Raw genomic sequence first — 51612 nt, 5'->3', positions numbered from 1 at the left:
AGCCTCTTAGTATAGAGACATATATTGATCGCGTTCCCATTGGTGAACTTGTGTTCTAAATATATCCTCTGGATTCATCAAGTTTTAAATCGCGCCAAAAACGTTGATTTATCAAGGTTTTATAAAAGTGATGTTTCATAGCGATTCATCACTTTTTTTAATTTTGTGGGTGAATTGTGGGTGGGTTTGTGGGTGAAGGCATTTTGAAAATAAAACTGAAATAATCTTTCTCTATTTTAAGCATAATAAAAAGCACCCATAGGTGCTTTTTATTATTTATTTCACAAAATAATCATCAAATTTTTTCGACTCATTTATTGGGTTAATCTCAATAAATCCATTTTGTAAATCTTTAATTTTTATGTTATCACGTAAATCTGTAGAATTGTTTAAATTTAAACGTTTTTGTACGGAGTCGTGTTGATGTTTATTTGCTAAAAATCTTCTAGACAACCTATTTGATTCCTTAAATAACATCTTAATCACCCTCCCAATACCGTTAAATTTTTACTTGTTTTAAAAGTCTTTCAATTCCCTTATACGCATTGTCTAAAGAAGTGTAGTTCGTATTCCAATCACGAATTTGATTTTGTCTTTTACTCTTTTTTAAATATTTTATGCCGGTCGTTACAAAATTGCCATTACTTTCATGTAGATTCATTGTATAATTATTATTTTCAGTTTCTAAAAACCAAGAACGAATGTTCTTATCTTTATCATAATTATACTCCCAATCTAAGTTTTCGTCAATTAGGCTTAAATCATTAATAACATCCAATACATTAGAATACCTATGTGAAGTATCTGCAAATAGCATTTTTGAAATTACCGCTCTTAACTTCTTAGGTATATGTGGTAGATATGTTTTCCGGTTTGGAAAAGCTTCATTAAGTATATCTGTTTTAAATTTTTCAATGTCAACTCCTTGATCTACTATATAATTACCTAGCTGATTTTCAAAATCATCATTACCATTACACATTCGATATATTGTTATACCAGCTTGATAAATATCATCCTGAATTGTCCTTGAATTAGTCATCAAATATTGTGGTGAAATATGCTTAGTATATACAGATTTCTGCTCAGCTAAACCATATTCATTTAAATATCTTGATAAACCAAAATCAGTTAATATGGCTCTATCGCAATCATTTATTATTATATTAGTCGGTTTTACATCTAAATGTACCATTCCCTTAATATGAATAAATAGTAAGCCACTTAAGAAATCTAATGAATATTTTAATATTTCTCTTACAGTTAACATTCTCTCATCCAATAAACTATTAATTGAACCTTGAGAATAGTAAGGCATAGTAATGTAAATTTTTTCTGTATCTTGAGCAGCGTACCGAATTGGCATGATATGAGGGTGACTAGCCTCATTTAATAATTGCGCCTCTAAAAAATAATTCTGAATTTCTTGGCTTTTCAAAGACTCTTTTGTTATTTCTTTTGCCACCAAAAATGCATTTAATTGTGGGTCTTTTGCAATATAAACATCAGAATTTCTTCCTTCTAATCCAATAGATTTTATTTTTTCTAACGATAGATTTGCTTGTACAGTCTCTAAAACAATCAATCTTCTCCCACCTCATATTCTCTATAAATCGTAGCATATCCTACTAGAAAGCTCTCTCGATGATTTTTATGTAGTTTTTCCCAACGTGGGATATTAAATATATTATTTTGTGCATTGCAACATTGTTTCATTATAGATTTATTTTTTTTAAACTTGCTCCCTATTGTATCAAGTCTTCCAGTAAAATAATAATTCACTGTACTATTTGCCAATAGCTCCTGAATAACTCCCTCAATATTCACTCTAAACGTATCAATATTTTGTGAATTCCCTTCGACTATACGCAAACCAGCTTTTGTAATCCCATGTTCACATATTAATGAATAGAGACTCGTCCTTATATAAGATAACTTTCTCGGTATATCTAATGCTTTAGGTATAATAAGAGACTCATTAATGAACTCTAATTGCCCTTCTTCATTAACTTCTAAAATAGTATAATAAACTTCTGTAGGACTTACTCTAATTCCAATTGCCCGTTCCATAATTCTCTCCTCTTCATACTCTGTTTTCTATATTTATTTACTTTATCATACAAAAACACATTAAGTAAATATTGGAAGTAACTCTAAATATTTAATTAAACTTATATACGAATAAAAATTTAATTGCATTTAATTATGCATAATTGGATAATTTACTTCTCCATCTGTTCTTTCCTATTTAAAATATCCTCTTTAAAAAACAACCTATCTCGAACCATCTCTTTAATCGGCACTAATGTCCCCGACTTCACTAACTTATTTAAATTCCACCTCGAGCATTCTAAATTCTCCACTGTCTCTGACGTATTTACAATTTCATCCCACATGAAGTGTATTTGCTGTATATAAAATAATGGTATTTTTTACTTACTACATGTAGAATTAATATTGTAATATCAAGATATCGAAAGGAGTTATTCAGATGGAATTTACAAAATGGCAATTAGAATTACTATCAGCACTAGTTGAAGAAAAAGTAAAAGAAACTTATGCTTTAGGCAATACAAAAGAAGGTATCCTATTAAATGATAGATTCTTCAAAGCTTTCCCTGAAGGTCTAGGAGATGTAGACAACTTGAAAGCATTAGATGAAAAATTACAAGAAGCACTTAAATCAAAGTAACTTAACAAAAAACCGACTATAATACTAGTCGGTTTTCTTCTTCATCTGTTCTTTCCTATTTAAAATATCCTGTTTAAAAAACAGCCTATCTCGAACCATCTCTTTAATCGGCACTAACGTCCCGGACTTCACCAACTTATTTAAATTCTGCCTCGAGCATTCTAAAATCTCCAATGCCTCTGAAGTATTCACAATTTCATCATTCACGAATTTTATTAGCTCTTCCTTAGTTTCAAAGTTATACATTTTTCTTCTCCTTTATATACAAAATAACCATGTTGATTACCATTAGAATTATCGCTAGTATGGTACCAACGATACAGATATAACCCCAATTGTTTAAATTATCATAATCAAGAATTGATAAAATAAACCCTAAGACAATGACTACAGGTAGATTCGTCCAGATAAATTTTTTCATAATAATATGGAATGTGATATAATCTTAAATGCAGGAGAGGTTTCCCTCCCCTGTGTGCTTATTCTGAGTCGTTTCCTTGGTCGGGGCGACTCTTTTGTTTTTCCTCTTTCACCTTGTAGTATGTATCTACGATGTTTTTAACACCTGCGGTTACTTGAGAGAAAACCGTTGCTGTTGTAGCTATAGCACCTAAGATTATTATCCAATCCACTTTGTTCACCTCCTGTTCTTTATACTCTTATTATACACCTTAAGTTGACTTGAGTCAACTATATTTAAGAATATTTTTCCTATAAATCTAATTTTATCCTATAAAATCAACATATATCTGTTATACTTAATATCGCAATATATTTTAGGAGGAACTAATTTGAAAAAGTATCTATTATTACTTGTCTCTGTATTTTTCTCCCTAGCACTTGTGGCTTGTGGCTCAGAAGAAAAAACAGAAGAAAAGAGTGCACCTACTGCCTCAGACCAAAAAGGTATTAAAGAAAGCAATTCGAAGACAAACGAAAAAACAGTACTAACTAAAGTTGGAGAAAAGCAAAAATACAATGCTCGAGGCGGAGTTATTGAGCTAATGAAAATTAAAGAAATTAATCAAACTATTGATGTAGCTCCAATTAAAATGACTGTTCAAAATATCAAGCTATTTCAACTATCTGACCTTCCAGAACAAATGTTGACTGAGGCTAAAGAAGTCTATCAAACAACACCCACTAACGATGGAAAACTAAATTATATTCAAGTTATTTACACTGTGGAAAATACCTCAGATGAAAATATTAACTTCCTTAATTTTGATAAGGTAGTACTAAATAATGGTGAACAGTTAGAAGCAAATCGCAATTTCATTACAGAAAAAAACACTTCCTTTGAATACTTTGGAAAAGTTAAACAAGAACGTGTCCTAGGTTTGTTCTTTAATGGAGATCCAAAAGATATTACTAATGTTAAATTCATTACAAGTTCAACATACCAACAAAAGTCGTATGATACGATTACTGATGGTCAACAAGTTCAATTTGATTTATAAAATAGCAAAGCCCTCTCATTCGAGAAGGGCTTTTTTATTTTACGGTACCTCTACATATGTTCAACTAGCTTTAATATAGAAGACAATAATTTTTGAGTTTTTCACTTTATATTGGGGTGAACCATCTACTAATACTTTATCAATAATTGACTTATGAAATCTATGTGGAGGGAAAATATGCATTCGAACTGAATATTGATAAATAATACCAATATCTCAAATGTTTGATATAATGATTTTATTATTACTTATCGGGAGGTTATGTCATGAGTTATGATACAGTCGCATCCTTACAACGTATGCAACAATTACAACAATCTGAAGCCGCTGCTGGGGATAGATTAATTTTAAAAAGAGCTGATTCAAAAGCAGAACTTATAATAACTGTTTCTGCAATAGTATTAATTCCTTTCACATTAGGAATATCCCTTGTATTATTCGCAATTTGGTTCTTAATAAAAGAACTTACAGCTAAAACGTATTTAGTAAAAAATGTAGCAACTGGTGAGAAGTTTAGAGTTGACCGGAATGACTTTAAACAATATAAAAAGGACTTTAAAGCCAAAGAAAAAGAAGTAAAAAAAATCTCAGACTTATAAGGTATGAGAATAAGGGGGCGTTAATCTTATGAAAGTTATTCGTTCAATCTTTAACGCATTTCGTTTATTGAGTAAAATCATAAACCCTATATTAAAAGCATTATCTAAAAGTAAATTCTAGCTACATAACAACAAAAAAGCCGACTCATAAAAGAGTTGGCTTTCAAATTATTCATATGGTCGATATTTTTCTCTTAATTGACCTAATTCTTCAGCCAGTTTTTCTACATCTTCGCGAAAGTACAACGAAACCCTATCAACTACTTTAATAGGAACAATTCGTCCTTGTTTTACAAGTACATGTAATCTTTGGGTTGTGACACCTAATAAATTTACGGTCTCATTTGCTGTTAAAACTACTTGGTTAACTAACTTTTCTATTTCTTCACGACTTATTTTATAGTCCATACTCATTTTTCGTCCCTGCCTTTTTTCCATAAAGAAATTAAATTAATAACAAGCGCTATAGCTAAAATTATTGTGGACGCAATTCCTAGGTAGTCACTTACTTCAGGATTCTTATAGTTTGTTACTGTAACCACTAATATTAAAAATAATACTAATACCAAAGTGTTTCGATCTAACTTCATTTTTACATGGATTGGATTTTGTGTAATTTTGTAATTATGTTATAATATTTTTGAGGTTGGGGGAATTTCTTCCCCCGTTGTATTACTTGCGTCTAGTCTTGCGGGCTAGGCGTTTTTCTATTTCTTCTTCCTTTTTCTTCTCCTTTCTATCTTTCATATCGTTTAGGTTTTTCTTTGCTGTTATGATTCCTACCCCCATGCCTACTATGTAAGCTAGATTTTTAAGAACCTTTTCTGTTAAGTCCCAATCCATGTTTCTCACCTCCCTTACATATATAATTATACCATACCTGTTTATCTGAATCAATAGGTGGTAGTTAAATAATTGCTATAAAATAAAAAAAGCCGTCATTATGACGGCTCTTACTTTAATCTTCAAACTTCACATATTCACCTGAAACCCATTGGTCTCCACCCACATTATACCAACCATCTCTATATCCCCACGACTGATACTGTTCTCCTCGGTACACATTTTTTACAATGTCATAATTAGTTCCTGGACCTTTACGAACACGCAATACATCTGCTGTAATAGTAACTATTCCTACACCATTATTGACTGATTGCGAACTTGTCGGTGTGCTTTCTCCTGTATAACGAATGTATGATGAATCATTATAAATCCACTGATTGCCACCAAGGTTTAACCATCCATTTGATTGTCCCCATACTTCGTAGGACTCACCTTTATCTAATTGACGAATAACCCCGTATTCAGTACCTGGACCTTTACGAAGGTTGATGCCATTCCCCTCAATATACGCAATACCTGTCCCGTTAGTTGACGGTGGAATAAGTGTAGGAGTTACTTTACCATCTCCATTGTATGCATTTTGAACTCTTTCAATAAAATTATTCCAACGTCCTTCTGCCAACATACGATGAGGACAGTACTTCCCACTCCATGATTGATGTGTACGGACTTTATTAATTGGAATATTGTACTGTTTCATTAGTTGAGCTACAACGATAGCTGCATTGTCTTCCGCTTTATAGTATCTATCTCCACCACTTAAAGAGTAGCAAATTTCAACTCCGATAGATTTACGATTACCGTTCCCGTTTCCGTCGCCAGTATGCCAGGCGTTACGCTCTAAAGGGATTCCTTGTACTGCTTCTTTATCATCTACTGCAATATGAAATGAAACCTGATTATCATTACGAATCATATAAGCTACTTCGTTTTCTGCTGTAGCATCGTTGTAAGTATTGTGAACTGTAATGAATTCCGGATTCATTGTATAAGGACACTTTATACAGTATTTACTTGGGTCAACTAATTTTTTTCTAATTTCCATTATAGAACATCTCCCTTTTTCTCTTCTTGTTTTTGTTTACCACCTAAAATTTCAACTGAATTTGTTAAAGCTTGTGGCAACGGAATGCCCATTCGACCAGCATTTTCTAAAAGTGAAAGTAATTCATTACCCATGAAGAAGAAAATAGTCGCTTCACGAATTGCACTGTTACTTCCAAGCGCTGAATCTAGTTGTGCAGCCGCTCCGACCAAAAGAAAAAGCACCACCTTTTTGGCGATGCCTTTGAAACCAACTTTACTTTTTAATTCTCCGTTATACCCCGCTGCAATCATGCCAGTTAAATAATCAATAACTGCCATCGTCAATAAGATTTTCAATGTTGCATCCCATCCTCCCAAGAAATACCCACAGAAGCCACCGAAAGTGGCAATAAAGGTTTTTAATAACACATCAATACGATCCATCTTTTCCTCTCCTTTTTTAGATAATAAAAAAAGACCAGCTTATGGCTGCTCTGGTTTCCTATTTATTAATTTTTATAGTCATAATTCTTTCAGTTGAGATTTGCTACTTCTCTATTCAGAAGGTACATTCTGTTTTCCCTGTGAAGCTTGTGTAATTCTGTCTAAGCAATCTTTGCAAATTTCCTGATTACCAATTCTTATTGTATTTGTATTCACACCACAAATATCACAAAATCTTTCTGCAGTTCTAATGAACAGATTAGAAGTATCAGAGAATAATTCCACTTTTGTATTTGGTTTAATACCTGCTGTTTGCAACATATCCAATGGGATTTTGATTGTCCCATCTTCACCAACTGTTCCTAAAATACCTAAAAATTGACTCATTTCATTTTCTCCTTTCATCATACTGAACTATTGATAAAGTTCCATCCATTTCCATCATGGTAGTAAGCTCCAAATCCTCTATAACCATTTCCCATCCATAGAACCCCTTGTTGAGACAAAGGAGTCTTTCCGAATGAGTTGAATAATATACCCGATGTTGAAATTGGTGACGTGAAGTTAACTCTCTTGGCTGTAAACCAAATCCCATCTTGAGCTGTGATACCGATATTACCTGCATTCGTTAAACGAATATTACTCTCAGCGCCATTGTAATCTACATAGCGATAGTAAACTCCATTTCCATCTTTGTAGATACTTCCAAGGTTCTTACCAGTCCCATCACCTTCACCAAGGATTATATATGGGTTACGTGTTGCACTTTTTCTCTCATCTTCAAATCCCATCACAATTTTGGCAGAGCCTTGGTTTACAAAACGAATAACCTGATTTTCCATGTGGAGGTATTCTTTTGTAGCACTTGTTTTGATAGTCATACCTTGGAGTAATCCAGCTTTTAACCAAGATGCTTCTACTCTACCTACCAAATCAATTAGATTGGCTGAAATTTTAATCTTTTCTGCCGTTTGATTGATAGATGAAATGATTTCACCTTTTTTTACGGTACTAAGAATATTCTTCTCAGTAACTTGAATACGTCCTTCCATATCCCTTACATAAGCATTCGTAGCGAATTTATCATTAGATTGAGTTTGTGTATAAACCTCTGTCTTTTTTGCTGCTAAATCAATACCTTTCTCATTAACACTAAAACGGTTATCAATTTGAGTCATCTTTTGATTGTATTGCTCAGTTGCTACTCTATTAGCTATATCTTCTTGCATTTTATCAGAATCAACTTGATCTTTAGGGTGTAACCAAAATTCTGTAGCTACTTTCCCGCGCTGTAACATAGGCATGCAAAACCAAGCTCTACCATTTCTTTGTACATATGGTCGAAATCTTACAAACCCAGTTCCTGCTGGAGCTTTAGCTGTACAAGTAGATTTAATCCAAGTATTGTTAATGATTTGAACCCTTTCTCTAGCAGTTGAAATTCTGGTTGTTTTATTCGATTGCCAAAACTCCATCTCGATATACACACCATTATCAATAGGCACTTTCCCATCAGTGTTAAAGTAAGCCGAAACAACAATGTCTTCATTAGGAGAACAATCTATAAACTGCCCAAAAGCACCCCACCATCTATCCTGGTCTTGTCCCGTAGTGTGCATAGAAAACGAGTTGTATCCTTTATACTTTAGGTTTGGGTCTATAGCATGCCCATTCGACCACCCCCAGTACTTGTTCCCTTGAGTAAAACCTGCATCGCGAATCTCATTGATAGCTCCAAGACCCCCAACATAATTTTCAACATCTTTCTTTTTCATTGTTAAATTCAAAGCCTCAGAATGTTGCTCTAACGTTGTAGTAGCTTGAGTTAATGCTTTCCCTTGCTGTGTTTGAGTCTCTTGTAATTTAGAAACATTTTGAGTGATTCCATTTGCTGTCTTCTCTACCTCAGTAACACGTTTATCAAAACTACTTTGATTATTTTCTACTTTTGTTATTGTTTCTTTAATGCCACCTACACTTTTTTCAATCTCCGTTGCTTTCTTAGTGAATTCATTTAACGACACTTTATCAGCGTTTGAGGTGTCCCAGTCAGTAGCTATAGTACCTTTTTCTACTTTAAGGGCATTAACTCTAATCCAAGCGTAACCATTTTTTCCATCTAACGCTCGTTTTGTAGTACCTGCGATAAGCAAAAATGCTTGATCATCATCTCTATCGGCTGTGAATGTAAAATGAACTCTATAATAATTGTTATTCTGTCTATCGTTGATCTTAGCTACAATCGGAAAATCTAAAGTGTTAATATCAGGAATTCTTCTGTTTCCACCTTCAGCCGTATACATAATGTAAACGTAATCCAATAACCAACCTAACTCACTAGTTGCAACATTAAATGAAATCGTATATTTTTGACCTTTTTTAACTTTGAATTTACGATCATGTGACCGCATACCAACTTGTGTTCCATTAGGCACAACTTGCTGTTTACCATCGACTACAGTTTCCATTCGGAGTGAATAAGGCGTTGGCAATGAAGTTAAAGCACTCTCATTTGTAACATTAACAGCACCATAATTCCCCCAATGACTCCAACCATTAGCATTAATGAATTCTGTTCCATTAATCATGTTAGTTGCACCGACTTCTAAACCATCAACTTTACTATTAATTTGTTCCATTTGTTCTTTTGTACGTCCAGCTTCCTCTTTAATTTCAGTTGTTGTTTTAGTTAGTTCACTTGTTGTTTGCTGTACATTGGAAATTGTCTTTTTTGTGCCTTCTACAGTGGATTCAACCGTATTTAATTTATTACTAATGTCAGTATCTTTTTTAGTTAACGATTCGATGGATTGTTTAAAGCCATTTGCTGTTTGCTCAGATTTCGTTACACGTTCTGTAAGCTTTCCCTGTTCGTTTTGTACATTTGATACCGAAGTATTTATTCCTTTAATAGTAGTCTCGATTTCTACTGTTTTTTTAGTGAAATCAGCTGTGGATACTTGGTCTTCTGGTGCTGGTGTCCATGCCGTTGATATTGTGCCAATTTCTAATTTAAGCTTTTCAATTAACACGTCCCCCGTAAAATCACGTGCTAAAGCGTAAACTGAAACCTCCTTAATAGGCTTATCCATTACTACTGCACTTGCTGTAAACCTTTCCTGGTTATATTGTTTACCTAGGGTTAAACGGTTTTCTACGCGGCAACTTGGATAATGAAATGTATTGTCTGTGAAAGTAATCTTCACTTCGAAACCAGCCCATTTATTCGTTGTACCCCATGCAGTAACTTTACCTGTAAATAGGAAACTCATAGCAAGATTCTTACCCTGCATTAAAGCAGCTATGTCCTTCGCTACATCAAAATAGGTATGCTGCTTGTTTTCCCCAGTCTGCACTGAATGTGATTTAGTAGCTGTCTCTAGTAATAGATTTCGCCCCCCAACTTGAATATTATCAACTTGGGTTTTCAGATTAGAAAGTGTCTGCTTCGTTCCATCTGCCGTTGATATAATTTCATTCGTTTTGCTTTCAAGCTGGGACAAACCATCATTAATTTTCGTTAACTCCGACTTCTCTGCTTTTTGTTTAAGAGCTTCATTTGTTTGACTAATAGATGTATTAATATCTTGGAATTTCTTAACGTTACCATTCTTATCAATTTCATAGATTTGTTTCCCTATAAAACCATCTTTTACTTCATCTTTTGTATAAACACCAGATTTATCAGCCTTATCTCTTAATTGATTATTAATCCACGTTTGATCAACTTTTTCATTAACCTTTTTTTGAACATCAACTATTTGTCCAGCTATTTCTTGCGCTTTACCTTCCACACTTTTAACCTTTTGATTTAATTCTGTTTTCGTGGATTCAATATCTTTGCTGACCTGCTCTAACGTTGCTTTCTTAACTGATTCCACATCAGGAACAACTGGGTCCCAAATGCCATCTTTCCAAAGTTTTAAAATACCAGGCTTACCGTTAGAAACATCTAACCATAGTGTCTTGCTGTCTATTAAATTAGTTGTCGGCGGATTCTTGGATTCTATAATTTCAACGGTATTATTTTTAATGTTCTCTTGTACCTTTTCAGCAATTTTTTTTGCTGTTTCCGATTCTTCCTTTGCATTAATAGCTGTATTTTTAGCTTCTTCTGCTAATTTCTCTAGTTGCTCTAACAGTTCCTTGTTAGCCTTGTTATCTAATGAAGTAAGAATTTTATTGTATAGTTTTCGTAATTCTTCATTAGCATCCATAATTTCACGATAATCACCAAACACATATTTATCTTGTGTAGGGTCTTTAAAAGATTCATCACCAGCGATAGCACGTGCCTCAAGGTACAACTTAGGTGTGAAACCTCTATCAATGATTCGGATTATATCACCTTCATTGATTAATTCATGCGCCAATCCAAATACTTGTCCTATACTTTGAGCTTGAACTTCGTAAGAAACAGAAGTATTTATACGTTTTTCTATTTCTGTTTTCATAAGAATTTTAAGCCGTTGCGGAGTCATATCTTGATTTTCTGTCTCTGGGCTATAGAAACCGAATTTATGTTGCCCTTTTTCATTCCATCGCTGAAATGCACTATCATCCACAAGATAAGGTACGCCATTATTTATTTCTGCAATAGTTATAAATGCCCCGCCTTCTTTTTTAACAAAACCTAATAAGGCTGTACATATGTTTTGGGAGTTCTCAATACGCTTAATTCCCATTAAATCTTTACCAAGCGTTACTTCCTTACTTGTATCTCTTCCCCGCTTCTTAACCATATCGACATAACGACCAACTATTTGAGAACCTACAACTTCAGCGCGATATTGAATTTCTAATTCAAATGAAGAAGCAATCTGTTTGAGAAAGGTCAGTGGATCAGTAAATTCATCAATGGTCATAGAATGCGATCCATTATGCTCCGTCTTACCTATTTTCCATTTGGTACCTGCAAGAGCTATTCCCATACATTCATTCAACGTTTTACCTTCAATTTTTTGTGGATTAATAATCCCTGCTTTAGCAAGTTGAATCCATTCACCAGATGCATAAGCAACCACTGATCTATCTTTAGAATCTTTTTCCGCTTCAGTAATTACATATGGAACAATTCGACCATCACGCACTTCTTTTAACACTAAATTTTGTTGTAAAAGCGTTGTTGCATGTTCTGTATTATCAAACACCCTAAACTCTAATGTATCTATATTATTCTTGATTTCCCAATGGCGTTTATCATCCCAATAATCTTTTGGTTGTATAGCTGAAACGATTTGATTAGTTTTAAAATCAACAATATGTAAGATTCCACTTGGTGTTCTCATCTATATCGCTCCCTATAGCTTAATTTCACTATTCCTATATTAGCTGGACGTACTATAATTTCATTCGGCCCTCTTTTTACGATAGGAAATGAACTGAATATGTCTTTCAATCCAATCACATTTTTTCCGTTAATTGTTACTAATGATCTTTCTGTATCTATTTGTATTTTGTCTCCTACATCAAAAATATAAGGAGTCTCATCTATGGTTAAAGTGTTTATCTTCCAAAACTTAACATCTTCAATAAATGCAATATCAGCTGGTGGATTAGACCCATAAACAATACACCCTACAGCTATCTTTGCTACTGGCCTAGCTGTCATAGGATTACTGTCAGACTCATCTCTCCATGTACGAACAAAACTAGCATCATCTATCTCAGTATTCTTGCGATATTTAGCAAAATAGAAACTCCATTCTTTGCCCCTGCGAGCTACTGCAACATGTCCTCTAAAGTCGTTAAATGTATCAGAGTACATTCCCATCTCGTCAGAAATCCATTTTCTAGAACCTCCTGAATCAATAATTGCTTGTGCCGTTGTCATTTCATGACTCATATACTCATCAGCCATTGCTAGTTCAACTATTACGTTATCATTAGCATCTAAAAGCATTACTACAGTTTTCCCCATTCTGTTCCAATGTTCAGATTGAAAATTCATTTGCACATCAAGTCTAAAGTCTTGAATAACTCCACCTGTATTAGGAATAGTTCTCTTCATAAAAGGACCGTGCCACTCAGTATCCGTTCCCGTTCCGTATGAGTCAGGTGTAAAAGCGTATCCTTGCCAAACCTTCATAGCTCCTGAACTTTTGTAAATCCCTATTTGACCAGTTACAGCATCCCAAGTAGTTAGACTCTTCATTTCGTCCCATATGAGGCGCTCATTTTGTTTCACAACACGAGTTTTAACACCTGTGGGATAACCTAATCTAAAGTATTCGTCACCATTCCAGACATCAAGGAAAGGGCTCTGTGCTCCCACAGTTATATCAATAACGGGATTAGACTCTACAGAGCCCTTGTTACGTAATGAAGCTTTTAAGTCTCCCTTCTCAATAGCCAGTATTTTTTCTTGTACAGCTCCCAACTTATAAGGCATTGGACAAATAAATTTAAGTGTCCCTGTACCAAGGGCTACAAATTCATCTGGATCAAAGCTATCATCTACAATTGCTAAATATGTTCTATTTGGTTCTATATCAAAAATAAGTTCTGCTGGTTGATCTGTTATTAACCACCCTGCAATTTCTTCTTTCAGCGTTTCTAAATCAGATCCATCAGGAACTATAATTCCCACAGGAATAGAAAGAACCCGAATTTCAGTTTGTGTGTTTAATAGTCTTGCACCAGGATACCCCGGAATACTTAATAAATTTCTTTTCAATGGTGCCCAAGTAGGTCTTTTCAAGCCTTTTGCAATTTGGATAAATTCTTTACTCTCATTGTTAAATGTAAAAGAGCTCATTTTGACACCCCATTTCTCTATAAAATAAAAGAAACTCAAACCTAAAAGGCTGAGTTTCTTTGCTCTTCTCTTTCTTGGTATTCTTTTGTATATCGATAAGTACCGCGTGCTAAGTCTCTACCGTCTAAAATAACTGGTACTTCAATTACCAAATCACCACCTTGTGCTGAAATTAATTCATTACCACCAGTTTGCCCTGATGAATAATTGAATACTTGATTTGCGATATTACCGGCCATAGCTTGTCTACTATTTGACATACTTCCATACACACCACTCATAACAGACTTTAATCCTGCTAATTGACTCATAGAACTAGCCATCATTCGACTCATATCACCCATTAATTGATTCATAGTCCCAGTAATACCGAGTGATTTTTCTTTTGATGATAAAGGTGTAACTGTAATTGAATTACCCTTCTTCGTAAATAACTCTGGTCCGGCTTCTCCTGTGATAAATGAACCATCACCTACAGGCTTTCCACCTTTAGCAAGCATTGGCACATGTGGAATAGTTGGAGCACTTACTCCTGGTATATTATTTAACAATTCTGCTGGTGTATTAAAACCATCTATGAACTTATTAATAATACGAATGATTCCGTTGATAGCTGTACGAATACCACTCTTAATTCCATCCCACACGCCTAATACTGCTGACTTCATTCCCTCGAATGCTCCACTCACAGCATTTGTTACCCATCTAACAGGAGTCATAATAGCATCTTTTAATCCATTCCATACAGAAGATGCGGTTGATTTAATACCTTCCCAAATATTTGAAAGAGTAGATTTAATACCATTCCAAATACTACTGCTCGTGCTACTAATCATATTCCAAACAGTTGAAATAGCTTCTTTGATGTTATTGAATACGGAACTTGCTGTGGAAACAATTGAGTTCCATAAGCCAGAAAGGAAGCTTTTAATCGTATTCCATACAGCACTTGTTGTGGAACTAATCGTGCTCCAAGTATTTACAATCCAATCTTTTATTGAATTGAATATTGGCGTTACAAAAGCTACTAACCCGTTCCAGCATGACTGTAAGAAATTCTTAACAGCATTCCATACGGTCATTGTCGCTGAACTGATTGTATCCCATACACTAATGATCCAAGACTTGATTTTCTCAAAAATCGGCATAACAAATGCTACAAGTCCATTCCAACAGGAAACTAAGAAATTCTTAATCGTTTCCCATACAAAACTTGTAGTAGAACTAATTGTATTCCAACATTCAGAAATGAAATTCTTAATACTTTCAAATAATGGAGTAGCAAAGTATAAAATAGCCGTCCAAATCGCTTGTAAGTATTGAGTAATGAAATTCCATACAGTTTGGATCACTGTAGAAATACCATTCCAAATCATAGAGAAGAAATCAGCAATCCCTTGTAAAATAGGAGTTATAAAAGCCACTAATCCATTCCAAGTCTCTTGAAAGAATGTAGAAATAGAAGTCCATATTTCTGTAAAGAACGTGGCTATCCCCTGCAAAACTGAAGTTAAATATTCAACTATCCCATTCCAGATTTCCATACAGAAATTAAAAATAGATGTCCAAATACCAACGTATGCTTCTAGAATAGCGGTTCCCCAGGTTACAACAAACTCTACAATGCCATTCCATATTCCTATTAAAAATTCCTTAATTGAGTTCCAAACTGCTGATGTAGATTCACTAATGCTATTCCACGCTTCACTTGCCCATTGCACAATTCCATCCCATATTCCTACTAAGAATTCTCCAATTGCATTCCAGGCATCAATGGTCCATTGTTTTATGGAATCCCAATTTTGATAAATTAGTACGCCTAAAGCAACTACTGCGGCTACAACTATAGCAATTAACGCTACCCATCCCATCATTGCAGCCCCTACACCCGATATGACAACAACTATTGGTGCTAAAGCCATAAATGCTCCTGCTATTACTCCTATCGCTACTGCAATGGCTGCCAATGTAGCTGCCAATTTAGGATTATTAGAAATCCAATCAGCTATTTTAGCAACAACATCTGCTATTACTCCAAGTACCGGTTGGAGAGCCATTTGTAAATCTTGCATTGCTTTTTGAAACTTAACTGCTGGATTTGCATCCATTTTCTTAACGGAATCATTTAATTGGTCTTGATTCTTTTTAAAATCAACAGTTTTTTCTTTCGCACCTAGTAAAGTATTAATAATGTTTTGCCCTTGATCCTCATACATTGTCATTTTGTTATCGTAAAGGCTTTTTATCCTCTACTTCCGGGGATTTCTCCGCATTATAGGATGTTAACTCATCCTCGGTTCAGCATATATTTTCAACCTATTAGGTTGTCGTTCACTCGTGGGAGTATTCTATTCTGTGATACAGGTTCAACTCCTATGCGTTACAGTGAGCCACATCTTTTAAAATGTGCTTTACCACGGTGTTAGCACCATCTTTACATGCTGAGCTTTCACCGTTTTTGAACGATTTTACTTCGGCACAATTCATCATCTACCGAAAAATTTAACACCCAATTCATTACGCTTGGTTTCATCATCAACTTGTGATAAGGCTTGTGCAATCTCGGTCATAGCTGCTGAACCTTCTTTACCACCATTAGCTACAGCTTGACCCCATTTTTGAACTTGTTCCGCTGAAATATTAGTGCCTTCAAGAGCTTCTTTCATAGCTTTATCGACACCTTGACCAAACTCAGCCGCTTTAATACGCCCTTCTTTTAATCCATCTAACAGGTTATCAATCATGAATATTCAACGTGATTCGCAAAGTCACGCCCGTTCGTTATGAACTGCTATACGTCACCGCATAGATTAGACTATATCTTCAACTCTTTGAGTTGCCCCCTGTTTCGAGTGTCATTTGCTTACACCCTACGTCTCTCGACTAGTCGTTGCACGTTCCTTTATTAAAGGCTTCGCTCAGCATTGTCTCTTTTGAGAGTTTCACTGAATTAAAGGGGTTTTGCATTGTACGTCACCATACAAGGGAACTATAAATTAATTCCAAGTACCTGTTTCAACACCAGCCTCCATAATTGCCTGCACTTCTTCAGCACTATATCCCGCTCTTGTTAACTGTCCTCCATATTCAGCAATAATGTCTAATTGTTCAGGTGGAAATCCCATTTTTAGCAAAGCGTTTGTTAAACCAAGTGCACCATCTTGCGAAATCCCTAATTCGTTTCCAATTTCATTCGTTTCTTGAATTAATTCCGTAAAATCTATTCCTTCATAAGATTGCGCAATTGCCGCTGCTCCTTTAACAATAGCTGCATTCGCCTCATCACTTACATTCTTATTTAAAGCCCACTGTCTACGTACACCTTCTAATGATGCCTCTGCATCCACACCATAAGCCGTTACTCCCCTTACAGCGGCTTCTACTGACTGCTTAGAGGATTCTGGAACATCAAAAGTTATATCAATTTTCGTTTGCAACTTTGACATATCCATTGCTTTTTCAACCGCACTAGCAATACCGCCACCTGCTGCCATACCACCTATGACGTTTTCTAACCCTACCTTTAGCCCTTCAAACTTCTTCTCCGTTCTTCCGGCTTCTTGCTGTAAATCTCTTAATTCATTTCGCACTTGTTGTATTGAGTTTCCAGCATCCACCGATCGAAGAGCTCGTTGTAATTTCTCTATATCTGTTTCTGCTCCTAATGCTTCCCGGCCGATAATTCCTATTGCTTGTTCCAATTGTCGACTTGTAGCCGTACCACTTTTAATTGCATTCACAAGACGATTTCCTAATGCTCCCGCAAAATCATCAACACTTTTCCCAGTAGCACTAAACAATGTTTCTAATTGTCTTGTTGAACTTGCTACACTATCTTGCTCAGCCTTCATGTTCCCAAGCTTATTCTTTAGGCCATTAAGCGATCCTTCTGTAAATTCAATTTCACGCCTGAATGCACGGTATTGTTCTTCGGAAATTTTTCCGTTTTGAAATTGTGCTTGGACTTGTTGCTCCGCTGCCTTTAATTTATCTAGCTTTTGTGTGGTGTTTTCAATTTGCTGAGTCAGTAACTGTTGCTTTTGAGCTAAAGCTTCAATATTACCTGGATCAAATTTTAATAATCGCTCAACATCTTTAAGTTCTTTGGTTAAATCATTACTACGCTTATTAACATCTTTTAACGCATTTTGAAGTCCCGTGGTTTCACCATCAATTGAAATACTAATTCCTTTAATTCTTCCTCCTGCCATCATCTCACCCCTTTCTTAGAATGAATCGAAGTCTTTTTGATTTGCTTTACGGTTTTTCTCTTTGTCTGGATTCTCCATTTCTGCAAATTCAGCAATATAATCAAAGCAATCACCGATTGTCATTACTTCTAAATCCCAGCTCGTTAATTTAGCTTTATAACAAAGAGCAAGGAACAAATCAGTGGTGAATTCTTCATCACTGAAAGTCCCTTGCTCTTCATTACTTTTCTTTAGTTTTTTTTTGCTCCCATTGTACTTTGAATCATATCGTTAATCTCTGGAATGATTTCATAAATAGGAAACTCTTCAAATCCGTCTAACCATGTAATTGGATCCGGAAGGTTCGGATCAGCGGTTTTAGCATATAACCAAACTAAATCATAAATAACTTCAAAATCTATTTTCTTCAAATCTACATTTGAGAGGTCAATAGAAGGCTGAGAACCGTCTTGTGGTGTAAATGTACCAATAGCCCCTAAAGCCATCATATCAGCAAACAAATCACGTCTAAATTGCGCTTTGTAACGCTTAACAGTTGCTGCTGTACTTTTTAGTCGAACTTGCTTACCATCTATTACAATTGTTTTTTCCATTTGATTACGCTCCTTTTGGTGCTGGTGGTGTTTTTACATAGACCTTTTTGTACCAATTATCATGGATTGCCGGTGTAGTTTTAGAAGTTGTCTTTGTCTTAACCATCGGTCTACCACCAGTTGCTAGAATAATTGGGCTTGCGACGAATTTAAGCTCGTTTGTATTCGGTTCAGCTGAATTCGTTTTTGATTTCGATGAAATATTAGGACGACTTGCTGAACAGTTATACATAACATGACGAGTTGCCTTCACATCACCATCAAACTCAAATAACAGCGCGAATGGTTTCCCTTTTGCATCAGCTAACTCATTTAATACACCATCTGTCTCATCTAATTGTTCGCCTAACGCATCAATTACAAATTGCTCCGGAAGGAGTGCAATATTTAACGTTCCTTCATAACCTTGGTTATTATCCGCTGAGTAATAAAGCATATCGTCCGCATAGAATTCAATTAAATCACCGCGTGGTTCATTTGTTAGTTCAACCGCACCAGGCATTGGAATTGGTGTTCCAAATGTAACTAACCCATCTTTTGTTTCATATGTTGCATAATGGACATTTTTTAATCCAAAACTTACTTTGTTCTCACTCATTTATATCAACCTCGTTTCATAATTTTTTTGAAATAGGTTTTCAGTTTCAATAAAAACCTCATAGGATTCATAAGGAATCTCATAATTGTCTAGGATTTTTTCAAGATTTGCTTCAGCAACTAAATCTTTTTTATTTGTATAAAGCTCGATACTTAAGTTATTTATCTTGTGATATACCTTGTTATCAGCCATTAAATTCGCTGATCCGTCGACAAGAAAACAAATATAAGGTGGCACTGGAACTGGATTGGTTGGCGTTACTGTGAAATGTGAATAAGCCACAGGATAACCTGTAGCATCAAGGATTTTCTTTAATTCACCTAATGTCATTGTTGAATCGCCCTTTCGACACGTTCAATTAGTTCATTTATTGCTTTTTCTTCTGCCGGAGCAATGTGAACCTTTGCTGCTACACGGCCACCATTTGCTTTAGCATGTCCCTTTTCCAATAAATGTGTAAGTTGCGGTTTCAATGCATTATAAACAATAATTGCACTGCCATCCTTCTTTTTCCGCCAACCTTTACCATACTTCCCTGTTTTCTTAGGACTTTTTTGTTTCAATTCATTCACAAGATTAGTCGCAACCTCTTCTTTAGCATCTTCTATATCTTCTTCTACTAGGTTAGCGTATCTTTGCAATTCCCTAGCAATATCACTTGCAAGAGTATCAATATTAGACACCCGCTTTCACCTCACAATAAAGTTCGATCTTTTCATCGTCTCTTTCATATGTGCGGTAAATGCTATATTCTTTATCTCGATACTTTACTTTTCGTTCATCTTGGTAATCCCAGACATGAACAATCAATATATGACTAGCCTTGATGTTACTTTGTCCAGCTTGAAAGAATTCAGATTGAGGAACTGATTTTTTCTTGCAAAATACATGTCTACTAAATACTTCATTTTCCTCAACTTGACCTAATTCGTCTTTAGTAATTGTTATTACTGGGAATAGTAAAATATCATTCATTTATAATCACCCGCTAAAGTTAGATGATTTTTAAGCATGTTATAAGATGCTAAAAAACGTTCTGCTTCTTTTGCGTCTGAAATAAAATTAGCTTTTACATACGTAATAATTGCTCTTTTAATTAAAGGATCCGTGTCATCTTTTACCTTGAGATGAGAAACACCAGATAACTTCAAATCATATCGAGACGCTTCAATTAAATCTTCAAGTTCATCATCAAGAGCACTATGTGAGATGCGTACCGCTTTCTTCACAACATCAATCATCATATTCATTCACCAACTTGCTCTAGCTGTTTTAAAGCTTTCAGAGCGGCATCTTTACCCTTAATCTTTTCGCCATTTGGAAGTTCGTAATACCCTCCCCCAACATGAACCGGTCCTTTTAAATCTTCTCGTTTATCTATAATTAGTTCCTTATTCAAGAAACCTTCATCTTGTAGATACATTACACGTTCTGCGTCATTTGATTCATATGAATCTGCAACACTATAATGAATGAAAGTGAATTTATCTCGAAAAGCTCTTTTTACAACATATTTATTCAACGGTTTCCCACTCACTGTTAAACCTCCTTATACCATAAAGAAAAGCGACTATTATACAGTAGCCGCTTTCTTCACTCGTAAGAATCCATTTTTAGAAATTACGTTACCACCTGCAAAAACAGAACCTCTATGTGCAATCATACCTTGCTTGAATTTAAAGTCTGTAGATCGTTGAACGTCCATATCTGAGAAAATAGTAAGTTGATAGTTTGATAAAGGACCATATGCCATGCTATATTGTCCAGCTGTTGTTTTAGCATCAGAAACAGCCTTACAAGCACTATTAATAATGAATGGTACCCCATCAATTGTTCCAGAATTACCTTGTGATACTACGTTATATACTTTTTTACCATCAGATGTACGAAGCTTAGCAAATGCTTTTAAGTCTAGTTTATTTAAAATCAATACCGCTGCATCTTCTACGTCTTCATCTCCACCATAGCTATAAATAATTTCATCCAATGTAGATGCATCAATTGCTGAAATTTCTAAATCTGTTGCTGAATCAATTGCCGTAGCTGCTACCGAGAAAATACCAGCAAGTCGATTCGTTGCACCTGTACCAATTAAAATTTCACGAGTTAACTTTTTACGAGTAGCTACTGTGATCCCCTTCATTACTTCAGCATCGTAATCAGCTGCTGGTAATTTCTGAAGCTCTTCTGTGTCCTCTGAATAAGCTGTAACTTTTGCTTTTGTGATATCAGCATATCCAAACGTTGTTTCTGACGTATTGTAGTCACTACCTTCAGTTGTGTAATCACCTTCTCCATAGCTTTTAATATAAGGCTGTTGGTAGCTCTCTCCACCTTTTAAAGTTTTAGAAGAAACTCGATCAATCAGTGTAGACACTTCATTGAAAGTTGGACGAATATCCGTTGCACTATGCTTAGGTAAAACTACATTACCACTTCCAACTGTAACTGCACGGTTTTCCATTAGAGCTTGTCCACGTTTTTCAGAAGTCTCTAATTCTACATCTTGTTTCTGAGGTTCATTGTTAAATGTTTCAACTGTACGCACTTCAGGCATTTGATTATTATTAATCTCCTCTGCTTCTTTTAATAATCTTTGTCGTGTTTCAATTTGTTTTTGTGTTTCTTCAAGATCTCGTAATTCTGTTTCTAATGCTGTTAAATCTACTTCCTTATCGCTTTGTAACATTGAGCGAATTTCTGATTTTCTAGTTAAAATTTCTTGTAATGTTTTCAAATGAATCTCTCCCTTATAAATATGTTTTTAAAATTAGTTTTTTACGTAATTCTTTTTGATTGCGTTCCTTCACAAATTGTTTATATGGGTCATGACTTCTAGCTGAAACTTGCGAATCAGGATAAGCCGGGAAAGCTACTGGACTAATCTCTAGTAACTTAGCTTTTGTTACACTTCGAACTACATTGTCCGGATCTGATTCATCCCATTCTTCTTTGACCATTTGGAACCCAAAGGAAACACCGTCTACATCACCGCGTTTAACCGTCTCGTATGTGTCATTTCCGAGTGTTGTATTGGCTAAGTCTAGTTCAAACCTCAGTCCAATCTCATCTTCAAATAAACGAAGAGTACCATTTTTAGTTCTTCCTAACACTTGTGATGTGTCGTGGCTCCATAAAGCTAATTGATCATCTTGAGTCAAGGACTCTGTGAAAGCTCCTTTTTTAAACTGCTCTTTAAATCGTTGCCAATAGCCCATTGTTACTGATTTCATTTCCCATTTAACTGCATAACCAGAAATTGTTCGAAGGCCATTTTCTAATTCCCTAATTTCAAGAGCACTACTCAGTAATTCCCTCTTTTCCGTCTTGTTCATTGTCATCACCTCCTTCATCAGTGACATTTCCTTCTTTAACTAAAGCTGTATCTAATCTTCTAATCGGCTTAGATCCACCTTCAATTGGTCCAAGTGAAAGAATTGAACGCCATTCATTTGGTGTCATAGCTCCTCTATCAACCATTTGAACTAAGTCCATCTTTGTACTTAAAGAAGCGTATTGAAGTGAAGAGGATTCAAAGATAATCTTGTTACCAAATCCCCTTTCTCGACGCGAAAAAAGCTTCCTGGTATATTCCCCAGCAAGCTGCATTGCAAATGGCTCAATTTCTGATTCATAATAAGCTGTCCATTCATCCTCGTTGTATTTACTTTGGATAATCTTTTCGTTTGTATTAAAGAAATTATAAATACGTTGTACTGTTTCTTGCATCTGCTTGGAATCCGGTACAAACGCTTCAGGTTTCACTTGTTCTAAATCATACCTCGGATCAGAAGAAGCTGCTCCACCATCATTCGAGATATTCAAATAGTTATGCACAAAGTTTTTAACCTGACTATCAATATCTTCTTGTTTTAATACTGACTTAAACTTAAGAATCCACTTTACTACTGCACTATTTTTAATAGCTTTCACAATACCTTGATCAGTAGTTGTAACAATCTCCATTAACTGAGCTAATGCATTACCAGGATGTTCTCCGAAAAAGTCATTATCATTAAAGTCTTTACGCAAATGAATGATATCTGTATATGGAATCGTCATCTGCTTACCATTTTTAAAATAAAACTTTAAAAAGATGTCTCCCTGTGCACCTTCTACAACTTCAACTGTTGTACATGGAATAGGATAAACCTCAGTTGGGTAACCAAAATCATCACGCTTAATATAAGCGAATGCATTATGATTCAACTCTAATTGAACAGCCATTTTCTCTTGAAACATTTGTCCTGTCATCAATGGATTAGGCTCTTCCAGCAAAAATCTCATATAGGAATCTGGATTCACCTTAAATTCAATAGAGTTATCTCGTATATGCTTGGCTATCAGCTTACCGACTGCTTTTGCTTTAGGACGTATACAAGCTCGTATAATATCACTTTGATAGATGTCCCCATTCCACGCAAAAAAACCTCCACCATTATCGTTTATCATTTCAAAACGAGTTGTAGTAGGAGCCTGTTTCTTTCCAAATATCTTATCAAACAACCCCAAATTCTCACCTCCTTCTTAAATCATGTTGAGGTAGTCATTTCGCTTTTCTTGAAGAACTACATATGCATTTAAAAGTGCTGCTGTGCCATCAATACGACGTCTTTGGTTCTTTGTTTTATTTGGTTGTATATTTAAATTATTATCAATAGCTATAGCTGTATTGGAAAGGCACCACTTGTCAATTGCATTGTTGTTATAGTTGACTAACTTAGATTCCAAATCAGCTCCTAAAAGTTTCATCGGACTTGAAAGGGTCTGTTTACCTTGCGCGATAGGAATCATAGATTCTTTACCAAAATATCCTTCCATCTCCTCAACCCAATACTTAGCTGACCATCTATCATAGCCAATCCAAGGTAGATAAATACCACATTCATCTCGTATTTCTAAGAACCATTTCGTGACAAATTTATAATGAACGGAATTTCCCGGTGTTGTTCTTAATAATCCTTGCTCGTGCCATAAATTATATGGAATTTTATCTTCTTTACTTCGTTGCTCTAATAAATCTTCTGGAAGCCAATACATCTGCTTCACATAAATATGTGGGTCTTCTGGGACCATAAAAATAACCTTCGCTGCTGTTAGATCGGTGGTTGAAGATAAATCGCAACCACCAATTCCATAGGAAGGTTTCAATTCTTTGATATTATAAGTAGCTGAGTTATTCAATTGTTCAAATGTTAACCATGCTTCTGATGATGTTTCACGAATATTAAAGTCTTTCGTCAATAAATTGCTCACTAAAAGAGAATTAGCCTTAGCTTTATTTACTTTCGTTTCTAAGTTATCTATTTTCTTTATGGTACCTAAACCCGGATTTGCTTTAGGCCATTTGGTTTTGTCAGTCCACTCTTCTCTTTTATCAAGTTCATAAATAACAGGTAAAAAACGGTCATCTGTATAACCATCTTTATCTTCTAATCCATTCAGTAACATTTCTGCTTCGTCATACTTCATATCATAAACAGATTCTCTTACTGTCCCAGCTGTTGTAATCATAAGAATCAATGGCTGTTCGCGTGCTGACGTACCATCGACAATTACGTCATATAAATTCTTGTCCTTCCACGCATGTATTTCATCAAGGGAGGCTCCGTGAACATTTAGACCATCTAATGTATCACTATCACTACCGACTGGTTTAAATACACTATCATTAAAATCTGCCGTTAATTCTTTGACTAAAGTTTTTATTCTTTTGGACAAAGCCGGTGACTTTTTAACCATTCTTTTTGATTCTGACCAAACGATTTTAGCTTGTTGTTCTTTAGTTGCTACCGCATATACCTCAGAACCACCTTCACCATCTGCTACCTGTAGATATAAGCATATCCCAGACGAAAGCGTAGACTTACCATTTTTACGTGCAACTACTAAAAATGCTTCCCGATATTTTCTAGTACCATCAATTTTATGAACAAAACCAAAAGTAGCTGCTAAGAAAGCCTGTTGCCAAAGTTCTAGGTCAATTGGTTTTCCAGCCCATTTTGCTTTACTATGCTTACAATAATTTTCGATGAATTCAATAACATGATTAGCTCGATTAGAGTCATATTCATACTCAGAATCATTATTATAAACATCACTAACGAGTTTCTTATAAATACGTTTAACTTTGTCACCTACTACAATTTCACCAGATTCAATTTTATTGTAATAATCTATTATAGGATTATGTGATAGTGGATATTGTTTTCTCATCGATTCTGCACAAACTTTTCAAATCCATCGTCGGTTTCTTCTTTCTTCTTTAGATCCGGCTTAGGAACGTAATCACCTAATTGCTTCATAATGCTTTGATAGTTTTTGTTCATTGCTATATATCGTCGAGCTTGCGGACGTTCCCTCTCATACGGCTCTTGATTCTCTGATTGTGAGAACATTTCATCATAACCATTCTCATCGAGGTCTTTTCGAATATCTTCTAATCGAACACGTAAATCTGCCGCTTCCACAATTAATCCCTCTACTACCAAGAGGGTATCTTTTGGCATTTCTTTATATATTCGTTTAAGTCTCGTTATCTCTTTATTAACCCGTTCTTCTTTTGTTAATTCCTTCTTTATTGCCATAAATAACACCTCATCTCTTATGCATTTAGGGTAGGGGGTCACGTGAAATGACCAATTTATTTTTTGAAGGTACCTCATCGGTCCTTCGAGAGCTTGAAAAATGATTTTGAAATGGGGGGGCTTTTATTTCTTTGGAAATATCAGCGTTCACTTTTTATGTTGATTTTTATTCTTTTTGTACTAAATCCCCATTCTCATCAAACATTACTCCTTCAACAACTGGACTATTCTTCTCATGATGTTCACGGTTGTGGCAATCCTGACATAAAAGTTCTAAGTTATGAAAGCTCAATGTAATCTCTGGGTTATTTATATTCTCTGGTGTTATGTAATCCTTATGATGAACAATCTTCCCTGTCCCTTTACATCGCTCACACAATCCATATCTAAATTTAAAATATGAATCCCTACACTTCTTCCATGCTGTGGATTTATAAAACCTCTTTGCATATTCCTTTGCCATGCATCCACCTCAAAACAAATAACCGCTCAATGTTGAGCGGTTATCTTTTATATAAAGTTATATGAAACCCAATACGGTAAATGAAGTTTTATATAACATAATTGTCTTTAATCCCTATCTATTATTAGGTGGCTTTTGTACGACAAAAACTATATGGTTTAAAGCTTTTTATTTTTACTTTTTAATTATATTAACGATATCTCGATGAGCCTTTTCTACTAGAAGCTAACTTATTTTTATTTGCTCTTTCTTGTTCCTCTTTTTCTTTTTCCTCAGTTTCCTTTTTTTCAATACACTTATCAATAATTTGCTTATAAAAATGAAACCTTCCAAAATTATTTCTATAATTCTGTACAGCAATTCCTACAAAACCGAGTACGACCATTAATATTAAGAAAACAATCGCTCCACTTGCAAAGACTGTATTAAATGTAAATGCTAAACTATCTGCCTTTTGATTTATATCACTTATCTCGTTTCCTTTAAGAAAAAGCATTGCAGCATTTAAAGAAAAACCAGAAAAACAAGTAAATAGCGCTATAAACGTACCCACTAGAATTGTAATAAAAGAGTTGTAGAATGTTTGAGTTGGACCAAATAACTTACTTTGTTCTACTTCTCCTTCCAAAATAACACTCATTGACTCTAAGTCTTCTTCTGTATGTCCCTCTTCTAGCTTATTAATAAATTCCGAGCATTGTTTAACAGTTAGTTGTTTGTACTTAACATTGAAATATTCTCTTATTTTCCCATCAAGATATTTTCCAATCTTATTATTATTTATATCCATCGCACCATACCTCCTATAAATTTATAAATCATTATATTACTGTAATTAAATTCAATCAATAAAAAAATCCTTGAAATTAATATATTTAATACTAAAAATTGCTAATAAATATCAAAAAACTATTGATACGTATTATAATACGTGTTATAATAAGAGTATAGAAAGGAGGGAATAAGGGAGATGGACATTCTAGATATTTTAGACAAAGTAAGCGGGATTTCTTCTTTCATCTTAGCGATATACATACTTCTCAAAGAAATCAAAGAAGAAAAAAATAAGCGTCCTCAACGCAAAGGCTCCAGCCGACCAAGCAGAAAACCTAAGCGAAGAAAACGCAAGTAAGCTAACAAGAAGCCCAACCAACTGGTTGGGTTTCTCAAAAAAATATTAACATCTCCCATATCAATATGTCAAAAACTTCATTGATTTTAAATACTATTTGTTTGTTTTTAACAATTCGTTTCTTTATTGTTACCGACTTTTCTAATTTACAAATGTTAGACACTATCTACTTAATAGTTATTATTTTATGGATTCTGGTCTTTACCATTTCAATTATCAAGAAATTTAAGAAGTAAATCCATTACACTATATTTAGCAGGAGGAAAAGCAAATGAGCACTTATCAAGACCGCTACATCTACCCATCTATTTTTGATTTCTCTAATGAGCAGGTTACTGTTACATTTCCTGACTTAGCAGATTGTCATGCTAATGGCAATAACTATGAGGATGCTTTTGAAATGGCTAAAAAGACATTAGCAACTCATCTATACGAAATAGAAGAAAATAAAGGTACTATTCCGCCTGTATCTAATCCAGCTTCTATCCAAACTAAAGACAATCAAGTTATTGGCTTAATGGAAGTATGGATGCCACCATTCCGTAGTGAGATTGAAAATAAAGCAGTAAAGAAAACATTAACTATTCCTCATTGGCTTGATAAAATGGGAAAAGCTAATAATGTAAACTACTCACAAGTGTTACAAGATGCATTAAAGAAACATTTAGGTGTTACCGAAAATAAAAATATCTAAAAGAGATGAGTTTTCTTCATCTCTTTTTTCTTTACCTAAAAAAAGAAATAACCGCTCAATAGAAACGGCTATTCCTCTTCATATGGTCTATATTTACTACGCAAGACTTCTAATTCTTTCTTCTTCTCTTCAATGTCTTCACGCAGAAATAAACTCACTCGTTCCATCTTCTTAAATGGCACAAGTTTACCATCTTTAATCATTTTACTAATTCTCGCTTTACTAATCCCTAAAACATCCATTACCTCTGGTGTCGTTAATACCTCATCATGTAAAAAAGAAAGCAGTTGCTCTTTATCTTCAAACTTGTACACTTTATTCACCTCTTTTTTCTTTAAAAATCCCATAAAGTCGTAATGACGTATTTATTATATAAAGGACTAAAAGAATGATTAACACGATATCCAAAGCAGTTTTAAAAATACTCGCTTCGACTGAATCTCGAAAATACGCAAAATAAAACAGTGTAACGAAAATAAGTAAGATGTTCGATGAATTACTTGTTTTCTTCATATTGTTTACAAATTGGCAAGTTGTTATAATGTGTATAGAAGAGAGAAGATGGGCTTCTCTCTTCCGCTCAAAATCATTTTCGTTTACGTCTGGCTGGGCGTTTTCGTTTGGTTTTGAGCTTTTTTACTTTTTCGTGGATGACTAGGACTTTTTCGATGATTGTTAGTGCTGTAAGTATCATTCCTAGTATCAGTGCTAACTTTGCCAATTTGTTTCCCCCCTTTCGTTCTTTCTATATTTATTATATCATATCTGTTAACTTAAGTAAATAGGTATAGGCGTTATTTTCAACATTTTTTAATAATTCTTTCTTACTAGAAGTAGGATTTTCATTAAATATATTTTGTGTTTTTTTCCAAATTTAAAAGCATCTTATGCAGATGCTTTTTCTACTTAAACACTATTTATCGCTTCTCACTTGATACTCTTAGTATCGAGCGGATTAATACCACCATTCTCTGAATACTTTTTTCTTTTAAAAAAAGTATTCACTTTATTTCTCCGATCAATATTTTTAAAATATACCCTTTAATGTTCTATTAAACATATAGTCTTATAATTCTTTCATATGATGCCTTACATGCCATTCGAAGTATTTATCATTCCTTTCATTCCAATTATCACAAACCTTTCCTTCAATATTTTCAATATAATCTTTTACCGTTTTCGGTAAATATTCTGTATCCACTAAACTAATTACTTTTCCCTTTCGGACACTAATGTACCCCTTTTCAAATAAATCGTCACACCCAAATTTACACATCGGCATGGCAATATATTCTATATCTATTTTTTCTATTTTAGTACAGTGCGCTCTCTTTTTAATATGAGCAGCTACAAGTAAGTCTACTGGGTATTCTTCACCACAAATTCCACAATTGCATATTCTTTGATTGCCAAATAAATACCCTCGTATTTTATTCTGCTCTTTTCTAGCCCTTCCTTTAACCTCACGTTCCAAAGAGGCGTTTTGCTCTAACTCATTTATATTAATTTGCAAGCTTTCTTGAACTTCTTCCTTCGTAGTAACAGGTAAATGTGTAGAGCTATAAAAATCAAAAGTATTTATTAATATACTACTTTTCTCTTCACTTAACACCCTAACACCTGGTAAGTGTTGTTCTTTAGATTTATATTTTAGTAAATCATTAATAATACTTACTGGTATCTGTTGATACTTTATTTCATCTAAAAAATACAAGTATTCATAAATTCCCCCCGTTGTTTCTCCCCAAAGATGCCTTGCTAATTGTGAATTATGTACCTTATATGTAACAGTTGCTGAAGAAAAAAATTGCAACTCATTATAAAAAAGCGCTATATCTCCTCTCTCTATCCTTTGCCAAAAGGTAATATTTCTGCCATTATTCCCACGTTTTATCCCCCAAATATAAACCTTTCTATTTCCATAAGCTTGAGATAACTCCTCAAATTCTTTCACTGTAAAAAATGATTGAATTTCACTAAGATATACCCCTTTACGCATTGTACGATTATAATTTGTTTCATCTTTCCCTCTCGGTTGCAAAATTACATGCATACTCTTCACCTCGTATTATTAGATATTTAATTAAAATACATTATATTATTCTTAATCCTATAGACTCCCTCTACAAGATATCTATTCTCTTTTTTGATTATACAAGAACATTTATTCACATTATAAAAAACAGATATACAAATTTAAATTTATAAAGTACTATAATGAGTGAAGAATAATCATTAAATTCAGTTTTCTATCCAATACAACTCTAAAATAAAATGATTATACTTTCTACTAAGCCAATTTTTATGGAAGTGCCTAAGTAGATTACACTCAAAAGTATTATGCAACCACATTTTCAAGTTAAATATTGTACTATTATGAAGGAGGAACCATGTTGGAAAATACCCATCAAAACAAAAATAAATATGAAGACAGAGCAATTGTATTCTTAGATTTTCTAGGTTTTAGTAACATTGTGGAAAAAACCGTGAATTCAGACACAGAATTTCAAGAATTATTAGAAACACTCAACAATATCGTTAATTATGCAACTACTACAAGCGAAGATGAAGCACGTTTGGTATTACATCCTCAAGACATTGAAAAAGTCGAGAAAAAATATGCATCCATGCCACAAGATTATAAAGAAAAATTTGAAGGGTATTTCGAAAAATTACCATTAAAAGAAAAAACTACAATTAATCCTTCAGATGATAGACGTGTAACTATCTTTTCCGATAGCGTCGTTATTTCTTATCCTATTGATTGCATGTATGCACTTTTAATTAATACTTGGTCTCTTGCAAGTGCTATAGCAACAAGTGGTTATTTAATTCGTGGAGGAATCACTTTTGGGAAACTATATCATGATGATAGAATTGTATTTGGACCCGCGATGAATGAAGCTTATCGTTTAGAAAGTGAAGTTGCAAAGATGCCAAGAATAATTCTTGATTCAAATTACATAGAAAAAGCACGTGAATATAGCAATAAAGATGAAAATGAATATTCTGTTAATTATTTAGCATGCATTCAAACAGATCCAGATTTTGATAATTATCAATTTATTGATTTTACATCAGCTACTTTTTCAGCAAATAGTTTCCCACAATTAGAGAATAGAATAATAAATGACCTAAACGAAATAGCTTCAAATATACCTAATCTCAGTGAGAAAGACCTTAAAAAGGCTGAAAATATACAAGAAAAATTAAATTGGATGCGAAAGCGCCTTAATAAAAGCTAATGATTTTTTAATATGCATTATATATTTCTAGACAATTTTTATGTTTATATTAACCCTTCAGAACTCATATGTCTTATATAAATTCTGAAAGGTTAATATAAAACATACGAAATTCTTATGTAAAACTATTATCAATTAATCCTTCATATCTATCCCTATTAACCAAATAGGTACTTTCACAACACTACCATATTGCTCTAGTGTCTGTTTCATTTTATCAAAAGTTACTATACCACTACTTAAATACTCTTCTAAATTTCCCGTTGCTGTAATATATATTAAAAGATCTACTTCCATTGATTCTTCTAAATGAAGAACTTTAAACATATCATAAAAACCTAAGCCCCAATTCCCAAATTGAACTTCACCAACTACTGTTGGACTTTGTTTAGGTACCATTATATCTTCACCTTGAAATTGGGTAGTAGGTACTTGATTCTGTTCAACAATCTCCTTCCACTCTTTGTTTCTCTTCAACTGTCTATTCCATTCATTCTCTCCTCTATGCATCGCTCTTCTGCCAAAGCATAAGTTTCTAAAGTTTTTTATATTGTATTCACTATCAAATAAAGCAAAGTCGAACCCTCCAGTTTTAGGGGAGTCATACAATACACCCTCTTTACATTCAACTTCAAACTTCATATTCACAATAGTTTTTAAGCTATTTTTTAATGCTTTGTTTAAAGAACCTGCACTTACTCGTTTAAAATACTTCTCTTCCTTTTCAGAAACTTTAAATTCTAATCCGCTTAGCTTACTTTCAATACAAAGTTTAATATCATTTTCCAATTGAATATGCTTATTCAAGAATAAATCTGAATGTCTATGGAATAGTTCGTTTGCTATAAATAATTCCCCATCTTTTTTTTCAATCCATTCTTCCTTACTCTGACTATCTATTTCAATCATTAAAATTTCTCCCCTTCTCAACAAAATAACTTAAAAATATAGCATTTAATCTAATAGACTAGTACATCCTCTTTAACCTACTTTTAACCATTATCCAAAATGAGCTTTTCTATGACAATTAGGACATAGCGCTGTTGCATTTTCCACAGTGTCCTCTCCACCTTCAGATAGCGGAACTATATGATGCACCTCTAAATATGGTGTACCGTCCTTAGCACGTTTAAAAGGCGCCTCTTGTCCACATTCTTCACAATATCCATTAGCTCTCTCTAGTATTTCAGCAATCACATCTGGATTTCGTTTATATTGAGTAGTAACCACTTCAACCACTTCAGGTATTTTTTCCGCTTGTTCTAATCGATTTTTACGTTTAGAACTATCAATATTTCGAGATTTCTCTACTCTTATTTCTAGATCACTCTCATATTCATTATTAGTAAGGTTATGTAAAGTTCTATAATGGTCAATTTTTCTCAATTCAAACCACTTAGATCCATCCTCTTCTTCAACATGTTTTACGTATTTGAATACACCATGTAATACACATTTCGTGTCTTCTTTAATAAATACATAGATTGGTACATTTGTGTCTTTAGTACTATAAATAGCAGAGTTATCTTGGTACTCTAATTTGAATTTATTGGCTCTATTTTTAAAATAATATTTTAAAACTTCTTTTTCTACTAACCACTCATTTGCATATTTCCCATCTTCTAAAGTAACTTTAATAAAAATAGCGCTTAATTTAGGGGATTTTCCTATTAAATAGATACCTTTTCTAATAGCATAATCCCTAGCAAAATTAGAGATGTCCCACGATGTATATGTCTTTCCAATAACAAAATCACTTAATACTGTTACATCATTTAGATGATGTTGAAATTTCTCTTCGAACTCAGAATATAAATCTTCATACGTTTTTAACCCTCTACTCTTTAGAGATTTATAAACTAAATCTTTTCCATAATCAGGCGAATCTGAAAATCTATCCATATAAATTTTCAAATCTCCTATTTTCTTAAAAGAATTAATTCTGTTCATGGTACTTCTAACCTTATTCTTAATCTCCTTATTAATATCAGGATGGTTTAGCGCTGGTATATCCACCTCGGATAAAATAAAATCAATTGCATCCTTAATCATATTTTCACTTCCTTAGCCAAACAAATATGCCGTACAATTCACAAACTATATTTTACCTTAATTTCTCAAAGATAACCATTTACTTTAATAAATACCACAAAAATAAGAACCTCATCCGCAATTGCAGAAGAGGCTCTCATTTACCTGTCTTGCTATTTTCTTTTCAGCACGTTCTATCATAGATTGTACTGTACTACACGTAATGTCTAAATATCTAGCAATTTCTCTAAATGTTAAACAATATCCTCGAGACATTAGATACACTTCTTTCTCCCGCTCCGTTAACAATGATAAAGCATCTTCTATCCTAATTTTATCCCATTCACCAATTGCATGCTCTTGCTGACGATTGTCCCACTCATATAAATTATCATCCATACTACGAAAATATCTTTGCATTAAAAGCGGATCGCATATTCTTTCACGTTGATATGCAGCTAATCTTTCAATCCCTCTACGATTTCCTGGTCTTCTCGCCTTTTTCATCCATTCTAAGGAATAAGAAATGTCGCTAATCATATCAGTTAGAATCTTTATATCTTCCTCTTTAGCATCCTTTTGTGCCTCTCTCAATTGTCTTAAAGTCGTGTTATATTGCTTAATCAAGTCCTGCATGACCTATCCCTCCTTATAAACAAAAAAGAACACCGTATATAGACTGTACTTCTCTACATAACAGTGTTCTTTTATTACTTTCATATTTAATTTCTACGCTTCTCTCACTACACAAGTAACTTATTACTTATACAGTCAGAGAAACGGAAAACCGTTCCTCATAGACACAAATCGGTAAGTGTAGCTGATGCTTCTAATTAGTTTGGTAAAGTTCAAGAGAGAAATAAAGTGTTGAGGTGCCCCACGCCTCTTTGAACCGAGGAAAGTATGATTAGCAATTGGACATTCGGAAGGAACATCCTCGGCTCAAAGAGAGGTGTAACCCTCTCCCCCGTTGGTCGGACCCTTACTTACGTTTATTCGTGAGTAAACTATAATTAATTGCCCTAGCCCGAGAAATTTAGATAAATCAAGAAACAACATACAGTACCATTTCCGTGGCAGTTCTTATGACACTTTTATAATACATGGATATCCATAATATTTTTTATCTATTTTTTATCTATTTCTTCAAAAATAAATTCCTCTTTCATATTTCTCTCCTCTTGAAAATTACATGTCAAATTTTCAATTAATTTTATATAGATATAATTCAACAAAGGCTTTACTTAATTCTTCATACAACAACTTACTTAATCATAATAAAAAAAGAGAGTCATTAGACTCCCTGGCTTCTAAAGCCCCATAATTGTTTAGTAAAAAAACATCTAAAAGAATGAATAATCATTAAATATTTTTGTCACTAAATCGTCTGGTATTCAATCTCTAATAATTCTCTATACATAGATATATATAGTTCTCTGAATTCCTTATCAAGTTTTTTCAATTCTACTATACTTAAATTTTCTGGATGATCTCCAATTCCATAAGATAGTGCATAATAATCCACTTCAAATTCTTCAAAACTGCTCTCATACATTTTCTGTTCAAAAACCGCTAACATTTCTTCACATTTCCCAGATGTTTTTTCAATACTCTGGATTAATCGTTCTTTCTCATCCACATTGTTTCGGAAAATTTCTTTGACTGATTTTTTTATCTTTTCGATCTCTTTTAAATCTACTTTCACCTCAGAATCTACGTTCCCATCAGTATATAATTCAACAAATTTCCCTGGGTGCAATATTTTAAGTGTTTTGCCATCACTCTTTTCATAAAATTCTTGAACTAGCTCTACCCTAGCACCTAAAACATTTCCTTTGCTATCTTTGTAGACCCAATCTTCTTTGTTGTCAAATGTAATAAAAATAACATCTTCTTTCAATTCACAAATTTGTAACCAAATAATTAAATCACCAAATCTATTAGCTTTCTTTGCTTTATCTCTAAAACCAGGGGGAATCTCTCTTTCAACTCTTTTTTTCCCCTCATCTTCTAAATCTTTCTCACTTAAAGAGATTTCTGGTTCGAAATAAGACTTTCTAATAATTTCTTCATATTTTAAAAGTATAGGATCATGATCCATATATTCACTTAATTTTAATACAAGAGTATTTAGTTCTTCCTTAAAGGCAATACCACTTTCCTTTAAGGTGTTTAATTGATTATTAAATTCTTGTTGTAACTTCACTACCTTTTCTGCATGATTATCCTCTAAAACATTAATAGCCGGTAAAATCTTATCTAATTTTTTAGGTGGTTGAGTATTCTTAATTGAATCTACAGTATTAATAAATTGCTGTAATTCGTTAGTTATATCTTTTATACGCTTAGGTCTATTCTCGTTAAATTCTCGTATAACATAAGAGGGAATCTTTAAGCGTTTTTTATTTGCTAGCTCATTTAAAATATTTAATATAGCCTCGAATGTAACCGGTTTTGTTTGGTATGCTGATAATAATACGTTCGTGTCTACTACAATCGTTGCTTTCTCTATCATTTCTTCTAAAGGTTTCGTGTTAATAAATAATTTTTCTAATTCATTATGCATTTATAAATCTCCTTATATTAAAATTAGAATAATTATACCAAATTATAGAAATACCTTCAAAAATTTCTTAGCTTCTCCCTTTTTCTACTTCTAAATCGGTCATAAAAATCTATCCATTATATACTCTTAGCTGTTCAATAGCTAGCTTTTCCGCATGCTCTTCACTATCTATCAAAGAAAACCCTTGATTAATAGAACTCCAGAACTCATATCCACAATCCTCCATCCACCTATAGACTTCCGTTGTATACAAGCCATCTTTTCGTTTTATTATTTCTACCTTATATTGTTTACTTGGAGAATATAGTTCTCTCACTACTTGTCCCATAATTTGAATTACTCCTTAACATGTTTTTTAGAAAAACAAAGTCTATTTACTTAATTTATAAAATAAATCAGGTATCTTTATAATGCAATTATTAAATTTTATTGATACACTATTATATGGTCTATTACATGAGTGTTAATAGGTAATTTCACTCTTCAACAAATGCCTATATTCTAAACGCACTTTGATTTATCATAAGACATAAATTAATCATAAGAAGGTGTTTATATTGAGAAAACCCCATTTTGGTTTTATCTTGCTATTATTCTTATTTCTTGTTCCAAACATGACATTTGCTGAAAAAGCATCTACTTCCGGTCAGCCTAAAGCTAATCAACCTAAGGAATGGGTGAAAATTGATGATGGCTTATACCAATTCAATTTTACAAAAGATACAAATGAAATGACTGAAGCAGACAAATCCGACCTATTCTTCAAAGAGCTATCTCAATTTAAAAAAGATCATTCAGACGAACGAGTTATAGGCTTTCAATCAAAAGTTTCTGAAAATCCATCCCATTCTATCATTGGATTCACGGTAGCTACAGAGAAAAAAGAGATTAATAAAGCATTTATAACTGCCATTTTTACAGGTATTGTTACTGGGTTAATTGGACTTTTAACCTTATGGTACAACCTTAAAAATAATAAAAAAACTCTTTTTGTTGATACAATAACAGCTGAACGTGTAAAGTGGATGGGACAATTACGTGAACATATATCAGAATTTCTTACTTTGGTAACTTATCACAATGAAAAAAATATTCTTAACGAACAAAAAGATAAAAGTGATTATATAGACAATGTTGTAAGACTAGCCGCAAAAATCAAACTACATTTAAACTATCGAGATAGACGTGATCAAAAAATACTTAGAATTGTAGATGAGTTTGTAAGTGATATAAAAGAATTATATCTAACTGTTTCACTTTATGAGAAAGATCCTGAACAAAGAATGGAGCAACTTATTGAACCTAAGAATCCAGAGATACAGGAGGAGATAGCTAGAAGATGTTCTAATCTTGCTAAGAAAAAGAAACGAGGGCTTACTTCCACAGAAATCAATGATATTATGGATACCGTTTTCACGGAGTTTATTCACAAAATCAACGAGCACTCAAAAAAAGAAGCTAAAGCCTTAAGAATACGTTTAGAAACAAATACTTCAAAATTACTTTCACTTACTCAAGCCTATTTAAAAGATGAATGGAACCGGGTTAAAGAAGAAGCAGAATCAGGAAATATATCCAAAAGATAAATCAAAATAAAAACAAACGCTATAAAAAGCGTTTGTTTTTATTTTGACCTTAATCTTTCATCAAAAAATTTAGAAACTTTGGTGTCCTTAGATAAATCCATCCATAAAATTTTTGGTGCGTGCTCTTCACCAAAATATTTTCTCGCCGTCTCCATTCCACGAACTATTACATACATACTCCCATAAAAAGCAAGAAAAGTTACAGATTTTATGTCTCCATTTGAAGGCTCATCTAAAAAGGCCCAGCCAGTAACAACTAATGTTACTATACCTAAACTAATTTCAAATAAAGCATATAAAAGTAACGTACTTTTATTTTGTTTAAATCTATATAATGTGTGCGCTACTTTTAAATAAGCATAGGCAATTACATATACGAGAATAAGATAAACTATCAGTTTAGCTAAATACGGAATTATTTCAGTATCACGTATAATATAGAAACCATATTTCATTACTAGTAAATAAAAAACAGAAATAAGTATATAAAATCCAATCGCCATTATTGCTGAAGTGATTTTTTTGCATTTACTCACTCTAATTTCTTCTTCAGTAGTCTCTTCACCAATTTCCTTATTAATTTCCTCTAAAACTTTTTCTTTTACTTTTTCTTTTATTTGCTCTTTTATTTCTTCTTTCGTTTCTTCGATAACCTCCTCCATTAATTCTTCGATTATTTTTTTATTCATTTTGTATTCACAACTCCCTTCCAGTATGGCCCGAAATTTTTTCACCTAGAAATTATTGCATAATTTTTTATTATTTTATATACATATTTAGAAGTATTTTATAATTTACAACCTTTTTTATTTATTTCCTCTACTTCAATTCCTAATTTATATGCCAAATTACATAGAGCCTTATTTCTCTTCCTATAATAATCTGGCTGAGACATATTCAATATCCTGCACATTTTTATCCAACTAGGCTTCTCTTTCCCTAGATAAGCTAACTCAATAAGCTGCTTATCCCAAAAATCCAGCTTCTCTACGCCTTTTCGTATTTCTTGGATATAATTGATTCGTTCTAAAACTGTTTTACTCATGCCGATCACCTTACCATTTTGTACACGTTCAATATCTCTTTCATCTATATTTAATAAAAACAAACGATACTTTTTCAAAGCTTGAAGCACATTCTTTTTCGTCTGCTCTTTGTTAAGAACAGGTAGGGCAATATCCAACATACTCTCACTCCTTCACCATTTTCAAAAATGTATCCAACGGCATAACTACTAACCACGGTTTTCTATCCGCTTTTATCGCTAGTGCATCTGGCTGTTCACGTTCATCCTCCAACCAGTTATATAACGTCTTGAATCCCTCTTTCCTTGCTTTTACTTCCCATTCAAGACCTAAACCCTTCACATCATTTGAGTACCCGTCCATCGCACCAGAGAGAGGTACACGAGCACCACCTATCAAACTAGCAAATTCTCTTTCACGTCTCATTCCTTTATCTCGTTGACTTTTCCCCATTTATAAATCTCCATTCCTTTAAGATGAAATTTTTATAACCTTTTTGCTATCTCGTATACTACGTCCACAGTTACTCCATTACCAGCTTGCTTATACAATTGACTTTTCGATGTTACTGCAGCTGCCTTATCAAAATATGAATCTGGTATCCCTTGCAATCGCCAAGATTCTCTTTCAGTAAGCCACCGCAACTTATCATCACTCGTTAAGATGGCCTGTTCTCTAGATGTGAGAAGAGTTTGTGCTACTCCCTTACCAACACGCCCTCTTCTCGTTTTCGATTTAGGAAAAGCTAAATTAACCGTGTCACCGTGGTATGCAATGTTGTATCCCTGTTTTGTAGCTTCACGAACAAATACTTTCCCTTCGCAGATACCAATTACACAATCTTTTACTCGATCCAGGTCAACTAAATACTCGTCTGGTGTCTCGTCCTCTAAGATGTGCGACAATGAATAGTCTCGTTCTATTTTGAGGAATTCCGCACTCGGTTGAGGTGATAGTTTGCCATTCTGCATCATACCCGACTTCATCCAAGCTAGAGAGAATACGGAAAAGGTCCCATCCTTTATTAACTCGTAACAAATTTTCAACGTTTTCAAAGAGTAATCGTGAGGGTTTTTTAACTTCATCTGCTTCCCTAATGATTCGTATAACCTCTCTGAAGAGTCCTGATTTTTCTCCTGCCAATCCTTTTTGTCTTCCGTTCTTTGAAATGTCTTGGCAAGGGAATCCAGCACACCATACATCTGCTGCTGGTATGGTTGATCCGGTAACATTTCTGATGTCATTTTCAGTCCATTCTCCCTTCGTATCATGTATAGCTTCATAAGTGGCTCTAGCATCCTTGTCCCACTCAACCCAACCAATGCATTTATGTCCGGCTTTTTCTAGGCCCATCCGAAACATCCCGATTCCTGCGAATAGATCTATAAAACTAAGATTCATATAGCCACCTCGCTTTCTATTCAACTCTAATAAAAAAGCATTTTTATTTAGTTTCTGTTACTTTCCATCTCCGAAAAACTCATCTACCCACTTTTCAACTTTTACAACTTCTTGCCTTAATTGTTCTGCTAACTCCGCGATTTCAGCTTGAGCACCTTTCCCTTTTCTACGTTTATTGTAGAAGTCTAAAAGCCCTCGTAAATTGACTGTTAAGACCAGGTTAGTTGTAGCCGCATTTGGAAGTACACTGCGAGCATCCTCAGCAGGAATTCCCAATGATCTAAGTAGATCATAATCACTTTGTAGTTTGTACATCATCTCATTGTAAGCTTTAACTACTTGTTCTCCTTTAGCTTTAACAGTTTCAGGCACTATATAATCAAACCCGCCTATCTTATCATCACTTCCCATACGTACATATCTTTGAGACTGGACTGAGTAACTGAATCCTACACGGTGACGTGTTAACTGAGTGAGTAACGCTCTGCTAACTCCTTCTACTGCAAAGGTATATGTTAGATGCTCTAGTGTTGAAGTATGCCCCGAACCTACAATATGTCTAATGAGCCGATTTACTTCTTTCCCACCTTTTCCATCAGTTGCTTTGCCCTTGAAGTACTTCTCTCCCTCTAAAGTTACAATCCTACTAGGTTTATTTGGCGAGTAGCACGTACGGATTGCTGATAAGGCTATCACTTGCCCATGAGTAGGATCAAACCTTTCCTCTCCAATACCAGATATATGAGACAAGTACTTAACAAACTCCTCAGATAATTGCGTATGTGCTAGTAGCTTTACATCCATATTTAAATTCTCCATTTCTTAATGAATTTGTAACCTTGTTAGACAAGTTTTTATATACTGTAATTAATCCTTTCTTATAAATTAAGCTCGTCACTTGAATTATAAAAATGGGGTTATATCCTATAACCTTTTCAGGAATCATCCATATTTTATTTCTGAAAAAGTGCTTTATTTTACTGAAAGGTGGTTGCAAAAACAACCGCCTTTTTATTTATGGCACAATGAAATTTTCATTTTATAACTCTTTATTTTTTATGTTTTACAATCTTAGATCCTGTAAACACCTATAACTCTTGTACCTAATTTCATCTAACAAGTTAATAGTTTCACGCTCCTCTCTATCGTATAATGATATGAAAGGAGGTGATTGCTATAAATAATGAATCTATAGTCCAACTAATTGAGTTTTTGAAATTAAATATAATACCGATTGCAGCCTTTTTAATCTCCTTAGCAACTTTTATAATTACGTTTGCTAATTTTCGGAGAAATAGAGCTAGCATTAAGTGCAGACAACTCAGAGATAATTGGATAGCCCACATACTTAAACCCGATAGGATAGATCCAAAAACACCTGATGTATATTGGCACAATGATTTTAGGGTAATTTTAGACGTTATTATTACCAACGAAAGTGCACTACCAATTTCCATTATCGAGTTCACTTTAAACAATAAGTTAAACTTCAATTCTTATAGTAAGCCCAACGATGAATATTCCGTCACTACAAAGGCAGGAAAAGAAATACATAATGGCGTCTTATCATTCAGTGGGGATGAGCAAAAGTTAATATTTCCGATAAATGATACATGGTTAAAACCTGTAATAGATATACCCCCATATACTTCCTTAAGGGGACATTTATTTTTTCACTTCAATGAGATAGACGATGTAAATATTGGTAATAACACTCTAGAAATAGTTACTTCTAGAAAAACTTTTTCTTTTCAGGTAAAGATATCTGACAACGTCCATTCTGTCCTTCCGCTACCAAATAGTATCCTTGAGGCTCGTGATGAAAAGTTTTCTTAAAATCACCCCTCAATTCTTCAATGTAGCTATCTAAGTCTTTCTTTCTAGTATCTTGAATGTAAATTTTAGTTGAAGCTAGTTCACTCGCTATTGTTCTAGCTTCCTCTAATTTTTTTACTATTTTTTCAACCTTCTCTTGATTCTCCTCTAAACCAAGTACCAATAAATCACTCATAAACTTAACCCCCACTTTAATAGATTTTTTATGCAAAATAGCATTTTTATTAAAAATAATGACCTCATCTATTTGGACACATTTACCAGTATTTTTACCAAAAAATTCATGATATGGTTAATTAGTCGAGTACGTCATTACTTGACACTTACCCTTAGAAGCCCTGCAGATAATTGGGGCTTCTTTTATTAATATATAGTTGTCAAAATAATCAGTTGAGTGTTAAAATACCATAGATTCTCCTTAAGGAGTTATCATGTACTTAAACAAGAGTTTAAAAGTTCTCGAATCTTAGCCCCTTGGAGCGCCCTTCAAGGGGCTGAACCAATTAAAATAACACTTTTGTTAAGGAACTGAATAAAATTTAAACCTGATTAATATCCGCTATTCTGTCTCTCAAAGTTTTCCGCATTCTTTTCCTTATACGAATCAATAACATCCTCATACGTAAATCCGTACAAATAGCAAATACGAAAGAAAATGCCAAACGCTCTTCTCAAATGCCCCATCGTTGTAGTTAAATCTCTGTACTGACACCATGCTCTTTTTGCGGTCAACACATCTTGCATATACCATTCGAACAGCATATTTACATTGCTCGTATCTTTTCTCATAATTGATTGCATACTGAAAGATGGAATGAGCTCATGTCTCCATGTACATTTATCTAATTCAATTACAATGTTCATAAGAAAATGGAGACCATCAATTAACTCTTCTAATAGTCCATTCTTAGGAACTCCAAATCCTGTACTCCACATCTTAAATGCTCGAGTTTCATTCCATGCTTCACTGATCTCCACTAGTAATGCACGAAACAACATATCCATTTTGTCATTTCCTTTATATCCAATTCGTTTATCCAGTTCTATTTGCATTTCAAATAGTTCCGTAATATCAAAGTTTTGTTTCTTCTCTTCAGATGTAATTGTGTGTAGCTGAATCATTATAAGTTCACTCCAAGTTTGTATTTTAGTAAGAATATAGTCACACCGATTAAAAGCCAGCTGGCTAAAATGATTGCCATTTCCTTTTTAAAGCTCACTCTTCTCCCTCCAACATTTCCACTAACTCCTCAAACGAGCATTCGAACAAGTCTCGAAGCCCGTCTTTGGATTTATAAATACCTCTATTAATCAGTTGATCTATGATGTGTTGATGCAAAATTACCCCACCATGTCCTCGACACAAAATTGTAATTCCATACTTTTCACTGGAAAGTATTTTACTGGAGTATCTTTTTCATTAATTGCTACACAACCTAAAACACCCTCAAATTTATTGTCTTCAGTCTGAACAACTACTTTATATAGGACATCTTCACGTTCACAAATGTCACCTAATTTAAACTCGTCCATTTTACGATTCTTCTTATAAAACACCATAAAACGCTCAAATTCTTCTAACTCTTCATCAGTTGCTTTTCGGAATGTACGTCCCTGATATCTTTTGAAAGAACATCCATTTTCATAGAAACGATATTCCCCTACTTTTAACCCCATGATTAAGTAATACTTAGTTTGAGTCTCTTCTTTTAAAATTCCGTACCATTTCCCATTTAAACTTTCCATTACAAACATCTCACCGCACTCTAAATTCAATGGCTTTTCATAATCTACAAACTCGTTTTCAAAAAAGAAATTCATACCGATTGCAGATGGTACAATACGCTGACTACTAATTCCTAAAACCTCATGCTTACCTTTTTTTAATGTGTGTGCAAAAAGATCATTCTTTTCTTTAATCCAATTCGTTTTCATTCTTTCAATCGCTTCAAATCCTGTATATGTTTTCATTCTTTCCCCTTCGCTTTCTTTAACATTTCTTCAATCCGTTTTCCCGTAGTATTTTTATAGTCTTCACATGACCATTCAGCGTTGTTTGTCGGAGATGGTGTAAATACCATTCCCCAACTACTAACGCTTGAAATATGGACATCAGGACGAATTACAGTAATGGTCATAAAAGCTTATCCCTATTTTGTTTCTCTAAAAGAGTAGCTGATAATACCATTGAACTAGATTCTTCACATTTGCGGCATAACGCATGAAAATCCTTATCCATAAATCCTCCATTTGGATGAATTTCTAAGCGATTATGTGCATCACAATGTTTGCAGTACCACTTCACAATTATTGTCTCTATCATTAAAATCTCTCCTTTACACCCTCTTAAAAAGGCAACTTTCTTTTCCGCTTATCTCTTGTATACTTAAACTCAATATGTCTGTATGTGTTGAACATACGAGATGTAATACGTTCGTCGTAAGCTTTCATCACAGCTTCACCTGTGAGGTTTGTTGTAATGATTGTTTTCTTTCCCTGTCTTCCATCAAAGACTTTAAACAGTACACGATTCACAAATGCAGTCGCCTTTGGATCAGCAGCATCCATATCACCTAACTCAGCACCCAAATCATCAATAACTAATAAATCTGCACTAATTAGTAAATTAACAATGCTATGCTCAGACTCCTCAGATTGCCCATTGAACGTAGAACGTATATAGTCAAATAGTTCTGATACAGAAACATAAAGAACCGTCCCTGTGCTATTCTCATTCATTTCATGAGCAATTGAATAGGCAAGATGACTTTTACCAGCACCCACTTTTCCAACTAGAATTAAATTAAACCTCACATCATTCAAGTAATCCTCAAGTGCTCGTTTTGCTAGGGTGTAATTCTTTTCATCCTCTTCACAGTCAGATTTAAAAGTTGAGAATCTAGCAAGTTTAATTGTTTCATCTTTAATCAAGCTCTTATCGTAAAACATACTTTTTCGTTTTCTCTGTTCCTTCTCATCTCGGAATACATTCATTTCCGCTTCTAGCTTTTGATTATCTTCTGCCAACTTACATACTGGGCAAACTACTTCACCATTTATCTTCATGTATCTAACATTACGTTTACGTTCTTTTTTACAAACCTCACATGTATCAGAAAGGAAGATCATCTTCTTCGAAAGGGTCTTTGCTATATCTGTTACCTTTACTAGAGCCATGTTTTCCTTCCACCTTTCCTTGTTGTAAATAGCCTTCAAACTTTGTACCAAATAATGTTTCTGGTCTTAGATACTTCGCTTGTTCCGTTCTTAGCCATTCTTTAGCTTTTGTATCAATCACAGTTTTAAAGTTATCCACAGTGAATCCTTCTATTAATCTACTTTTAATTAATGACTGTGTTTTCTTAGATGTTGAACGGTAACTACTACCACACACGTCGTTGAGATAGTTTACTATCTCGACTATATATTCTTTTGCTGTAGTCTCTGTTGTTACTCTCTGTGTATTCTCTGGTATTGGTCGGTTCAAATTGACCTCTTCCATCGGGTCAACTTGACCTGTTCGTGGGGTCAAATTGACCTCATCGTCGGTCGATTCTAACTGACGGAGAAATGTATAATCTATTGAGTACCATTTCGTTTTATCAAACTTTTTCTTGTTATAGTTCCCAATAACCAATACATTGATATTTTCAAGGTTTTTAATGGTCCTTTTAATGGTCGATTCTCCCCAAAAAGGAAACTGTTCTTGCCATTTTGGAACGCTGTTATAAATCCACGGTCTTCCATCATAAAAATGTTTGGAACGCCTTAACCAATAGTGTATCTGTTGTAAAAATATTGCTTCATTCAATCCAATTTTCGTTGCCAGTCCTGGAAGAACAAGTAATGGTTCTTCATGAATTAATAAATTACTCATCTCTTCACCTTCCTCATAACAACCTCATAGTAAAATCCACGGTCACGATCCATCACAAGGCAACCTTTAAACAGATGAGGATTTTCATCATTTCTATGTTTAATTGTTTCTAATACCTTTCGAATAGGAAATAAATAATCAAACCCTTCATTCTCTAAACGACGACAGCGCTTAAGTAATTCAGATAACCTTTTATCACGTAAATACCGAGTACCTAAATTCCTATTCAAAGCTATTGGCATTGAACCATCTCTTACTATCGTTTTCATTTCAGTCACCCACCTATTGCGCTTGCTGTTGCTTTTCTTTCGCTTCGTTTAACCACGATGTTATTGTTTTTTGTAACTGAGATGCTTGTTGCACTGTCATTCCTTTGAAAGATTGAATTCCTAATGACTGTTTTACAGTATTTTTTGTTTCTTCAAATGGCATGTTATACACTTCTGATAACTCCCTAATTTGCACATGAATAGCTTTTATTCTTTGCTCATTTGCAACTTCTGATTGTCCAGCTTTCTCCTGTAATGGAACGTTATCTAATTGCTTAGCTGCTTGTTTTGGTTCATCATCTTGTGGAATATCTTCACCCGAATAGATGTATAAACCTAATCCGTGTAGTGCAATGGCTTTTGCTAGACACCTTTGAATCGACGTGTTTATTTGGAATGATGTAGGTTTTGCGATCGGCTTATTATAGTTATCCAATACAGGATGAATTTGCGAACGTGTGATGTTATTTACCGTTACTTCAACTTCTACAAAGTACCCAACTTCTGTTTTCATATAAGGTAATCCATCAAACCTAACAACTTGCCATGTGGCATCAGGATATTTTTTTAGAAGTTGATCTACAGCCCATGACCAACTTAGATAACTAAAACGGCCCTTCTTCTCAACATGTTTACTGACGTCAATAACTGCTAATTCTGCAAAGTAATTTTTAGTTTCACTCATCGTATTCTCACACTCTCACCTTGTTTTAATGAAATACCATCCCACTTCATACCATTCTTAATCGCTAATAATAACGCTTTTTTATCTACCTTCGGATTCTGCGGAATCATGTATTCTGGTGGAATAATTGCATCCTCTGCAATATCTAAACTTGCTGGATTCTTTTGAATGCCTACTGTTATCAATGCACCTTTAATCCGCTTTTTATCCACAGCAACCATCTGATGATATAAATAGTCCTTAATATTTTTACAGCTGTTCTCAAAAGACTTACGACGTTCAGCCAAGCGATTTTCTTCTCCCTTAATCACTTCAACTTGCGCTTCTATATTACGAATCAATAACGCTGCACCTTGTACTTTATCTTCAATTGCTTCACTGATTGATTGAAGTGTATCGTTAATTACCTCTGGATCTACCCCGTCTTCAATCATTTGCTGTAATTGATTGAAGTTACTTGTTAATTCGTAGAGTTTCATAGTTTTATAGCCTCCTAAAATGGCATACTGCCATACGGTTTATTAGTTAATATGGTAATCACATAATCTATATCTAACCTTCTACAGGTATCTGCTTCCTGTGCGGATATAAGTTTCAAACTACTTACAGCTTTTTCAACCTGCTTTTGTAGTAATTGATTTTCTATTGTCTCTTCCATGTAATCACCCCATGTGATATACTGACCTTGAATTTGTTTTTTATCGGGAACCCACTGCAATGGGTTTCTTTTTATTTATATAAGACCTTTTGAATAACATCCTCTTTAATTCCAATCTTTCGCATACGCTCTACAACATGTTGAACTCTATCATTTTCTTTCTTTTTAAATATCAATTCCTTTAATTGCTTATCACACTCTTTGGCCTTTTCTCCACATGCCTCATACTCTTTACAAGTCTCATAGAATTCTTTTGTTTTACCCTCTACATTTTTCTTACTTGCAATACGAGTTAACAAAAACTGATTCTTTATGTAGTTCTCCTTCTTATTGCGTAATGATTTCGCTAACTCAGCATCCTCGGGTAACACTAAATTTTCAATTCCCACTAGATTCACCTGCCTTTTTCAAAAGAGCATTTAAACATACAAACCTATTTTCAATTAATCGACGCTGCTTTTTATTTGGTAATTTATAATGTGCGAGTAGTCTAAGATAATCAGATACTTTTACATTGTTGTAATCGATTGTAAACATGCTTAATCCATCCTTTCTTCTGCCCATTCAACTAAAAATGCTTGTACTTGTTTTGCTGGAAAATACCATTTCTTACCCACTTTGAATTTTGGGAAGCGTGGGTCAAAGAAAAACTGATCCTGAATTGTATTCCACGACATACATACACGTTTTTTAAGCTCCTTAGTATCCCAAAAGGCTAACTCAGCATCGTACTCTTTAACCTTCTTTTGAATTTCTTCCACACATAATTCCTTCACAACATTTTCATCTATTTGAACATTGAACATAATTATTCCCTCCTTATTTTTAAACCATTGGTCTCCAGCCGTTTATAAAATTCAAAGCTTCCTCGAAATCCTTCTTCAATATGTCCCTATAACTATTCACATTGAATGCATCTTTCAAATTACGTCCTAGTAATCCGAATAGCTTGCGAGTAGAGTCATGTACTTCTTTATCTACATGCTCGTTTCCCCATAAGAAGTAGATTCTTTTGGCTTTACTTTTTTCCAGAATACGTTGCTGACCGTAATCAATAGTTAATTGCGTTTCAATTTTTTCTTCCAAAGATGTAACTCTGTTATTTAAATCTATTGTTCCTGTTGCTAGCAATTTAATTTGACTATAAGTATTTCCTAGCATTTCTTGTTCCCCTTGTATTCGCTTCTCCATTTCCTCAAATTGCGTAACATATGTAGCAGTAAAAAGTACTCCCTTTTCACCGTTTAGTTTATTTGCTACCAAGTCACACCCTTTACGAGTTAAGAGATATTTTTTGTAAGCTTTGTTATTACCTTCAGTTGTATAATTGTCCTCTACAAAAAAATTCTGAGAACGCATTTTTGCGTTTTCTAAAATCTGTATATAATTCTCAATACTTCTTAATAAATCTGTGTGACGTTTACCTATCATATTTGCGACTTCTCTACTATCAACTAATAATTTGCCACTTTGATTTACAACTCTTAATGAAAACTCCTCTTCCACAACAGCTAACTGATCGTACATTTAGAATCCTCCTCACGCTTGTTCACTTGTATTTCCGTCATTTTTACCAATAAATTAAGGTCTAACTCCAAAACAGAAGCTAACCTTATAAAAGTTTTTAGACTAGGGGTATACCTGTCATTCTCAATATCGGAAAGGTAATTCCTAGATATAGAAGCTGATTTTGATACTTCAATTTGTCGCAACTTTTTATTTTGACGACTTTTTTTGACTATCATCCCCAGTGTCTCATGATGTTCCATCAATTAATCACCGCCTTACAAAACTCATTGTACGGTATTTCCGTCATATTGTAAATAGATTTTTCATTGTTTTTCCGTCATTTTTGCATTAAACTTTTTATAAAGGTCGATAATACCGACATTTTAGGAGGGAACCAAGCCTTATGAATGTATCAATAAACATAAAAAAATACCGGAAAGAAAAGAAAATGACACAAAAAGCATTAGCAGAGAAAGCTAATATCTCACGCTCTTATCTAGGCGATCTTGAAAGCGGAAGATACAATCCTAGTTTAGACACATTAAGAACAATTGCTTCCGCTTTAGATATTGATATTAATTTATTACTTTCTGAAGACGGCGACACCCAAACTGGTAACCTTACTTCAAAAGATGAGAAAGACATAGCAAAAAGAATGGAAGAAATAAAAAGAGATCTTCAAGGCGAAGACGGATTAATGTTCTCTGGTGAGCCTATGAGTGAAGAAGCTGTGGAATCTTTATTAGATGCAATGGAATACATCGTGAAACAAACTAAAGTAATCAATAAAAAATACGTTCCTAAGAAATATCGTTCTACCGACGATAACTGATGCGAGCTTAGGAGGGAAAACATTGAAATTCGTCATAAGAGATCTAGTCCAACAACTTTGCACAAAATACAACACGAATAACCCCTATGAGCTTGCAGATTGTTTAAAGATAAATGTACTAACTTGGGAATTACATGAAGAAATAAACGGATTTTATAAATACGAAAAAAGAAATCGTTACATCGTTATTAATAATCATTTGTCTCCATCTATGCAAAGAACTGTTTGTGCACATGAATTAGGACATGCAATCCTACACACTCATGCAAACACACCTTTTCTGCGTAAAAATACATTCTTTTCAGTTGATAAATTAGAGATAGAAGCAAATACGTTTGCTGCGCTTTTGTTAATTGATAAAAAGACCATTCAACCTGGTGATACAAAAGCATGTATAGCATACAAAAATGACATTCCAGTTGAACTGTTAGAATTTTATAAGCCTTACTAAAAGGAGGTGAGACATTTTGATTATTGATTTAAACGCCGAACGAGAAAAAAGAAAGAAACGCACCATCAAACAAGAAGAATTTAAAAAGGTCCCTATCGTTGAGAAAATCCATGTTGTTGATGGTGAAATAAAATATGAAGTTTCTGGTTATAAAGAGACTCCTGTGAAGTGGTTGGATGAGTAATCTAGCCACTTTACAATTATAAGGAAAGAGGGAATGTTATAATGGCTAGCTTCAGAAAATTCGGAGATGTTTGGGAATTTCGAGTAAGATTTAAAGACCCTTATACTCAAAAATACAAAGAAAAATCAAAACGTGGATTCAAGACGAAAAAAGAAGCACAACTTGCGGCTGCTGAAGAAGAGAGAAAATTATTAAATGGTTTAGAAGTTGAGATTACTCATACTTCATTAAAACACTACCTTAGAGACTGGTTAAAATTATTTAAGCAAGACAATGTAAGGAAAAACACTTTTATCTTGCATGAACGTAACATCGAAAAATATCTTATCCCCTACTTTCAAAACATGAACCTAAAAGAACTCAAACCAATGATGTACCAAAAATTTATTAACTCCTTAACTGATCAGGGGTACAGTAAACGAACTGTTCAAATTATCCACAGCACAATGAATAATGCTATGAAAAAGGCTGTTAGCTTAAAAAAAATCGAAAACAATCCTTGTGAAGAAGTAGTTATTTCAAATAAGAACAATAAAGAAAGAGAAGGGCTAAAATACATGCGAAGTGAAGACATTCCCCTTTTCTTAAAGACTTCTTATCAATACAACTATATTTATTACATCTTTTTCAAAGCGCTTCTGAATACAGGCATGCGTAAAGGTGAAGCTGCTGCTTTACAATGGAAAGACATAAATTTAAAAGAACATACTATTACTATTTCTAAAACATTGGATTTTACAGCTAAAACAAAAGAAGAATTATTTGGAGATACAAAAACATTTACTTCTAAACGTACTATCATGATTCCTAAATCATTAGTCGATGAACTGCTGGCACATAAAAAGTGGCAAAATGCTAATAAGCTTGTTTTACAAGATGCGTATGAGCATGAATTAGATTTAGTCTTTTCAAGAGTCGATGGAAAGTTCTTACCGAAGTCAACATTGTTCAATGCATTCTCACGCATACTTAAGAAAGCAAATTTACCTAGATTAGAAATACATTCATTACGACACACCCACGCGGTTCTTTTATTAGAGTCTGGTGCAAGTATGAAATACATTCAAGATCGACTAGGACATAAGAGTATAGAAATAACTTCTAACGTTTACTCTCATATTAGCGACAAAATTAATAAAGATTCTATTTCGGGGTTTGAAGCTTATATGAATAATGTATTGGGGTAACTTTGATTTTTTTGTGGGTGTTTTGTGGGTGGATTACTCTTCTTTCAAATAAAAGTGTTTTACCCACAAAATAAAAAAACCCTCAACACGTTGTGTGTCAAGGGTTTGAGCCTCTTAGTATAGAGACATATATTGATCGCGTTCCCATTGGTGAACTTGTGTTCTAAA

71 protein-coding genes and 2 pseudogenes are annotated in these 51612 nt (G+C 34.0%); 11 read left to right on the top strand and 62 right to left on the bottom strand.

Translation table 11 applies throughout. From position 1 onward, the window contains the following. Positions 1-276: 276 nt before the first annotated feature. From MR136_RS27195 to MR136_RS27180, 4 genes are all read right to left on the bottom strand, one after another. Positions 277-477 carry a hypothetical protein gene (locus MR136_RS27195; protein ID WP_078421058.1) on the bottom strand — a complete coding sequence of 67 codons (201 nt, stop codon included), beginning with the start codon at positions 475-477 and terminating at the stop codon, positions 277-279. A 22-nt stretch (positions 478-499) separates the two neighbouring features. After that, positions 500-1585: a serine/threonine-protein kinase gene (locus tag MR136_RS27190; RefSeq protein ID WP_078421059.1), complete on the bottom strand. Its 1086-nt coding sequence runs from the start codon at positions 1583-1585 to the stop codon at positions 500-502. Next, positions 1582-2070, bottom strand: coding sequence for a hypothetical protein (locus tag MR136_RS27185; RefSeq protein ID WP_078421060.1), 489 nt, complete (start codon positions 2068-2070; stop codon positions 1582-1584). Before MR136_RS27185 ends, MR136_RS27190 begins: the two co-directional genes overlap by 4 nt. 152 nt (positions 2071-2222) lie before the next feature. Continuing rightward, positions 2223-2396 (bottom strand): DNA-binding protein, encoded by a 174-nt coding sequence (locus MR136_RS27180; RefSeq protein ID WP_078421061.1) that lies wholly within the window; start codon positions 2394-2396, stop codon positions 2223-2225. Positions 2397-2491: 95 nt separating this feature from the next. Here MR136_RS27180 and MR136_RS27175 point away from each other — a divergent pair, with 95 nt between their 5' ends. Beyond that, positions 2492-2692 carry a hypothetical protein gene (locus tag MR136_RS27175; RefSeq protein WP_078421062.1) on the top strand — a complete coding sequence of 67 codons (201 nt, stop codon included), beginning with the start codon at positions 2492-2494 and terminating at the stop codon, positions 2690-2692. A gap of 24 nt (positions 2693-2716) precedes the next feature. Here the strand turns inward: MR136_RS27175 and MR136_RS27170 are convergent, their stop codons facing one another. Both MR136_RS27170 and MR136_RS27165 read right to left on the bottom strand, forming a co-directional pair. Continuing rightward, the gene (locus MR136_RS27170) at positions 2717-2938 is read right to left on the bottom strand and encodes a DNA-binding protein (protein ID WP_078421063.1); all 222 of its coding nucleotides are present in this window, start codon (positions 2936-2938) and stop codon (positions 2717-2719) included. A gap of 233 nt (positions 2939-3171) precedes the next feature. Next, on the bottom strand, positions 3172-3324 hold the full coding sequence (locus MR136_RS27165; RefSeq protein WP_000383803.1) for a hypothetical protein: 153 nt from the start codon (positions 3322-3324) through the stop codon (positions 3172-3174). Between the two features lie 159 nt (positions 3325-3483). Here MR136_RS27165 and MR136_RS27160 point away from each other — a divergent pair, with 159 nt between their 5' ends. Continuing rightward, the gene (locus MR136_RS27160; RefSeq protein ID WP_078421064.1) at positions 3484-4152 is read left to right on the top strand and encodes a hypothetical protein; all 669 of its coding nucleotides are present in this window, start codon (positions 3484-3486) and stop codon (positions 4150-4152) included. Between the two features lie 60 nt (positions 4153-4212). On the opposite strand, the pseudogene MR136_RS27155 reads toward MR136_RS27160, so the two are convergent. After that, positions 4213-4302: pseudogene (locus tag MR136_RS27155) on the bottom strand (N-acetylmuramoyl-L-alanine amidase); the annotation flags it as partial. Between the two features lie 116 nt (positions 4303-4418). On the opposite strand from MR136_RS27155, the gene MR136_RS27150 reads away from it, so the two are divergent. Then, positions 4419-4751 (top strand): hypothetical protein, encoded by a 333-nt coding sequence (locus MR136_RS27150; protein WP_049106735.1) that lies wholly within the window; start codon positions 4419-4421, stop codon positions 4749-4751. Between the two features lie 168 nt (positions 4752-4919). On the opposite strand, the gene MR136_RS27145 is transcribed toward MR136_RS27150, so the two are convergent. From MR136_RS27145 to MR136_RS27030, 24 genes and pseudogenes are all read right to left on the bottom strand, one after another. Continuing rightward, on the bottom strand, positions 4920-5159 hold the full coding sequence (locus tag MR136_RS27145) for a MerR family transcriptional regulator (RefSeq protein ID WP_033690498.1): 240 nt from the start codon (positions 5157-5159) through the stop codon (positions 4920-4922). Between the two features lie 264 nt (positions 5160-5423). After that, positions 5424-5594: a hypothetical protein gene (locus tag MR136_RS27140; RefSeq protein ID WP_061186062.1), complete on the bottom strand. Its 171-nt coding sequence runs from the start codon at positions 5592-5594 to the stop codon at positions 5424-5426. Between the two features lie 115 nt (positions 5595-5709). After that, positions 5710-6642, bottom strand: a complete 933-nt coding sequence (locus tag MR136_RS27135) for an N-acetylmuramoyl-L-alanine amidase (protein WP_078421067.1) — start codon at positions 6640-6642, stop codon at positions 5710-5712. After that, positions 6642-7067 carry a phage holin family protein gene (locus MR136_RS27130; protein WP_078421068.1) on the bottom strand — a complete coding sequence of 142 codons (426 nt, stop codon included), beginning with the start codon at positions 7065-7067 and terminating at the stop codon, positions 6642-6644. The genes MR136_RS27135 and MR136_RS27130 overlap by 1 nt, the downstream gene beginning before the upstream one ends. A gap of 111 nt (positions 7068-7178) precedes the next feature. Further along, positions 7179-7454: an AbrB/MazE/SpoVT family DNA-binding domain-containing protein gene (locus tag MR136_RS27125; RefSeq protein ID WP_078421069.1), complete on the bottom strand. Its 276-nt coding sequence runs from the start codon at positions 7452-7454 to the stop codon at positions 7179-7181. A 17-nt stretch (positions 7455-7471) separates the two neighbouring features. Then, positions 7472-12355, bottom strand: a complete 4884-nt coding sequence (locus MR136_RS27120; RefSeq protein ID WP_078421070.1) for a phage tail spike protein — start codon at positions 12353-12355, stop codon at positions 7472-7474. Then, positions 12352-13824 carry a distal tail protein Dit gene (locus tag MR136_RS27115; RefSeq protein ID WP_078421071.1) on the bottom strand — a complete coding sequence of 491 codons (1473 nt, stop codon included), beginning with the start codon at positions 13822-13824 and terminating at the stop codon, positions 12352-12354. Before MR136_RS27115 ends, MR136_RS27120 begins: the two co-directional genes overlap by 4 nt. 41 nt (positions 13825-13865) lie before the next feature. Beyond that, the gene (locus tag MR136_RS27110; RefSeq protein ID WP_078421072.1) at positions 13866-16046 is read right to left on the bottom strand and encodes a phage tail protein; all 2181 of its coding nucleotides are present in this window, start codon (positions 16044-16046) and stop codon (positions 13866-13868) included. Positions 16047-16310: 264 nt separating this feature from the next. Further along, on the bottom strand, positions 16311-16568 hold the full coding sequence (locus MR136_RS27105) for a hypothetical protein (protein WP_002101244.1): 258 nt from the start codon (positions 16566-16568) through the stop codon (positions 16311-16313). Positions 16569-16823: 255 nt separating this feature from the next. After that, positions 16824-18038, bottom strand: a pseudogene (locus MR136_RS27100) (DUF2207 domain-containing protein); the annotation flags it as partial. A gap of 227 nt (positions 18039-18265) precedes the next feature. Next, a complete protein-coding gene (locus tag MR136_RS27095) occupies positions 18266-18628 on the bottom strand; it encodes a hypothetical protein (RefSeq protein ID WP_000415944.1) in 363 nt (120 codons plus the stop codon). 4 nt (positions 18629-18632) lie between these two features. Then, the gene (locus MR136_RS27090) at positions 18633-19226 is read right to left on the bottom strand and encodes a major tail protein (protein WP_044793464.1); all 594 of its coding nucleotides are present in this window, start codon (positions 19224-19226) and stop codon (positions 18633-18635) included. Next, a complete protein-coding gene (locus MR136_RS27085; protein WP_078421074.1) occupies positions 19227-19556 on the bottom strand; it encodes a hypothetical protein in 330 nt (109 codons plus the stop codon). It lies immediately after the preceding gene. After that, a complete protein-coding gene (locus MR136_RS27080; RefSeq protein ID WP_000065121.1) occupies positions 19553-19909 on the bottom strand; it encodes an HK97 gp10 family phage protein in 357 nt (118 codons plus the stop codon). Before MR136_RS27080 ends, MR136_RS27085 begins: the two co-directional genes overlap by 4 nt. Further along, the gene (locus tag MR136_RS27075) at positions 19902-20201 is read right to left on the bottom strand and encodes a phage head closure protein (RefSeq protein WP_078421075.1); all 300 of its coding nucleotides are present in this window, start codon (positions 20199-20201) and stop codon (positions 19902-19904) included. The genes MR136_RS27080 and MR136_RS27075 overlap by 8 nt, the downstream gene beginning before the upstream one ends. Then, a complete protein-coding gene (locus MR136_RS27070) occupies positions 20198-20470 on the bottom strand; it encodes a head-tail connector protein (RefSeq protein ID WP_139365848.1) in 273 nt (90 codons plus the stop codon). Before MR136_RS27070 ends, MR136_RS27075 begins: the two co-directional genes overlap by 4 nt. 2 nt (positions 20471-20472) lie before the next feature. Next, entirely contained in the window at positions 20473-20763 is a 291-nt protein-coding gene (locus MR136_RS27065) for a hypothetical protein (protein ID WP_078421077.1), read from the bottom strand. A 36-nt stretch (positions 20764-20799) separates the two neighbouring features. Next, positions 20800-21963: a phage major capsid protein gene (locus MR136_RS27060; protein ID WP_078421078.1), complete on the bottom strand. Its 1164-nt coding sequence runs from the start codon at positions 21961-21963 to the stop codon at positions 20800-20802. Between the two features lie 13 nt (positions 21964-21976). Next, positions 21977-22561, bottom strand: coding sequence for an HK97 family phage prohead protease (locus MR136_RS27055; protein WP_078421079.1), 585 nt, complete (start codon positions 22559-22561; stop codon positions 21977-21979). Then, positions 22527-23738, bottom strand: coding sequence for a phage portal protein (locus MR136_RS27050; RefSeq protein ID WP_078421080.1), 1212 nt, complete (start codon positions 23736-23738; stop codon positions 22527-22529). Before MR136_RS27050 ends, MR136_RS27055 begins: the two co-directional genes overlap by 35 nt. Before the next feature lie 15 nt (positions 23739-23753). Next, positions 23754-25442 (bottom strand): terminase large subunit, encoded by a 1689-nt coding sequence (locus MR136_RS27045; protein ID WP_078421081.1) that lies wholly within the window; start codon positions 25440-25442, stop codon positions 23754-23756. Beyond that, the gene (locus MR136_RS27040) at positions 25439-25813 is read right to left on the bottom strand and encodes a hypothetical protein (RefSeq protein WP_000985228.1); all 375 of its coding nucleotides are present in this window, start codon (positions 25811-25813) and stop codon (positions 25439-25441) included. Before MR136_RS27040 ends, MR136_RS27045 begins: the two co-directional genes overlap by 4 nt. Positions 25814-25979: 166 nt before the next feature. Continuing rightward, positions 25980-26276, bottom strand: coding sequence for an HNH endonuclease (locus MR136_RS27035; protein WP_242259695.1), 297 nt, complete (start codon positions 26274-26276; stop codon positions 25980-25982). A 190-nt stretch (positions 26277-26466) separates the two neighbouring features. Then, positions 26467-27066 carry a hypothetical protein gene (locus tag MR136_RS27030; protein ID WP_000354061.1) on the bottom strand — a complete coding sequence of 200 codons (600 nt, stop codon included), beginning with the start codon at positions 27064-27066 and terminating at the stop codon, positions 26467-26469. Positions 27067-27246: 180 nt separating this feature from the next. On the opposite strand from MR136_RS27030, the gene MR136_RS27025 reads away from it, so the two are divergent. Both MR136_RS27025 and MR136_RS27020 read left to right on the top strand, forming a co-directional pair. Then, entirely contained in the window at positions 27247-27408 is a 162-nt protein-coding gene (locus MR136_RS27025) for a hypothetical protein (protein WP_000352021.1), read from the top strand. 271 nt (positions 27409-27679) lie between these two features. After that, the gene (locus MR136_RS27020; RefSeq protein ID WP_000109233.1) at positions 27680-28102 is read left to right on the top strand and encodes a type II toxin-antitoxin system HicB family antitoxin; all 423 of its coding nucleotides are present in this window, start codon (positions 27680-27682) and stop codon (positions 28100-28102) included. A 68-nt stretch (positions 28103-28170) separates the two neighbouring features. Here the strand turns inward: MR136_RS27020 and MR136_RS27015 are convergent, their stop codons facing one another. The 3 genes from MR136_RS27015 to MR136_RS27010 all read right to left on the bottom strand — a co-directional run bounded on the left by MR136_RS27015 (position 28171) and on the right by MR136_RS27010 (position 30155). Continuing rightward, positions 28171-28449, bottom strand: coding sequence for a helix-turn-helix transcriptional regulator (locus tag MR136_RS27015; protein ID WP_003159543.1), 279 nt, complete (start codon positions 28447-28449; stop codon positions 28171-28173). A gap of 239 nt (positions 28450-28688) precedes the next feature. Further along, a complete protein-coding gene (locus MR136_RS28485) occupies positions 28689-28823 on the bottom strand; it encodes a hypothetical protein (protein ID WP_001086026.1) in 135 nt (44 codons plus the stop codon). A 345-nt stretch (positions 28824-29168) separates the two neighbouring features. Then, on the bottom strand, positions 29169-30155 hold the full coding sequence (locus MR136_RS27010; protein ID WP_000558151.1) for an HNH endonuclease: 987 nt from the start codon (positions 30153-30155) through the stop codon (positions 29169-29171). A 340-nt stretch (positions 30156-30495) separates the two neighbouring features. On the opposite strand from MR136_RS27010, the gene MR136_RS27005 reads away from it, so the two are divergent. Then, complete coding sequence (locus tag MR136_RS27005; RefSeq protein ID WP_000432058.1) at positions 30496-31347, top strand: hypothetical protein; 852 nt, start codon at positions 30496-30498, stop codon at positions 31345-31347. A 135-nt stretch (positions 31348-31482) separates the two neighbouring features. On the opposite strand, the gene MR136_RS27000 is transcribed toward MR136_RS27005, so the two are convergent. From MR136_RS27000 to MR136_RS26980, 5 genes are all read right to left on the bottom strand, one after another. Continuing rightward, a complete protein-coding gene (locus tag MR136_RS27000) occupies positions 31483-32256 on the bottom strand; it encodes a BglII/BstYI family type II restriction endonuclease (protein WP_000569637.1) in 774 nt (257 codons plus the stop codon). A 90-nt stretch (positions 32257-32346) separates the two neighbouring features. After that, positions 32347-33399, bottom strand: a complete 1053-nt coding sequence (locus MR136_RS26995) for an HNH endonuclease (protein WP_000588534.1) — start codon at positions 33397-33399, stop codon at positions 32347-32349. Between the two features lie 111 nt (positions 33400-33510). Beyond that, positions 33511-34014, bottom strand: coding sequence for a sigma-70 family RNA polymerase sigma factor (locus MR136_RS26990; protein ID WP_242259694.1), 504 nt, complete (start codon positions 34012-34014; stop codon positions 33511-33513). 742 nt (positions 34015-34756) lie between these two features. Then, positions 34757-35944, bottom strand: a complete 1188-nt coding sequence (locus tag MR136_RS26985) for a PIN-like domain-containing protein (RefSeq protein ID WP_242259693.1) — start codon at positions 35942-35944, stop codon at positions 34757-34759. A 109-nt stretch (positions 35945-36053) separates the two neighbouring features. Beyond that, a complete protein-coding gene (locus MR136_RS26980; protein ID WP_000532047.1) occupies positions 36054-36272 on the bottom strand; it encodes a hypothetical protein in 219 nt (72 codons plus the stop codon). Positions 36273-36501: 229 nt separating this feature from the next. Between MR136_RS26980 and MR136_RS26975 the strand changes: the two genes are divergently transcribed. Further along, positions 36502-37530, top strand: coding sequence for a hypothetical protein (locus tag MR136_RS26975; RefSeq protein ID WP_001231032.1), 1029 nt, complete (start codon positions 36502-36504; stop codon positions 37528-37530). 38 nt (positions 37531-37568) lie between these two features. Here the strand turns inward: MR136_RS26975 and MR136_RS26970 are convergent, their stop codons facing one another. The 23 genes from MR136_RS26970 to MR136_RS26860 all read right to left on the bottom strand — a co-directional run bounded on the left by MR136_RS26970 (position 37569) and on the right by MR136_RS26860 (position 49026). Continuing rightward, a complete protein-coding gene (locus MR136_RS26970) occupies positions 37569-38219 on the bottom strand; it encodes a hypothetical protein (RefSeq protein WP_001034976.1) in 651 nt (216 codons plus the stop codon). A gap of 98 nt (positions 38220-38317) precedes the next feature. After that, complete coding sequence (locus MR136_RS26965) at positions 38318-38716, bottom strand: ArpU family phage packaging/lysis transcriptional regulator (protein ID WP_000884069.1); 399 nt, start codon at positions 38714-38716, stop codon at positions 38318-38320. A gap of 4 nt (positions 38717-38720) precedes the next feature. Further along, complete coding sequence (locus MR136_RS26960; protein WP_000520472.1) at positions 38721-39008, bottom strand: hypothetical protein; 288 nt, start codon at positions 39006-39008, stop codon at positions 38721-38723. Between the two features lie 32 nt (positions 39009-39040). Continuing rightward, positions 39041-39460 (bottom strand): DNA cytosine methyltransferase, encoded by a 420-nt coding sequence (locus MR136_RS26955; protein ID WP_000018296.1) that lies wholly within the window; start codon positions 39458-39460, stop codon positions 39041-39043. Next, positions 39414-39956, bottom strand: coding sequence for a DNA cytosine methyltransferase (locus MR136_RS26950; RefSeq protein WP_001053880.1), 543 nt, complete (start codon positions 39954-39956; stop codon positions 39414-39416). Before MR136_RS26950 ends, MR136_RS26955 begins: the two co-directional genes overlap by 47 nt. A 57-nt stretch (positions 39957-40013) precedes the next feature. Further along, entirely contained in the window at positions 40014-40760 is a 747-nt protein-coding gene (gene thyX, locus MR136_RS26945) for an FAD-dependent thymidylate synthase (protein ID WP_000382668.1), read from the bottom strand. 928 nt (positions 40761-41688) lie between these two features. Beyond that, positions 41689-41967 (bottom strand): hypothetical protein, encoded by a 279-nt coding sequence (locus tag MR136_RS26940; protein WP_001281651.1) that lies wholly within the window; start codon positions 41965-41967, stop codon positions 41689-41691. 374 nt (positions 41968-42341) lie between these two features. Then, entirely contained in the window at positions 42342-42914 is a 573-nt protein-coding gene (locus MR136_RS26935; protein ID WP_000615362.1) for a dUTP diphosphatase, read from the bottom strand. A gap of 94 nt (positions 42915-43008) precedes the next feature. After that, positions 43009-43131 (bottom strand): Fur-regulated basic protein FbpA, encoded by a 123-nt coding sequence (gene fbpA / locus MR136_RS26930; RefSeq protein WP_196477672.1) that lies wholly within the window; start codon positions 43129-43131, stop codon positions 43009-43011. A 2-nt stretch (positions 43132-43133) separates the two neighbouring features. After that, on the bottom strand, positions 43134-43763 hold the full coding sequence (locus MR136_RS26925; protein WP_242259692.1) for a hypothetical protein: 630 nt from the start codon (positions 43761-43763) through the stop codon (positions 43134-43136). Beyond that, positions 43760-43930, bottom strand: coding sequence for a hypothetical protein (locus MR136_RS26920; RefSeq protein WP_098057544.1), 171 nt, complete (start codon positions 43928-43930; stop codon positions 43760-43762). The genes MR136_RS26925 and MR136_RS26920 overlap by 4 nt, the downstream gene beginning before the upstream one ends. After that, on the bottom strand, positions 43927-44115 hold the full coding sequence (locus MR136_RS26915; protein ID WP_242259691.1) for a hypothetical protein: 189 nt from the start codon (positions 44113-44115) through the stop codon (positions 43927-43929). The genes MR136_RS26920 and MR136_RS26915 overlap by 4 nt, the downstream gene beginning before the upstream one ends. Positions 44116-44138: 23 nt before the next feature. Next, positions 44139-44969 carry an ATP-binding protein gene (locus MR136_RS26910; protein WP_242259690.1) on the bottom strand — a complete coding sequence of 277 codons (831 nt, stop codon included), beginning with the start codon at positions 44967-44969 and terminating at the stop codon, positions 44139-44141. Beyond that, a complete protein-coding gene (locus MR136_RS26905; RefSeq protein WP_242259689.1) occupies positions 44905-45669 on the bottom strand; it encodes a conserved phage C-terminal domain-containing protein in 765 nt (254 codons plus the stop codon). Before MR136_RS26905 ends, MR136_RS26910 begins: the two co-directional genes overlap by 65 nt. After that, complete coding sequence (locus tag MR136_RS26900) at positions 45666-45938, bottom strand: hypothetical protein (RefSeq protein WP_000849733.1); 273 nt, start codon at positions 45936-45938, stop codon at positions 45666-45668. Before MR136_RS26900 ends, MR136_RS26905 begins: the two co-directional genes overlap by 4 nt. Positions 45939-45951: 13 nt before the next feature. Further along, positions 45952-46623 (bottom strand): DUF1071 domain-containing protein, encoded by a 672-nt coding sequence (locus MR136_RS26895; protein ID WP_042510927.1) that lies wholly within the window; start codon positions 46621-46623, stop codon positions 45952-45954. Further along, positions 46620-47102: a siphovirus Gp157 family protein gene (locus MR136_RS26890; protein ID WP_042510926.1), complete on the bottom strand. Its 483-nt coding sequence runs from the start codon at positions 47100-47102 to the stop codon at positions 46620-46622. Before MR136_RS26890 ends, MR136_RS26895 begins: the two co-directional genes overlap by 4 nt. Positions 47103-47116: 14 nt before the next feature. Next, entirely contained in the window at positions 47117-47281 is a 165-nt protein-coding gene (locus MR136_RS26885; RefSeq protein WP_242259688.1) for a hypothetical protein, read from the bottom strand. Between the two features lie 71 nt (positions 47282-47352). Beyond that, positions 47353-47670, bottom strand: a complete 318-nt coding sequence (locus MR136_RS26880; protein ID WP_242259687.1) for a hypothetical protein — start codon at positions 47668-47670, stop codon at positions 47353-47355. Beyond that, positions 47660-47818 carry a hypothetical protein gene (locus MR136_RS26875; RefSeq protein WP_242259686.1) on the bottom strand — a complete coding sequence of 53 codons (159 nt, stop codon included), beginning with the start codon at positions 47816-47818 and terminating at the stop codon, positions 47660-47662. The genes MR136_RS26880 and MR136_RS26875 overlap by 11 nt, the downstream gene beginning before the upstream one ends. A 2-nt stretch (positions 47819-47820) precedes the next feature. Further along, positions 47821-48087: a hypothetical protein gene (locus MR136_RS26870; RefSeq protein ID WP_000483547.1), complete on the bottom strand. Its 267-nt coding sequence runs from the start codon at positions 48085-48087 to the stop codon at positions 47821-47823. A gap of 19 nt (positions 48088-48106) precedes the next feature. After that, a complete protein-coding gene (locus tag MR136_RS26865) occupies positions 48107-48808 on the bottom strand; it encodes a Rha family transcriptional regulator (RefSeq protein WP_098507456.1) in 702 nt (233 codons plus the stop codon). Next, positions 48793-49026, bottom strand: coding sequence for a helix-turn-helix domain-containing protein (locus tag MR136_RS26860; protein ID WP_242259696.1), 234 nt, complete (start codon positions 49024-49026; stop codon positions 48793-48795). The genes MR136_RS26865 and MR136_RS26860 overlap by 16 nt, the downstream gene beginning before the upstream one ends. Before the next feature lie 167 nt (positions 49027-49193). On the opposite strand from MR136_RS26860, the gene MR136_RS26855 reads away from it, so the two are divergent. From MR136_RS26855 to MR136_RS26840, 4 genes are read left to right on the top strand one after another with little or no spacing between them, the layout of a single operon-like run. Then, positions 49194-49622 (top strand): helix-turn-helix domain-containing protein, encoded by a 429-nt coding sequence (locus tag MR136_RS26855; RefSeq protein ID WP_242259685.1) that lies wholly within the window; start codon positions 49194-49196, stop codon positions 49620-49622. Positions 49623-49644: 22 nt separating this feature from the next. Beyond that, positions 49645-50073, top strand: coding sequence for an ImmA/IrrE family metallo-endopeptidase (locus tag MR136_RS26850; protein WP_242259684.1), 429 nt, complete (start codon positions 49645-49647; stop codon positions 50071-50073). Between the two features lie 16 nt (positions 50074-50089). Beyond that, positions 50090-50257, top strand: a complete 168-nt coding sequence (locus tag MR136_RS26845; protein WP_242259683.1) for a hypothetical protein — start codon at positions 50090-50092, stop codon at positions 50255-50257. A gap of 41 nt (positions 50258-50298) precedes the next feature. Continuing rightward, the gene (locus tag MR136_RS26840; protein ID WP_242259682.1) at positions 50299-51444 is read left to right on the top strand and encodes a tyrosine-type recombinase/integrase; all 1146 of its coding nucleotides are present in this window, start codon (positions 50299-50301) and stop codon (positions 51442-51444) included. Positions 51445-51612: the final 168 nt, after the last annotated feature.

It is taken from the genome of Bacillus cereus group sp. BfR-BA-01311 (genome assembly GCF_022664295.1).
GTDB classification, from domain to species: Bacteria; Bacillota; Bacilli; order Bacillales; family Bacillaceae_G; genus Bacillus_A; species Bacillus_A cereus.
The sequence above is the reverse complement of the archived record's forward strand: the minus strand, read 5'-3'. Positions and strand labels throughout refer to the sequence as shown.

What these genes read in the sequence shown, in the direction of transcription:
- MR136_RS27145 (WP_033690498.1), bottom strand. Translation starts at nt 5,159, where the DNA reads ATGGACTATAAAATAAGTCGTGAAGAAATAGAAAAGTTAGTTAACCAA.
- MR136_RS26960 (WP_000520472.1), bottom strand. Translation starts at nt 39,008, where the DNA reads ATGGGGAAAAGTCAACGAGATAAAGGAATGAGACGTGAAAGAGAATTT.
- MR136_RS26985 (WP_242259693.1), bottom strand. Translation starts at nt 35,944, where the DNA reads ATGCATAATGAATTAGAAAAATTATTTATTAACACGAAACCTTTAGAA.
- MR136_RS27070 (WP_139365848.1), bottom strand. Translation starts at nt 20,470, where the DNA reads ATGATGATTGATGTTGTGAAGAAAGCGGTACGCATCTCACATAGTGCT.
- MR136_RS27075 (WP_078421075.1), bottom strand. Translation starts at nt 20,201, where the DNA reads ATGAATGATATTTTACTATTCCCAGTAATAACAATTACTAAAGACGAA.
- MR136_RS26910 (WP_242259690.1), bottom strand. Translation starts at nt 44,969, where the DNA reads ATGGCTCTAGTAAAGGTAACAGATATAGCAAAGACCCTTTCGAAGAAG.
- MR136_RS27015 (WP_003159543.1), bottom strand. Translation starts at nt 28,449, where the DNA reads ATGGGATTTTTAAAGAAAAAAGAGGTGAATAAAGTGTACAAGTTTGAA.
- MR136_RS26905 (WP_242259689.1), bottom strand. Translation starts at nt 45,669, where the DNA reads ATGAGTAATTTATTAATTCATGAAGAACCATTACTTGTTCTTCCAGGA.
- MR136_RS27105 (WP_002101244.1), bottom strand. Translation starts at nt 16,568, where the DNA reads ATGATTGATAACCTGTTAGATGGATTAAAAGAAGGGCGTATTAAAGCG.
- MR136_RS27020 (WP_000109233.1), top strand. Translation starts at nt 27,680, where the DNA reads ATGAGCACTTATCAAGACCGCTACATCTACCCATCTATTTTTGATTTC.
- MR136_RS26925 (WP_242259692.1), bottom strand. Translation starts at nt 43,763, where the DNA reads ATGAAAACATATACAGGATTTGAAGCGATTGAAAGAATGAAAACGAAT.
- MR136_RS26935 (WP_000615362.1), bottom strand. Translation starts at nt 42,914, where the DNA reads ATGATTCAGCTACACACAATTACATCTGAAGAGAAGAAACAAAACTTT.
- MR136_RS27125 (WP_078421069.1), bottom strand. Translation starts at nt 7,454, where the DNA reads ATGAGTCAATTTTTAGGTATTTTAGGAACAGTTGGTGAAGATGGGACA.
- MR136_RS26920 (WP_098057544.1), bottom strand. Translation starts at nt 43,930, where the DNA reads ATGACCATTACTGTAATTCGTCCTGATGTCCATATTTCAAGCGTTAGT.
- MR136_RS27025 (WP_000352021.1), top strand. Translation starts at nt 27,247, where the DNA reads ATGGACATTCTAGATATTTTAGACAAAGTAAGCGGGATTTCTTCTTTC.
- MR136_RS26860 (WP_242259696.1), bottom strand. Translation starts at nt 49,026, where the DNA reads ATGATAGTCAAAAAAAGTCGTCAAAATAAAAAGTTGCGACAAATTGAA.
- MR136_RS27090 (WP_044793464.1), bottom strand. Translation starts at nt 19,226, where the DNA reads ATGAGTGAGAACAAAGTAAGTTTTGGATTAAAAAATGTCCATTATGCA.
- MR136_RS26970 (WP_001034976.1), bottom strand. Translation starts at nt 38,219, where the DNA reads ATGAATAAAAAAATAATCGAAGAATTAATGGAGGAGGTTATCGAAGAA.
- MR136_RS27140 (WP_061186062.1), bottom strand. Translation starts at nt 5,594, where the DNA reads ATGGATTGGGACTTAACAGAAAAGGTTCTTAAAAATCTAGCTTACATA.
- MR136_RS26840 (WP_242259682.1), top strand. Translation starts at nt 50,299, where the DNA reads ATGGCTAGCTTCAGAAAATTCGGAGATGTTTGGGAATTTCGAGTAAGA.
- MR136_RS27055 (WP_078421079.1), bottom strand. Translation starts at nt 22,561, where the DNA reads ATGAACAAGACGGAAAAGAGGGAATTACTGAGTAGTGCTCTTGAAATT.
- MR136_RS27115 (WP_078421071.1), bottom strand. Translation starts at nt 13,824, where the DNA reads ATGAGCTCTTTTACATTTAACAATGAGAGTAAAGAATTTATCCAAATT.
- MR136_RS27040 (WP_000985228.1), bottom strand. Translation starts at nt 25,813, where the DNA reads ATGGCAATAAAGAAGGAATTAACAAAAGAAGAACGGGTTAATAAAGAG.
- MR136_RS26900 (WP_000849733.1), bottom strand. Translation starts at nt 45,938, where the DNA reads ATGAAAACGATAGTAAGAGATGGTTCAATGCCAATAGCTTTGAATAGG.
- MR136_RS27000 (WP_000569637.1), bottom strand. Translation starts at nt 32,256, where the DNA reads ATGATTGAAATAGATAGTCAGAGTAAGGAAGAATGGATTGAAAAAAAA.
- MR136_RS27085 (WP_078421074.1), bottom strand. Translation starts at nt 19,556, where the DNA reads ATGACATTAGGTGAATTAAAGAAAATCCTTGATGCTACAGGTTATCCT.
- MR136_RS26885 (WP_242259688.1), bottom strand. Translation starts at nt 47,281, where the DNA reads ATGGAAGAGACAATAGAAAATCAATTACTACAAAAGCAGGTTGAAAAA.
- MR136_RS26875 (WP_242259686.1), bottom strand. Translation starts at nt 47,818, where the DNA reads ATGTTTACAATCGATTACAACAATGTAAAAGTATCTGATTATCTTAGA.
- MR136_RS26870 (WP_000483547.1), bottom strand. Translation starts at nt 48,087, where the DNA reads ATGTTCAATGTTCAAATAGATGAAAATGTTGTGAAGGAATTATGTGTG.
- MR136_RS27135 (WP_078421067.1), bottom strand. Translation starts at nt 6,642, where the DNA reads ATGGAAATTAGAAAAAAATTAGTTGACCCAAGTAAATACTGTATAAAG.
- MR136_RS27175 (WP_078421062.1), top strand. Translation starts at nt 2,492, where the DNA reads ATGGAATTTACAAAATGGCAATTAGAATTACTATCAGCACTAGTTGAA.
- MR136_RS27045 (WP_078421081.1), bottom strand. Translation starts at nt 25,442, where the DNA reads ATGAGAAAACAATATCCACTATCACATAATCCTATAATAGATTATTAC.
- MR136_RS27035 (WP_242259695.1), bottom strand. Translation starts at nt 26,276, where the DNA reads ATGGCAAAGGAATATGCAAAGAGGTTTTATAAATCCACAGCATGGAAG.
- MR136_RS26940 (WP_001281651.1), bottom strand. Translation starts at nt 41,967, where the DNA reads ATGAGTGATTTATTGGTACTTGGTTTAGAGGAGAATCAAGAGAAGGTT.
- MR136_RS27120 (WP_078421070.1), bottom strand. Translation starts at nt 12,355, where the DNA reads ATGAGAACACCAAGTGGAATCTTACATATTGTTGATTTTAAAACTAAT.
- MR136_RS27185 (WP_078421060.1), bottom strand. Translation starts at nt 2,070, where the DNA reads ATGGAACGGGCAATTGGAATTAGAGTAAGTCCTACAGAAGTTTATTAT.
- MR136_RS26895 (WP_042510927.1), bottom strand. Translation starts at nt 46,623, where the DNA reads ATGAGTGAAACTAAAAATTACTTTGCAGAATTAGCAGTTATTGACGTC.
- MR136_RS26980 (WP_000532047.1), bottom strand. Translation starts at nt 36,272, where the DNA reads ATGGGACAAGTAGTGAGAGAACTATATTCTCCAAGTAAACAATATAAG.
- MR136_RS27195 (WP_078421058.1), bottom strand. Translation starts at nt 477, where the DNA reads ATGTTATTTAAGGAATCAAATAGGTTGTCTAGAAGATTTTTAGCAAAT.
- MR136_RS27130 (WP_078421068.1), bottom strand. Translation starts at nt 7,067, where the DNA reads ATGGATCGTATTGATGTGTTATTAAAAACCTTTATTGCCACTTTCGGT.
- MR136_RS26915 (WP_242259691.1), bottom strand. Translation starts at nt 44,115, where the DNA reads ATGATAGAGACAATAATTGTGAAGTGGTACTGCAAACATTGTGATGCA.
- MR136_RS26995 (WP_000588534.1), bottom strand. Translation starts at nt 33,399, where the DNA reads ATGATTAAGGATGCAATTGATTTTATTTTATCCGAGGTGGATATACCA.
- MR136_RS26855 (WP_242259685.1), top strand. Translation starts at nt 49,194, where the DNA reads ATGAATGTATCAATAAACATAAAAAAATACCGGAAAGAAAAGAAAATG.
- MR136_RS27030 (WP_000354061.1), bottom strand. Translation starts at nt 27,066, where the DNA reads ATGGATATAAATAATAATAAGATTGGAAAATATCTTGATGGGAAAATA.
- MR136_RS27110 (WP_078421072.1), bottom strand. Translation starts at nt 16,046, where the DNA reads ATGACAATGTATGAGGATCAAGGGCAAAACATTATTAATACTTTACTA.
- thyX (WP_000382668.1), bottom strand. Translation starts at nt 40,760, where the DNA reads ATGGATGTAAAGCTACTAGCACATACGCAATTATCTGAGGAGTTTGTT.
- MR136_RS26990 (WP_242259694.1), bottom strand. Translation starts at nt 34,014, where the DNA reads ATGCAGGACTTGATTAAGCAATATAACACGACTTTAAGACAATTGAGA.
- MR136_RS26865 (WP_098507456.1), bottom strand. Translation starts at nt 48,808, where the DNA reads ATGTACGATCAGTTAGCTGTTGTGGAAGAGGAGTTTTCATTAAGAGTT.
- MR136_RS26950 (WP_001053880.1), bottom strand. Translation starts at nt 39,956, where the DNA reads ATGAATCTTAGTTTTATAGATCTATTCGCAGGAATCGGGATGTTTCGG.
- MR136_RS26965 (WP_000884069.1), bottom strand. Translation starts at nt 38,716, where the DNA reads ATGTTGGATATTGCCCTACCTGTTCTTAACAAAGAGCAGACGAAAAAG.
- MR136_RS27170 (WP_078421063.1), bottom strand. Translation starts at nt 2,938, where the DNA reads ATGTATAACTTTGAAACTAAGGAAGAGCTAATAAAATTCGTGAATGAT.
- MR136_RS27150 (WP_049106735.1), top strand. Translation starts at nt 4,419, where the DNA reads ATGAGTTATGATACAGTCGCATCCTTACAACGTATGCAACAATTACAA.
- MR136_RS27180 (WP_078421061.1), bottom strand. Translation starts at nt 2,396, where the DNA reads ATGTGGGATGAAATTGTAAATACGTCAGAGACAGTGGAGAATTTAGAA.
- MR136_RS26890 (WP_042510926.1), bottom strand. Translation starts at nt 47,102, where the DNA reads ATGAAACTCTACGAATTAACAAGTAACTTCAATCAATTACAGCAAATG.
- MR136_RS27095 (WP_000415944.1), bottom strand. Translation starts at nt 18,628, where the DNA reads ATGGAAAAAACAATTGTAATAGATGGTAAGCAAGTTCGACTAAAAAGT.
- MR136_RS27010 (WP_000558151.1), bottom strand. Translation starts at nt 30,155, where the DNA reads ATGCATGTAATTTTGCAACCGAGAGGGAAAGATGAAACAAATTATAAT.